Source organism: Pseudomonas sp. DL (assembly GCF_047199225.1).
In the GTDB taxonomy this organism is placed as follows: Bacteria; Pseudomonadota; Gammaproteobacteria; order Pseudomonadales; family Pseudomonadaceae; genus Pseudomonas; species Pseudomonas aeruginosa.
The window spans coordinates 4,828,659-4,882,164 of record NZ_CP178323.1 but is presented as its reverse complement, the minus strand read 5'-3'; the positions used below and the strand labels follow the sequence as shown (position 1 = coordinate 4,882,164).

Here is a 53,506-nt window from a genome sequence, read left to right as displayed (position 1 = left end):
CCCTTCACGAACTGCCTTGGCGTGTTCCGCCTAGTGCTGCTGTCGACCTCGATCAAGCTGCCGAAGGGGCAGGCCAGCCACGTACTGCGCCATACGTTCGCCAGTCACTTCATCATGAACGGTGGGCACATCGTGACCCTACAGCACATCCTGGGGCACGCCTCGTTATCGATGACGATGCGCTATGCGCATCTATCGGAAGAGCATCTATCCGAAGCTGTGAAATTGAATCCGCTTAACGTTATCCGTGTTGGGTAGGCTGCAATAGCACAGGGTCGGGATCGCTCTGTGGCCAGAATACAAGGCCAAACGGGTCTGCTTTAACGAGAATTCCTGGCTCGTTGACTTGCCATTGGTTCATGTCTTCGGCTGTGACGATTATTGCCTCAACGGTTCCAGTTGTTTGGCCGGATTCAATTAAGACTGTATCGCCGATCTTTATCTGTTTGCCGCAAAGGTAATGCATGTGGGGACTCCTTTCCGCGATGGCTACGGATGCATTATCGACACTTTTTCGACACGTTTCCGATCCCTAAAAAGCAAAGCCCCCGAAACGCTAGGCATTTCAGGGGCTTGGCAGGGTGATCTGGAGCGGGCGAAGGGAATCGAACCCTCGTCATGAGCTTGGGAATCTGTATCGGCTGAAATATCAGTATTTACCTGGCGGTATCCAATAGGGCTACAATGCCCGCCGTACAAGGGTTTTGGCTCGTTCGGGTGTATCGCCTTATATCAATATGGGGCGCCTTAGTTCGAGCTAACTGTCACTGGATACTGTCACCAATGCTCACAGATAAACAAGTCCGCTCGCTCAAGCCAGAGCCAGGGCGCGACTACGTCAAGTCGGATGGCCGCGGTGCTCGCGGAGAAGGTGTGCTGCTCCTAAAGGTGCGGGAGAACGGCACGAAGGAGTTTTACTACCAGTGGCACGTTCAGGGGAAAAAGAGGCAGCGAAAACTCGGGACCTGGCCCGCACTTAGCTTGGCTGAGGCGCGCGAGAAGGTCCGGCAGCAGACCCCGAGTTCTGAGGGTGATGGATCGTTGGCCGAGCTGATCGAGTCCTACTTGGGTAAGCTGGACGCCGAGGGCGCAGCGTCAGCCGGCAATGTTCGGTGGGCGATGAAGAAGTATGTCACCGGGCCATGGCCGCATCTGGCGAAGCGGGCGGCCAGTGAGATAGAGCCAGGGGACATACGCGATATCCTGGCCAAGATGATCGGCGATGGAGTGACGACCTACTGCAACCGGGTCCGCTCCAGTCTGCACGCGGCCTATCAGCATGGGCTGGGCCAGGAATTCAATCCGCGCAGCTACGGTAGCACCTCGGTTAAGTTCGGACTCAAATACAACCCTGTAGCAAGCATTCCTGTGCAGGAGGACTGGGAGCGCGCAGGGCAGCGTGCCCTCTCCGCCAAGGAACTTGCGACACTCTGGAACCTGCTTCCGGAGCAGCTCAGCCTAGTCACGGCTGAGTTGATCAAGTTCCTGATTGCGTCCGGAGGGCAGCGACCTGAGCAGTTGCTGGGGTCGGATCGTCGAATGTTTCAGAAGGATCACTTTGCCATCCGGAGCTTGAAAGGAGTCGAAGGGGAGCGGCAGATTCACCTAGTGCCTTTCAATGTACTGAGCAAAGCCTGTCTCGCTCGGCTGGAGCCGATCAGTGGTGAGGCGGCATATCCGTTCATGGGGCGTTATGAAAACGAGTCGATCAACGTGCAATCACTCTCTCGGGCAGTCACAAAGCTCTACCGACGCCATCCTGATAAGTTCGACGGGCCGTTTACGCTGAGAGATATACGCAGGACGTGCAAGACTTTAATGGGTGTCGCTGGGATCAGTAAGGAAACGCGCGATCGTATACAGGGGCATGCCTTCAACGATGTGTCGTCTAAGCACTATGACCGTTATGACTACTTCAAGGAAAAGCGTGAGGGGTTAAGAGTGTGGGCGACCTGGCTGATGAAGGTCGCCAAGGTAAAGCCTTGAGGCGGCTAAGCCGCCTCAAGTTGCTTGTACCCTTCCGGGTCGCTCATCCAGCGTGCAATTTCAGATGCCTTCCATCCCACGCGGCCGGGAGAGAGTCGAACCGGCTTCGGGAAGCGACCTGCTTTAACTTCTCTCCACAGCGTGGCATGCGAAAGTGTGGTGAACTCCAGTACCTGGGCTTCGCGAAGGTACCGCTCGATCTCGACAGCCATCACATGCACCCCACTTCCCAGGAGAGTAAAACGGCTGCCAGAGGGAGTGCCTTCCCTGCGACCACGACCAATAAGGCGATGGCGGCGATGATACCGAGGGCAGTCAGTGCTCTACGCATTGTCGCCCCCCTCCGTCTTATTGCTGTTGGAAAGGGCGTGGGCGATGTGCCGGGCGTACGTGGAAACCGCTCGCCAGTATGCGGCCATCGGCCCCTTCCGGCGGCGCCAAGCGTTCTCCGCCTCGGTGTTCGCCTGGACACGTAGCTCTCGCATTACCGCCTCAATCCTGGCCTTATCTTCCGCAGGAAGCTGAAGCAGAGCCTGCCCGGCAGGAAGTTGCAGTAGTGGGTTTATGTAGCCCATCATACTCCCTCCTTGCCGGGCGCGGCGGCGAGCATAGCGCGCGCCACCTCGATGCCGTGCATAACGGTAGTCGGCCACGATCCATGGTCGGCAGCGTTGACAACCGTCTGTAGGGCGCGCTCCAGTTTCTCGATCCGGGCGCAGTTCAGCAGATGGAAGTCCACCAGTTCGCTGATAGCCTGCTGCTTGCTCTTGCGCTCGAAGCGCTTCATCAGGCTGCGGCGGTCACCTCCGCTCACCACTTCGAAGACGGGCATCACTCACCTCCCGGTGCCGGCGCGGCGGCGAGTATGGATTGGTAAAACCAACGCAGTTCTTGGTCATCGCCGACATAACCGCCGTTGTGTATCGCTTCGAGTACGTCTTCGGTCGGCTCTACCGGAACCAGCTTCCAGCCCTCCGGCACGCTGTGCTGAGTTTGTGCCGCGGCTCGTTCTTCCGCTGCGACACAAGCACTCGTGAGCATCCGCTCAGCGGTTGTCCACTGGTCTTCGTCTAGAACGTGGCTCAACCAATTGCCGAGGCGGCGCAGTGGCTCCGGTGCTCTGTCAATGGTGTTCGATATGTAGTGCTCGAACCGTTCTTCCGGAGACTCACCGTGCGGCCAGCGGCTTTCAAGCTTCGAGATCTTGTCCAGGGCGAAGTCGAGTCTCAGATTCAGCCTGGCGCGAATGATAGACAGGCGGTTCAGGTCCTCACTCAGCTTCGCGTTCTCCGCCCGCAGCGCCCCGACGATGCGCTCATGCGCCTCCATGATTTCGGTTACCGCCTCACTGATCATCTTCCACTCGTTGTAGGCACCCGCGACAGCCTCTCTCACGATTGCCAGAAGATCGGCAGTTCCCTCCGGCCGCTCCACCTCTGCATGCTCTGCCGCCCCCTCGGTCATGTCCGCCACGAAGAACCCGCAGTGCCGGCACTCTCGGCCGGTTTTTGTCACGCCGCTATCGTTCCACCAGACGCCATAGAAGTCGTGCCGGCAGGTCTGTTTGGTGGTGCTGAAACGGTGCTGCGTACCGCGCTCGGCGAGTTCCGTCGAAGGGGAAGGCCAGGCGCGCTGGATCAACTCCCCCAGCGTCAGCGGATCCACCAACTGCTCTCCGTTGCAGACGGCTTCGAATCTGGAGCGATAGATGCCGCGCTGCCCGAGCCAGGCGGCGGGCAGTGGCCGGGATACGCCGGCGCACGGTGCGGAACCGGTCAGAAACTCGGTGGAGTGCTCCACGCTGATCTCTGGAAGGTCGACCGCCTCGGCGATGGGCATGCTGTCTTGTTGGGTCTTCTGGCTCATGCTGCCTCCCGTTGGTAAAGGTCGATCAGGTCCGCGGCGTTGGCGGCGATGAGGTCTTCCGCTTCATCCGGGCAAACGCTGTTGCCGATGAGGCGGATCTGTTCGGTGTTGTTGATGGGGCGCCATTCGAGTTGGCCATCGGCGGTCTCGAACAAGCCGCGATCGATGATGTAATCGGGGCTGAAGCCCTGCGCCATCTTCAGCTCCGGTGCCTTGAGCATGCGCAGGGTGAAGTCCACCAGGGCATAGTCCCCCAGTAGCACCACGTCGGCGGGCTCGCTGAAGTGCTCCGGCAGATACTTGCGTAGGAACTCCGCGCACCGCTTTGCGCGCTCCAGCAGCTCGGGCGGCAGGATGCTGGCAGGAACCTTGGTCACCGTAACCAGTGCCATGCGCTCTCTGGTGGGAAGCGTATGCATGGGCTCGCGTAAGTCCTGGCAGTTGTGCCCGGTGCCGTAGTATTTCACCAGGTACGCAGTAGCCAGGCGTTGGTTCGTGCCGCGTCCCAGGATCGTACTGAGCGGCGCATCGGCAGCCCGTCCGTCACCGGTATAGAACCCTCCGTTGGCTTGCTCGAAGTGGCATGCAGCGATGGCATGGTGCCCGCTTCCGGTGGTAATGGCGTTCATCGGCTGAAGGAGCCCATTGCCCACAGATCCCTTACGCAGCGTCACCATCGCTGCGGTGACCAGGGCGTGCTTTCGACCGCTCGCCACGACGGTGCCTAGAGGCTTGGCCAAACCGGGGGCGCGGGGAGCTTGTCCGGCTCGCTCGCCGTAGCCGATCTCTACCAGCGTTGCGGCTGACAGTGCGAAGTGTCCGCCCTTGACCTGGGCAACTTGCGTCCGCAGGGGCTCGGCCACGCTGAAGGTGCGTTGGTTGCTCGCGTTGGCGAACTCCGTGAGACTGGCCGCCGCCAGGTGTTGAGCATCCATCGGGACAAGGTAGGGCTGGTCGGCCATGACGGTGTGCCTCCAGAACCCCTTGGCCACCCTGCGGCAGGTGTTGTCCACCAGTGGTCGCGCGCGGTCAAACAGGCTGGTGCCCAGGTCGCTCCAGTCGATGCACTCAGCGGCAGAGCGCCAAGGTAGCTGGCCCGGCTGCGGAGCCTGGTGACGTTTCGGGGAGGTCCAGACGATCGGGCGTCCGTCGGTGCGGCCGATCATGAATAGGCGCTTGCGGATTGTCGGGGCGCCTGCGTTGGCTGCTCGGCGTTCACGCCACTGAACATCACAGCCCAGGCCACGCACCAGTGCTTGCCTGGGAACCCAAAGCCCGATTGCGTCGATTATCTCGGGCATGTCCGGGTGGTCCTCGGCCAAGCCGGTGGTCAGGCAAGCGATGAATGCCCTGAACGTGCGGCCGGCCTCGCTCTTGATCGGCTTGCCGGACTCGTCGAGAGGCCCCCAGTCTTGGAACTCCTCCACATTTTCGAGGAAGAACATACGTGGGCGCGTAGCGTGTACCCAGCGGACCACGACCCAGGCGAGGGAGCGGACCCGCTTACTGCGAGGCGCGCCTCCCTTGGCCTTGCTGAAGTGGCGGCAGTCGGGCGAGGCCCACAGAATGCCCACGGGTTGCCCGCCGGTAGCCTCTAGCGGATCTACTTCGAAAACGTCTGTCCTGAAGTGGAGGGTGTTCGGGTGATTGGCTCGGTGAACGGCAATGGCAATGGGGTTGTGGTTGATTGCAATGTCTGGATCTCGATAGACGCGAGCACCCCCGCTGCTTGCGCCGCCGGCACCGGCGAAGAGGTCGACATAAAGCTCTTTCTGGAACGGGAGGGCGCGCTGTTGGGCTGCCTGGTGGAGGTGCTGCTGAAAGCTGCTCATGCCCGTCCCCCTTCGGCTTTCTCCAGGCGCTGGAGGAGGTCGGTGTTCGCGATGCGCAGCGCGGCAATCTCTTGGTTCTGCTCGCGGATCTGTGCGCACAGCGTGCGGATCAGTGCGTTATCGGTGGGCTTCGGTGGGCGCTTTCCCCCCTCGACAAGCTGCGCGGGCGAGCGAGTCATTAAGCGAAGCGTGGCTATGTGCTTCGCGCCCCGGCGCAGCCTTTCTTGGGGTATGCGTGCCTTCGGCGAGTGCTGAAGGTTGGGTTGGAATATGCCTGCTGCTGCGCAGCAGTGGCTTTTTATAGCGCCACCCTCGGGCATCGGTTGGCGGCCCTGGGCGATGGCGATCAGTTGGATGCGACGTGCCATGCCGCCGCCGCGCTTTTGCGCGGCCGGGGCTTGGGTACTGTAGGTGGCGTGTGCCAGGGCGACGCCCTGGTCTTGTGCCGCTACGCGGCTAGCCGAATAGGGGCGAGTCATGGGCGGTTCTCCGGACGCGGGTAGGTCGTGAGTCCGTTCTTGGCGTTGGCATCGTAGAGGTGGCGATGCTTGGCCGTGCGCTCAATCCAGAGGCGTGCGGCCTCTATCTTCGCGCTCAGAAAATCAGCCTCTTCGAAAATGACGTTCTCGTACTGCGGTCCTTGGGCGCCGCAGGATTCGCAGAAGACATAGGCGTCCACATCGCGCCCATCACACCCGTAATCGGCCTGTCGACATACAGGGTCGTTAGGTGTGAAGGGGCTTTGTACCGCGACCGCCGGGGTTCCTTCGCAGAACGGGCAGGGCGGGAGGTCCAGCGGTTCGATGTACTCCGGCCACGGTCGGGGGGCGCCGATCATGCGTGGGAAGATGATGCGGCCCAGCAGGTTGACGCCGCGCATTGTTGCAATGGCGTCGAAGCGCTCGCCAGGCCGGACGTCAGAGAGGGCGCATGCAATCTCCAAATGGCCGTCATTTGCTTCGATCAGCGCCACCCGCTCGGTGATGAAGCGGGGAATCAGAATGTCGAGTATCCGGTTCATGGTCGGCCTCACATGCACATCGACGCGGTGTCGCCGGAGTAGTCGAGGTCGACCGATTCCCAGCCGCTGGGGCGCAGGATCTCGTCGATCTCCCGGATCTGGTCGCTGATATCGGTCATCGTGATTTCCGCGCGTCGAGCAGCGTCCTCGTCCCACTGTGGCTGGGCGCGGCGCAGGCGGGTCAGGCTGTCGACGTGGTGGCTGCGGTGCTTCAGCAGGTCGGAAGTGGAGAGGCTGGAGTAGTTCATGCGGCCTCCTGCGCTTCGGCGTCTGCGCTCTGGCTGGCCAGATCCGTGAGGGCGAGCCGCTGGAGGATCGCGGCGAGCTGCTGCTGGGCCTCGGCGTCTGCGTTGCGCTTGGTGGTGCCGGTCTTTTGGAACTGTCGAGCGTGGCCGCTGAGGAGGCGACTGGCGGTGCGGATGGCGTCCAGTTCTTCGGCGGCCAAGTTCTGTTCGCGGAGGAGCGTTACGGTCTCAGCCTGCCGATGATTGGTCGCGATGCGTGTCTCCAGCTCCATCTCCAGGCGCTTCAGTTCCGCTTGTTGCTCTTCGTGGCGCTGGGCATTGGTGCGCAGCTTGGCCAGGTCGGCATGCAGCGCCGTCAGTTCCTGGCTGTGCGAGGCGCGGCAGAGGTAAAGTGCTTCGCCGACCGCCTGCTGTAGTGCGTTCTTCCTGTCCTTGCGCCCAGCAAGATAGGCGGTGGCGATCAGGATCAGCAGCGCGGCGAGAGTGGTAGCCGCGAGAATGATGTGTTGGGTATGCATGGTGGTTTTCTCCATTGGTGGTGGGTGGCCGGTGGTGGCGGCCGGTGTGGTTACTCGTTACTGCCGAGTCGGGCATATGCCTCGTCGGCCTGCCAGGCTCGGGAGTCGATCAGGGCCGCAAGGTGGCGTACGTCAACGAACAAAGGCGCCTTGCGGCTGGGGTCCAGGGTGGTCAACGGGAGGGCTATCCGCTTGGCCTTGATGGCCAGGCTGAAGCTGTCTTCGTTGAGGTTCCTGAAGTACCTGGTGCGCAGTTGCTCCAGCGGTATCAGCACGTCGCCGAAGGTGCGGTAGAGGAGTTCTACCGTCTCCGGGCGTGGGGCCGGAGTCAGGCGAAGCTCGGGTTGGTTGTCGTGAGGAGTGCTCATGCGGCGGGCTCCTTGTGGATCATGTCGGCCTCTGCCATTTCGCAGAAGAAGGAGCAGGAGGGGATGGATTCGTTGCGGAGGATCGGCCCAGGAGGAAGGTCGCGGAGCGAGAAGCGTTCCCCGGTTTGGCGGTTGCGGAAGAGATACGAACCCGGGCCAAGCTCGTCCTGTACCTTGCACAGGGCCTCGAACTGCTCGGGGAAGTCCTCCCGGATCGCCCGGAAGTAGCCTTCGCCACCTTTCACGCAGCCGATGCAGTTCGCGTTCTCGTAGCCCAAGCGGTACATGGCTGGCAGTTCAATACCGGTGCGGGCGATGATGGCTTTGCAGTCCTCCTTGCCCAGGCCGCGCTCAATCAGCGGCGCGATCACCGGGCGGTCGGGGTTCCGCTCCCGGAAGTCGTCCAGGCGGTGCTCTTCTTCCGCAGTGAAGCCGAGCACCATCACGTCGCCGGGACGCTTCCAGGTGTCCAGCAGGCGACGCTTCAGCAGCTTGGTACAGCTCGCGCCAGTACGGCCCTTCATGTAGCGCTCGCGGCGGAAGACGTTGAGTACGTCGGCGCCGTACTTTTCGTCGCGCAGCACCGTGATCTTTCGGCCGGTCCAGACCTCGCAGTCAGCAAGGAAGCGTCGGTTGTCCTGATGCTCGTTGGCCAGATAGGCATTGAGGAACTGGACGTCGTGGGTGTCGCCGTACTGCGCCAGAGCCAGCTTCCCGGCGACCGCCGAGGCGGCGCCGCAACTGAACTGGACCACGATGCGCGAGTCGGGCTTGATGATGTCGGCCTGGCTGCTCATGCGGCGGCCTCGTTGAGCACGGCTACCGCATCTTCTATGCCGCTGGCTGCTTCGTTGAGCTGGTCGACGATCTCTTCTATTCGCGCCCCGCGGTTGCTGACTTGCAGGCTTTCGGGCATAGCGTTCAGGGCCTCCTCCTCCTCGCTAACCAGGGTTTCGATCTGCTCGCGGATCTCTTCGAGTTGAGCGGTGATCTGTTGCAGTTGGCGTCGGCGTGCGTTGTTCATTTGTTTCCCTTCGGATGGTTCCAGGCGATCTCTACGTGGGTTCGTACAAGTTCCCGTAGGTGTTCCGGCACCCGCTCCAGGGCCGCTCTGCGTTCCTCTTTGGTTCGAAGGGCGACGATCTGGCGGGCGTATTCGCGGGGCCGGGGCTCGTCAGCCAACCTCGCGGCGGTCCGGGACCGCCGGCGGGCAGACTCGGGGGATGCCGAGCTTGTCGGCCAGCCATGCCACTCCGGCCGGGCGCACTTTCGTCGAGTGGCTGTACTGCATGCCGAGTTCGGGGTGGTGCCAGGACGTTTCCTTTGCGCGCAGGTAGAGGCGATCGCGGACCGGTACGGCTGGAAGGTTGCTGCTGTCGAGCAGGCCGGCCGCCTTCATTCGCTTGATCAGCTCGGGACGGCTTAGGCCGAGGCGCTGCGCGGCCTGGTGCAGGGACAAGTCTTTCATCGCGGCCCCCTACGCAGCCTGGTCGAAACGGCGGCGAGCCGGGGTGTCGTCCGCCGTGTCCAGGCGGCCATTCGCGATGGATTCGAGGTAGTCGGCCACGGTGTTGGGGTTGGAAGGGGCGTCGACCGGGAGGCCCAGGCTATTCAGCGTGGAGCCCATTCGAACGACGACGTGGACCTGTTCAGCGCCGCGCTCAATGTCAAGAGTGGCGTGGACTGCTTGACGGGTTTCCGCGTCGTAGAGGGCGTGGTTGAAGCGGCCGTTTAGGCTGAGTTGAGCCTTGAGCCGCACAAAGGACGGTTGACGGAGTGCGTAGGTCATGCCGCGTCACCTCCAAACGGGGAGGTGGCGGTTACCGAATGACGGCGGCCCGGGGTACGGCTGGCTACAAGCTGGGCTTTGCCGTTGAAGATGACGACAAGGCAGCCAGTGTCGGCCTGGAGGCGTTGGATCTGCTGGGGGGAGGAGGTACAGGCCGGGTGGACGTGTACCGTGGCGGAACGTTGCATGGTGTTACCTCGTCTCTGTGGTGGAGAGTCGAGGTAATTAAACGCATTGTTTAATGGCTGGTCAATACGTTTTGTTTATTTTGTTTATTGGTCGAAGGCAAGGCCTTTCTTTTTTCGGAGCGTCGACCACCAAAACACCCAGCCCAGGATTCGGATCTGTTGGGTCTCGATCTGTTCGGCTGAGTATTCTTCGTCTGGATGTTCTGTTGTGTTGAAGCTCCGCAGGCGCATACCGCCCGCTGGCAGGCGATATAGGTATTTCACTCGTAGCATTCCGTCGTGTTCAAGGGCATAGATTTCGCCGTCCAGAATGCGGGTTGCGCTCCTGTCCACTCCGATGGTGGCGCCATTCATTATCAATGGCTCCATGCTGTTACCGCTGACCGTGGCGCAGAACGCCGCTGAAGGGGAGACCCCGGCGTTTCGGAGCGTGGCGTAGGAGAATCGCAGCTTTCTTCCCTTGATCTCGCGCACCGCTGTTCGGCCTGCGCCGGCGGATAGCTCAACTTCCTTGTACAGCGGCACTTCAACCTCGTCCGGATCTAGGGGCGTTCTGTCATCCCAGGGCTCGAGGGGCGAGAGCAGAGAGCTTCTACCGCCTGTGGCTAGAGAGTCCGATGGGGGTTCGCTATCTGTTCCATCGCTCAGCCAGCGGGGATTGACGGCTAGTGCGTCAGCAATAGCGAAAACGCGGGCCTTTGGAATCCCGCGTTTGAACCAATTGTTGATGTGTTGGGGCTCAACGCCTAGCGTTGCTGCGAACTCGCTATAGGCGATTCCTCTCTCATCGAGGAGGCTGCGCAATCTGGTGCCGGATGTGCTCATAAACTCAGAGTTTACAGGGGTAGACATTGTGTTTAAATAAACGTAATGTGTATCCATGAATGCGAAAAAAACGGTGCGTTTATGGATCAATCTGCATTGGAAAAGGCAATTAACGCTGCTGGAGGTGGGCGGGCACTCGCACAAGCAATGGGGCTTAGCCCAATGGCTGTTTCCCAGTGGAAAAAGCGCGGGGTGCCTGCTGAGCGTGTGCCTGCTGTAGTGCGAGCATGCAAAGGTGCTGTTGCCGCACACGAATTACGGCCGGACCTGCCGGATCTATTTCCGCTTCCAGCGAAGCACTCTAGGAAAGCAGCTTAATCCCTCGCCACCACCGAGGGTGGGGAGCCAGGCCGGCTGGAGCAGCACGCTAAGTACCACCACAGCCGGCCGAGCTTCCCAGACCCGAGGCACGGATGCCTCGGGGTTGCCAGCCTCTCCACCACAGAGCTGCTGGCTGTAACGGTCGGGTGATCAGGGATGCCGATCACCCGGCCATCGTGGCAGTTGGCGTTTCCACCACAGAGCGGCCATCTGCCTTGTGACCACCATGCAATGTGACCACGGCGCCTACTCTAACCCGGTTGATGGCTCCGTGGCACTGGCAGTATCAAGGAATAATTGCCATGTCCCGACCCTCGTTCGCGGATCAGTTCGACCGCATGGGCCGCGAGGTGCTTCCCCTGGGCGAAGCGCTCAACCTCGTTGCCCGCAATCAGCGGATGTGCCACGGCGGCATTACCGGCTTCGCACACTCCACCGGCCGCAATGTCTCGACCACGGCCCACAAGTTCGACCCGAACCATCCCAGCCACATCCTCAACATCTACGACGTGCTCGATTTCCTGCGGTACGTGTCGGCCGAGGGGCGGGCGGTCGTGCTCGATGCGCTGCATGCCGAGCTGGGCGACAGCCTGTGGTTCTTCGTTTCGCCGCTTCAGTTCGAGGATGTGCCGGCCAGCCTGATTGCCGGCGCCGGCGAGATCCTGCACACGTCGGCCAATGCGGCAACCACCATCGCGCGCCATATCGAGGACGGCCGCATCGATGCGGCCGAGCTGGCCGAAACCCAAAAGCTGGCGATGAGCATCATCCGCGCGGCGGTTGGCCTCTACGAGCGGGCTCGCTACGTCCACCAGACCACCAAGGGCGCCGAACGCGGGGAGGTGGCCAATGGCTGATATCGCGGATCACGCCAATGACCTGGTGCTGGAGCGCATGGAGGCGGCGTTGGCTGCCCGAGCGCTGGTAGTGGCTGGCGAATCGGCTCATGAGTGCGAGTGCTGTGGCGAGCCGATCCCGCCGCGCCGTCGCGAAGCTGTGCCGGGGTGCCAAACCTGCATTGAATGCCAGTCCTTCAACGAGCGGAGGGGGCGCCGGTGAGTAACGAAGCCTTGGACGAAGTGCTGAATCAGCTTCGAGACCATGGAATTGAACCCTTCACCAAGCGGAGCCCGGGCTGGGTGTTCGGGAAGCTGGTGCGCTGCAAGGTCGAGGGCGACCGGAACGGGGAGGCAACTGGCTGGTACGTCCTGCACGAATACACCACTGCCAGCGGCAAGACCCTCTATTTCGGGCGCTTCGGCAACTGGCGGCAGGATCTTAACGAGAAATTCAAGCTCAAGGGTGTTCGCCTGACTGCCGAGGAGCGCGAGCTGATGCACGCGCGGCAGGAAGAGGCCAAGCGCAAGGCGGCAGCGAAGGCCGCATATGCAGCGCAGCGTGCCGCCCAGGGCGCAGCGCGGCTGTGGGAACGGCTATCGGAGAAGGGCAAGGCGCCGTATCTCGACCGCAAGCAGATCGTCGGGATCGGCGGTCGCTACGGCTACGGCGGGCGTTTCATGGTGCCCATGCGGACCCTCAAGGGGCTGGTGGGACTGCAAATCATCTACCCCGAGAAGCAGCCCGATACCGGCCGGGACAAGGCGTATTGGCCCTATGGCATGCAGAAGGAAGGAGCGTTCTGCCTGATCGGTCCGCGCCCCGAACCCGGCGAGCCGGTGCTGATTGCCGAGGGGTACGCGACCGGCGTCAGCCTGCATATGGCGACGGGCTGTGCGGTGGCTATTGCCTTCGATGCCGGCAACCTGTTGCCGGTCGGCAAGGCGATGCAGACCGAGTATCCGTCTCGGCCGTTGATCTTCTGCGGCGATGACGACTGGAAGACCATCCGCCAGGACGGGTCGCCTTGGAATCCGGGCGCTCAGGCTGCGGAGAACGCCGCCACGATCCTTGGCGGCCAGTTCGTGCTCCCTCGCTTCGGCAGCGAGCGCGAGGAGGGCTGGACTGACTTCAACGACCTGCACTGTGCCGAGGGGCTGGAGGTGGTTCGCGCCCAGGTCATGGCGGTAGTCCGGCCACCCGCTGAGGGTGGCTGGCGTGACTGCCTTCTGCGGATCAAGGGCGGCGGCCTGGCGGCGCACATGGTGAACATCAGTCTGATCCTACAGAACGATGAGCGCTGGCACGGAGTGCTCGGCTACGACGAGTTCAGCGCCAAGACCATGAAGCTGCGGACGCCGCCCTATGGTGGTGGTACGGGGGAGTGGACAGATCTGGACGACATGCTGGCGTGCGAGTGGCTGGCCCAGCAGTACGGTTTGCTGACGAAGGTGCCGCCGGTGCTGGAAGCGGTGTCGGTGGTGGCCAGCAAGAACAGCTTTCACCCGGTGCGGGCGTACCTTGAGGGCCTGGAGTGGGACGGTACGCCGCGGATCGAGCATTGGCTGAACAGGGCCCTGGGCGTGGAGGAGACCCCGTACTCGATGAAGGCCGGCAAGCGCTGGCTGATCGGCGCTGTTGCGCGTGTTATGCGCCCAGGCTGCAAGATGGATACGGTGCTGATCCTCGAAGGGTTGCAGGGTGAAGGCAAGTCGACCGCCATGTCGATTCTGGGCGGCGAGTGGTTCATGGATACCCCGTTCGTGCTCGGTGACAAAGAGACGTTCCAGATGTTGCGCGGCAAGTGGATCAGCGAGCTGGGCGAGCTGGATGCCTTCAACAAGGCCGACAGCACGAAGGCAAAGCAGTTTTTTTCGGCCTCGGTCGATACCTTCCGCGAGAGCTACGGCCGCAGGACCCGCGATGTGCCACGACAGTGTGTTTTCGTGGGTACGACCAACCAAGACGAGTATCTGAAAGACACCACCGGCAACCGTCGATACTGGCCGGTCCTCTGCACGAAGGTGGATCTTGACCTGCTGCGCGAGATCCGGGACCAGCTATGGGCCGAAGCGCTGTTCTGCTACCGCGCCGGGGATCAGTGGTGGGTCTCGCGTGAGGAGCGCGCGCTGTTCGAGGAGGAGCAGGACAAGCGCTACACCGTCGACGCCTGGGAGCACAAGCTGATCGGCTGGCTTGAGGGATACGTCGGCGAGACCGTTACCAGTGCCGATCTGCTGGGGGGCGCGCTCAACCTCGACTTCGGGCATTGGGGCAAGCCGGAGCAGATGCGAGTTGGACACATCATGCATCGTCTGGGCTGGCGGCGTAGACGCCTGCCCGCATCCGGTAAATCGCCGGTGCGACCGTGGGGCTACGAGCGGCCACCGTCGTGGAAGGGACAGCCGACGCAGAAGGAGGCCGCATTTTGATCAAGCCAATTGACGAGATGCTACGGACCTGGGCCGCCGAGCTGCACCCACCGAACGGCGTAGGCTCTGCCGGCAACGCTAGCGGCGGGAGCAATGTGATTGCTATGCTGATTGCGACCAGGGGAAGCCTGACTCGCTCCACAGCGGGGGCTCGCTGTCCCCTGGATCGCACGGCGGACATTGAGCTGATCGTGAACAAGCACCTTCCGCCGCCCATCGAGCGAGTGGTGCGGTTGCATTACACGGACTACGACATGTCGGACCCGATGAAATGGGAAGCGTGCGGGTGCGGTAGAACCCAGTATTACCAGCGCCTGCACCTGGCCCATGCGGCCATTGCTGAAATCCTGCTGCGGCGGGCGGCCTGACTTGGCCGGGCGCTGTCCCACCGTCCTACTCTGTCCCGCTTCGTTTTTCGAGGCGGGACAGCGCAAAGCCCCGTCGCCGCTGGGGCTGTCCCACTGTCCCACCTTTCACACACCCGCCCGCACATAGGCGCGCATCGCGCGCACGCGCGTAGCGTGTGCTCTTATTATTCTTCTCTTATATGCGTAGAAAGTAGTAGGACAAGTGGGACAGTAAGACAACGCCATATAAAACAATGGGTTATCTGTCCCACCTGCTGACCCACCTACTGACCAGTAGGACAGCGCCGGAGGCGCTTGATAACCGTAGGCAGATATTCACCGAGTATTCGCCAGGGATTGCCCAGGCGTTCATGGGATATTCGCAAGGTGGCAATGAAACGGGGTTGCTGCCACCGAACTGAAGGGGTAAAAAGTAGGCACTCTCGTAGAGGTGCGCCACTGAGGCACACGCTCCACATCATCGGAACCCGGCCATCGTGCCGGGTTTTTTATTGGCTCGACTTCGGCGCCTTTGCCTCCCTGGCGGGGTGTCGGGTCCAGGGACGGGCCGCCTACTCAGACCGAGGTGAACATGGCGACAGAGAACGACGTTCAGCAGACGCTGAGCGATATCCCGACCTGGCTGTTCGTGCTGGTGTCGATGGCCGGCCTGTCCGGGGAGCTGTGGCGCGCCGAGGCGGCAGGGCTGACGGTCAGCGATCTGCTGAAACGTGTCCTGCTGCGCTCGGGGGCGTCGGTGGTGTTCGGTCTGGCCTCGGTGTTGCTCGCCACGGCGAGCGGTGCGGGGCTGCCGGTTGCCGCCGCGCTCGGTAGCGTGGTCGCGTGCCTCGGCGCCGACGTGGCATCTGGTTTTTACACACGTTGGCTTGAGCGGAAAGCGGGCGGCTCTGAGGTGCCGCCTCGTCGGGCCGACTCGGAGTGAGAGGGGCTATCACTGCGCGGGACTTGGACGACGCCGTTCGGTCCTTGCAGCAGCTCGGTGGCGACTTGCCTGCTGCTGTGTTGGCCGACGCCTTGAACCACACGGCGAACCAGGCGAATCAGGCGCTGGTCGGGGAGATCGACCAGGTCTTCGACCGGCCGACACCGTTCACCCGCAACGCCATCCGCATCCTGCATGCCACCTCACGCCGCCTTGAGGCGGCCTTGTGGGTGAAAGACGAAAAGGACCATGCCTCGAAGGGGCAGGCGCCGGAGGACTGGGTGGCTCCCCAAGTCTTCGGGGGGCCGAGGGTGGACAAGGCGTCGGAGCGGAACCTCCGAGCCCGAGGCATCCTGCCGGCGGGCATGTTCGTCGTTCCGGGCGAGGGCGCTCGGCTGGACCAGTACGGCAACATGAGCCGCGGCCAGATGATCCAGATCCTCTCCGGCCTGGGCGCCCTGGAATACCGAGCGGGGTTCAAAGGAAACGCCACTCAGTCGGCGCGCTCCCTGGCGAAGGGACACCAACTGGCGTACTTCGTGATGCGCCGTGGCCGCCGGCCGATTGGCATCGCCGAGCGCCGTGGACGGACGTTGACCATGGTCCTCGCCTTCGTCCGCCAGCCTCAGTACCGCGTGCGCTTCCAGTTTCACGAAGTCGTTCGGCGTGTTGCCGAGGACGACGCGCGCCTAGAAGCGAACATCGAGCGGGCCCTGGCGAAAGTGTTGCGCTGAATCGTTGGTGGGTGGTCTGGCCGGGCGGAGCGAGGTTAGTTCAACCCGAGCCGGCAGTGGCCGGTTGCGGGCGGGTCGCCACGAAAATCGGGGCAGTGGCGTGCTACTCGAAAAGCACCGGGGGCCCCTGAAGCGCCGCCCCGGACAAGGGTGATTCGAACCCCGTTCTCGCGCTAGTGGCTGGGCCGGGAAGTTAGTTAACAGGGTTAACCGGGTTAACCCCCTCGGTTCATCGTGGTTAACAGGTACCGCACATGGAGTTCATGACCAAGGCAGCGTTCGCGGACCGCCAAGGCTGGTCGCGCGCCTACGTGTCGAAGCTGGTCCGGCAAGGACGCCTCGTCCTCACCGCCGACGGAAAGGTCGATGTCCAGGCGAGCGACGAATTGCTGGCCGCCAGCGCAGACCCGAGCAAGGCTGCCGTGGCCGAGCGGCATCGGCAGGAGCGGGTGGAGAAGGGCGTGTACGCCCACATAGGCGCAGGTGCAGCCCCGAGCCCGGCCTTACCGGCACCGGGGCAGACCGCACCGCTGCCCGACTACCAGAAAGCCCGCGCACGGCGAGAGTACGCCCTGGCTCTGCTGGCAGAAGACGAACACCGCAAGAGCCGTGGCGAGACGGTCGAGCGCGCGCGTGTCGACTCCGCCGCCTTCACCGCTGCGCGCGCTCTGCGCGATCTGCTGATGGGCGTACCGCCGAAGATCGCCGGCGACCTGGTGACACTGACCGACCCCTGGGAGATAGAACGCCGCCTGACCCAGGCGCTGCGCCGTGCCTTGGAAGATGCCGACCGCCTCCTGCAGCTCGATGCCGAGATCGAACAAGGGGGCAAGGAGCCGAACTGAACCATGGAACAACCGTATGCCGACGGTGCCGCCGTGTACCTGGCGGCATACCGTCGAGGACTGAAGCCCGACCCCGAACTATGGATCGATGAGTGGGCGGACGAGTTCCAGATGATCCCGGCAGATACGGGGGCGGCCGAGCCGGGCAAGTACCACACCGACCGGACCCCCTATGCGCGCGAGCCGATGCGTTGCCTGTCGCCGCTGTTCCCAGCCAAGCGCGTGGTGACCATGATCGCCTCGCAGCTGATGAAGACCCAGGTCGCCTTGAACTGGATCGGCGGCTGTATCCACATGGCACCGGCCAACATCCTGGTGCTGCTGCCTACCGAGAAGCTGAGTAAGCGGGTATCAGGACGGATCGACAAGACGATCAAGGCCGTGCCGGTGCTGACCGCGCGCGTTGCCAAGGCCCGCTCGCGCGACTCGCGAAACACGCTCGACACCAAGGAGTTCGAGGGTGGCGCGCTGTACTGCGCGTCAGCCGGTTCGGCCTCTAACCTGGCCGAGTTGTCCGCTCGGTACGTGTACGGCGACGAAATCGACCGCTGGGAAATGGACGTCGACGACGACGGCGACCCGGTCAAGCAGGCCGAGGCGCGCGGTTCGACGTTCGGCCGCCGCGCGAAGTTCTACTACTCCAGCTCGCCCACGCTGAAAGGCGTTTCGCGGATCGCCGACCTCTTCACTCAGGGCGACCAGCGGCACTACTACGTCCCGTGTCCGCATTGCGGAACGATGCAGGTGCTGGAATGGGAGGGCCTGAAGTACGACCCCGAGTACCGCCTTGTGCAGTACATGTGCTGCAACGAGGAGTGCGGCGCCCTGATCGAGGAGCACCACAAGGCGGCCATGCTGTCCGCTGGCGAGTGGCGAGCCCATGCCGTCGGTGACGGCGAGACCGTCAGTTTCACCCTGAGCGCGCTGTATGCGCCTCCCGGCTGGTTGACCTGGACGGACCTGGCGAAGGAGTACGACGAGGCCAAGCGTCTACAGGAGAAGGGCGATCCCGGGTCCATGCAGGTGTTCTACAACACCCGCTTGGCCCGGCTGTGGGACAGCGCCGAGGAAATGACCAAGGCGGACGAGCTGCGCAAGCGAGCTGAGGCCGAGGGGCATCGGCTGGGTCTGGTACCCGCCGGAGCGCTGCTGCTGACCGCGGCGGTCGATACCCAGCACAACCGCTTGGAAATGCTGGTGATGGGCTGGGGCGAGGGCCTGGAGCGCTGGACGGTCGATTTCCAGGTGATCCCCGGCGACCCGACCGACGAGCGTACCTGGGCGCTGCTCGACGAGCGCCTGAAGGCTCGATATCGGCACGTCAGCGGTGTGGACCTGGCCATCTGCGCGGTCTGCATCGACTCGGGCGGTCACCATACCCATGAGGTCTACCAGTTCACCCGCCTGCGCCGCTGGCGAAACGTGCTGGCGGTGAAGGGGGCGAGCAAGCGCGGCCGCCCAGTGCTGGCCCAGCGGCCGTCCAAGGTTGACGTCACCTGGCAGGGCAACACCGAGAAGAGTGGCGCCGAACTATGGATGGTCGGTACCGACACGGCGAAGGACTGGGTCTACAACCGCTACCAACTCAAGGATGGCCCCGGGGCGTTGCACTTCTCCGCAGACCTGCCGCCTGACTTCTTCGACCAGTGCGTGGCCGAGCGCAAGGTGGTCCGCTACGTGAAGGGGTTCAAGCGCACCGACTGGGTCAAGGCCAAGTCGGAGCGAAACGAGGCCCTCGACCTCATCGTGTACAACCTGGCCGCGGCCCACTTCCTCGGCCTGCATCGCTATCACGCTCCGCAGTGGAGCAGCCTGCGCGCAGCGGTAGGTCAAGGCAGCCTGTTCGCCGACCCAGTCGCCACGGTGCCCAGCGCGGCCGACGAAGCGGACGAGCATGAGCCGCAGGGCGAGGCGCCAAGCGCCCCAGTGCGGCCGGCACCTCCCGCGCGGAGCGCGATCCCACCATCCCAACCAACTGGCCGGCGTACCTCGCGCAGCGGGTATCTGAGCCGCCGATAGACGAGGTCAGCATGAGCACAGCGCAGCAGCGCCTGGACGAGGTCCGGGTGGCGATTCAGGACATCCTGAAAAAAGGGCAGTCGGTGCGCAAGGGAGACCGCCAGGTCGACCGCGCGCAACTGGCGAGTCTGCGCGTTCTGGAGCAGCAGTACGCCGAAGCCGCAGCCCTGGAGGCGGCTACGAACAACCGACGCTCGCGCCAGGTTCGCCTCTACAGCGGAGGCAAGGGGATCTGATGGCTACCCGATACCGAATCACGTCGAAGCGCATTCGCAACAGCTACGAGGGCGCTGGCACCGGACGCCGCGCCGCTGGATGGGACGCGCCCGAGGCGGCGCTGAATGCGGTAGCCATTCCGGCATTGCCGACCCTGCGCAAGCGCTCGCGAGCGGCGGTGAGGAATGACCCCTACGCCGCGAGCGCGATCAGCAAGCGCGTCAGCAACCTGATCGGCACCGGCATTACGCCGCGCGCACGTCTGGACGACGCGGCGTTGCGCGAGGCGTTGAACCTGCTGTGGGAGGACTGGGTAGACGAGTCGGACGCGGATGACCGTACCGATTTCTACGGCCTGCAGATGATCATTGCGCGGATGGTCGAGGAAGCGGGCGAGTGCTTCGTGAGGCGCCGCAACCGGCGGCCGGAGGACGGCCTGGCGGTACCTCTGCAACTGCAGGTGCTCCCGCCTGACTTCGTCCCGGTGGATCGCAATTTCAAGACCCGCAGCGGCAACGTGGTGCGCGCGGGAATCGAGTTCGACGCCATCGGCCGCCGGGTTGCCTACTGGATGTGGCAGAGCCATCCCGGCGATCCGGCAGCGCCCCGGCGCGGCTACAACCAGCTCAACCGCATACCGGCGGACCAGGTGCTGCACATCTTCGAACCGCTGGAGGGTGGCCAGTTGCGCGGTGTGCCGCGCTTGTCGCCGGTTCTCCTGCGGCTGAAGTCGCTGGATAACTACGACGACGCGGTGCTGTTCAGGCAGGAAGTCTCCAACCTGTTCGCCGGCTTCATCACCAGGCCTCGACAGGATGGGGCGCCGATCTTCGATCCGTCGACCGGGCTGGCTCCTGCGCAGGATCGCGACGGGACACCGATGGTCGGTCTGGAGCCGGGGACCATGCAGGAACTGTTGGAAGGGGAGGAGGTGGTTTTCTCCGACCCGCCGGACGCCGGTAACACCTACGTCGACTTCATGCGACAGCAACTGATGGCAGCGGCGGTCGGTGTCGACCTGCCGTATGAGCTACTCACCGGCGACATGGGCGATATCAGCGACCGCACCTTGCGGGTGCTGCTCAACGAGTTTCGGCGCCGGATCGAACAGGTTCAGTTCAGCGTGTACGTCTACCAGCTCTGCCGCCCGGTGCGCGCGTGGTGGCTGGATACCGCGTACCTCAGCGGAGCAGTCGACCTGCCGGACTATCCGGCGCGGCGACGTGAGTTCCTGCGCACTCGCTGGATCCCACAGGGCTGGGCCTACATCCATCCGGTGCAGGACGTCCAGGGCAAGCTGCTGGAGATCGGCGGAGGCCTCGCCAGCCGGAGCGAGCATGCGCTACGCACCGGATACGACGCCGAGGTGATCGACCGGGAGAACGCCCAGGACAACGCCCGGGCCGAGAGCCTGAACCTGCACTACACCACCGACACCGGGCAACCGGTGAGAGACCAAGGGGACACCCATGAAGAAACGCAATGAACAGCCCCTGGCGCTGGCCGCCCTGTGGGCGCTGCTGGGCGTAGGCACGCTCGCCGATCCGCGCATCCAGAACAAGGCGCAGGTCGCGCCGGATCTGCAGGCCGAGCACTGGTACAGCGTCAAGGCGCTGAGCGCTGAGGGTGCCGGCTCGGTCGCCTCCATCGAGATCTATATCTACGGCGAAATCGGCTTTTGGGGCATCACCTCCGCGGATTTCATCCGCGACCTGAAAGCAGTCGACGACGGCACCTCTCCGGTACTGGTTCACTTCGACACCATCGGCGGCGACCTCTTCGACGGCATCGCCATCCACAACGCGCTCCGGGCTCTGGGCGAACGCTGCACCGCCCGGATCGACGGGGCCTGCTTCAGCGCGGGCAGTGTCGCGGCCTGCGGCGCGCACCGGGTCGAAATGGCCGACAACGCGCTGTTCATGATCCACAACCCCTGGACCTTCGCGGCAGGCGACAGCGAAGACCTGCGCAAGGTCGCCGACATGATGGACCAGGCGTTCGAGGGCATCGTGGCGAGCTACCAGCATCGGCCGCTGAATGTCGACGACGCCGAACTGCGCCGGATGATCGACGACGAAACCTGGCTCACCGCGCCTGAGGCGAAGGACAAGGGGTTCGTGGACGAGGTGCTCGGCGCGGCCGAGCCGATCGGCGTGAACGCACGCCTGGGCAAGGTGCTGAATCGCTATCGCAACACGCCCGACGCGGCGCGCCGGCTGCTGGCCAGTCGGGAGCCGGTGGGCGACCCCGCACTGACGTCGGCCGAACTGGCTGCGGAGCTGACGGCGGACTGCGCCCAGGCCGGTCTGGCCGACTGCGCGGCGTACCTGATCAAGGCCTCGGGCCTGAAAGATCGCGAGACTGTGCGCGCGGCCTTGGACCGGGCGAAGGCCGTCCGGTCGGTATGCCTCGTCGCGAAAATGCCCGATGAGGCCAAGGCGCTCATCGAGGAGGGCCTGGATGCCGACGGCGCCCGCCTGCGGCTGTACGACAAGATCGTAGCGCGCAGCACCCAGGTGGAGATCGACAACCGCGTACCGACGGACGATCAGCCGCAGAACAAGGCTTACCAACCCCCGGCGCCGAGCGACGTGTACGCGAAGCGCCGGCTCAATGCCTCGAAAGGAGGAAAGCAAGCATGACCATCAAGACCGAAGGCGTTCACGCCGGAGAGTTCCTCCTGTCGGAGGCCAACGGCTCGCGCAGCCGCGAAAACATCGTCATCACCGCCGGCTCCGGTCGGCTAGTGGCGGGTACCTTGATCGCCCCCATTACCGCCGCCAATGCGCTGACCGCGACCGCGGCGGCAGGGAACACCGGCGACGGCACTGTCGGTGCCTCCGTGGTAACCAGCGCCGCCATCAGCGGAACCTACGTGCTGGAAATCACCGAGGCCGGAGCCAATGGCGGCAAGTTCGAGGTGGTCGACCCGCAGGGACACCAGGTGGGCACTGGTCAAGTCGGCCAGGCGTTCACCGGCGGCGGAATTGGCTTCACCCTTTCCGACGGGGCCACCGACTTCGTGGTGGGTGATCGCTTCAACCTGCAGGTGCTGGCAGGGCTCGGCGAGTGGACGCCCTACGACGACGACGGTGCCGATGACGGCCGTCGCGCGGCTGGCGGCATTCTGTTCGGTCCAGTGGATGCCACGGATGCCGACGTCAAGGCGGTGGCCGTGGTCCGTGATGCCGAAGTGATCGCCAGCCTGCTGACCGGCCTGGATGCCGCCGGTGAGGCCGACCTCAAGGCGCTGGGCCTCATCCTTCGTACCTGATCCTCCTCCGTCCCTCAACCACCTCAAGCCCCGCCTGCGCGGGGTTTTTCATTTCTGGAGTATTCACATGGCTGAAATCAGCATTTTCGAAGATGAGGCGTTCTCGGTGGAGGCGCTGCTGGCGGTGATCAACACCGATCACCCGGTGCCGGGGCAACTCGCCGCGCTGGGCCTGTTCGAGGAACAGGGTGTGTCCTCGCTGGTGGTGCAGATCGAAAAGGACGGCACCACGCTGCAACTGGTGGAGGCCAAAGCCCGCGGCGGCGTAGGCCAGGTCGTGACTGGTGACAAGCGTCAATTGGTCCCCTTCAACACCGTTCACCTGCCGCAGACGTTCCAGATCCTCGCCGATGAAATCCAGGGTATCCGTGCGGTGGGTAGCCGGACCGAGCTGCAGTCCGCCGAGGCGGTCGTGGCCAAGCGCCTGGAAAAAGCGCGCCGCCAGTTGGACCTGACCCACGAGTATCAGCGCATCGGCGCCATCAAGGGCAAGATTCTCGATGCCGACGGTTCGACGGTGCTGCTGGATATCTACCAGGCCTTCGGACTGAGGAAGCCCAAGCCGCGATCGCTCGAACTGGGTAACCCCGAGGGTGACCTGAGCGGCATTCTGGCCGACCTGCTCGACGAGCAGGACGACGCGCTGGGCAACGTCACCAGCACCGGATCGCGAGCGTTCTGTGGCAAGAACTTCTGGGCCAAGCTCATCGATCACCCCAAAGTGCGCGGCACTTACCTGAACACCCTGCAGGCGGCGCAACTGCGGGGTGACCGTCGCCAGTCGTTCGAGTTCGGCGGCGTGGTCTGGGAGCGCTATCGCGGCAAGCATGACGGGGAGCCGTTCGTGGACGATGGCAGTGCCCAACTGGTCCCGGAGGGGGTTCCGGACCTGTTCATCAGCGCCTTTGCGCCGGCGGACTACATGGAGGTCGTCAACACCGAAGGCCTGCCGTACTACGCCAAGCTTGAGCGTCTGCCCTTCGACAAAGGCGTGGCTGGGGAAGCGCAATCGAACCCGCTGCACCTGTGCACCCGCCCGTTGGCGGTGCGCGAACTGACCCTCTGACCGTGGCGGGTTTCTCTGAACTGGTCGCCGACATGGACGAGATCATCGCCGACGTCCTCGGCGATGGTGAGTTTGGCTACCTGGACCGCTCTGGCCGGCAGGTCGGCAATGCTGCGGTGATCGTTGAGGAAGGTGTTGAGCGCATGGAGGCCGGCGCCCTGGATCGGTACCGCACCATTGCGTGCCGCAAGGCGTTCTTGCAGCCCCTTGATCGCAAGGGGGCGTTCCTCGATTCCGATGGCCAGGTCTGGCGCATCGACGGCATCCATGCCGACGACGGCGACTGGATCACTTTCTACGTGGTGCCCGAATGAGCGATGTGATCGATGTACAGACCGCGGTCATCGGCCAGTTGCTGGACCTGCTCGCCGCGGTTCCGGTGTTCGGCGATACCGTCCGTGAGGACTGGGTGGCCGGGGTGCTCGACGCCGAGGACAGCGACGAGCCCGAACGGCTGATCATCCTGCAGGAAGGGGACACCGTGGAACGAGACCGGTCGCCGGGCAGTGTCGTGGAGGAGTGGACCGTGAACATCGTCCCGATGGCGCGCGGCAGGGACGCCGCCCAGGCGTTGCGCGAGGCGCGCCTGGCGATCAAGCGGGTGCTCAAGGGCCACAAGGCCGGGCTGACGGTGCCCGGCCTGGTGCGTGTCGATTTTCCGGCATCCGCTGTGCGCCTGCCCGAGCCCGGCCGGCGCTGGGCCTATCGAGCCATCCCTCTGCAGGTCAGCTACTCGCAGCAGTTGTAACCCATCCACCAGGCCGCCTCCGGGCGGCCTCTACATTTCCGGAGGGCTCCATGCCCGAGATCATCGTTACCAGGCCGTTCAACTACCGCGAGGGGCTCGACGCGACCCACTACCCGGTGTCGAAGGGCGCCATCAGCGTTACCGCCGCCGTAGCTGCCCATGCCCTGGGCAAGGGCTACGCCACCGAGGCCAAGGCCAAGGCGCCGATTCCGGCAGCTACCGCCGAGCCGACCGGCGGCGACCAGAAGTAACCCACCCGAACCCATCAGGAGAGCCCCATGCTCCAGACCATCGACCGCTCGTTCATCGGCGAGGGCATCATCCATGCCCGCCTGTACGGATCGCAGGAACCGTTTCTGCCGCTCGGCAACTGCGACACCTTCAACATCAGCTTCGCCACCGACCGCAAGACGCTGCCCAACTACATGGGAGGTGGCGGCAACAGCAACGTCCGCGAGCGCGTCACCGACGTGACGTCCTCCATCGGAATGTTCGACCTGACCGCCGAGAATGTCGCCCTGGTGACGCGCTCCACCATCCAGGTGGCGCCCACCGCCGCGATCACCGACGAGGCGCATACCTCTCAGGGGGTTGCGCTGGAGTTGATCCCGTTCAAGTACCTGCCGGACCTGACCAAGCCCGTGACGGTGAAGACCGCGGGGGACGTCGAGGTGGCCCCGGGCACCGACTACCTGCTGGTACCCCACGGCATCCAGGTGCTGAGCGGCGGCAAGATCGATGCAACCGGCATCAAGGTCAGCTACACGCCGCGCCCGAGCCGGGCGGTGCATATGCTCAACGGCTCGCAGAAGGAGCTGGAGCTGTTCATCGCTGGCCTGAACGACGCGCAGTCGGGCGAGCCGTTCGCGCTGCGTCCTCGCCGCGTCAAGTTCGGTCTCCTGCAGGAGCTGGCGGTGTTGGGCCAGGAATACGCCAAGCTCACCGGCCCGGCGGAACTGCTCGCAGATTCGCGCGTGACCGCGACCGACATTTCCAAGTTCTGCCAGATGGATCTCGCGCAGGCGGCCTAATATGATGGGGCTGCGGCCCGCTATCCGTGAAGTGCGTGGCACCAAGGCCCAGGAGCACTCTGGGTTTTGGTGCTGGCAATATGGTAGCTTTGCTCGCCTGTATGGTAGGGAGACCCTAGGATGGCGAAGTACGTAATCAAAGACGATGATTCTGCGTTAAAGCTGCTCGAGAGTTTGTTGAAGGACTCTGATTTACCTTTGCCTGAGGTCGAGTTTAAGGATTGGCCTCGGTTTGAAATGCACGTAAAGGGGGAGCGCTACCACTCGACAATTACTCCAGAGTTGATGGAAGCATTTCTGGATTTGCAAAAGACGATCAATAAGTCGTTTGCTCTAGTTCGCTATGCTGACTCTAGCCGTCGCCTGACGAATGCTGATCGTGAAGAGCTGAAAATTCTTGTCCATGTCGCGGAGGGCAGTTCTGGCTTTGTTGCAAAGCTTGAGGAGCAGGCTGAGACGCTTGCGAAAGGGATCGCTGAGGGTTTCAAGACTATGGACTCCAGACATAAACTAATAGCGCTTCTTGCTATCGGAGTTATGGGTTTCGGCCATCTTGGTTTTAGTAACTATCTGGAAGCTCAGAAGGAAACTAGGCAGGCGGAACTTGCAAAACTAGAATCCGACGCTGAGCGGGAAGAACGCCTTAAAACGCTGGAACTCTTCAAGGGCATGGACGAGGCTCAGGCGAAGAGAAATGCCGAGTTGTTCAAGATGGTTACTGAAAAGATTCCTCAGGTCCAAACGATCTCAGAGCATATGGCTGGAACCTACGATAAGCTTATTTCGAGCACCACTGATTCAGATTCTGTAGATCTTCATGGTGTAAAACTTCCAGGCGCATTTGTTGATGAGCTTAGTCATACACCGAGAAATGTTGCGGTTTCTGACCGTATTGCTAGCGTTTATCGGATAAGAGGAGTTGACCATCGTTCAAGAGAGGAATATAAGCTAACTCTCTACGATGTTGTAAGGAAAGTTGAAATTACTGCGACGCTCCCCAAAGATGGTTCGTTTGTTACGGATGCGATTCTTGATATTGTTCAAGAGGCGGAGTGGGGTGGAAAGGTCGTTCTGTTGCAGTTGGCTACAAAGACGCGAGCAGGGAAGCTTATTAAGGCAGAAATCGAAAAGGTTACTCAGATTACTGACCAAGACTCGTACGCGGAAGAGACGAGCGGCCCCGAAACCGCTTCTAAATGATGTTTCGCTTTGTCTGAAGTCAGCAAAGCTGCAGAATAACCAAAGAACCCGCCATCTGGCGGGTTTTTTATTGTCCGGAGATTCTTATGGCGAGCCCAATGCAGCGCCTGATCCAGTTCGTTCTTCGCGGCCGGGACGAACTGTCGCCCGCAGCCCAGCAGTCGACCGAGGCGCTGGAAGGGCTGCGCACCACGGCGGCGAACCTGAACCGGCAGTTGGACGATGCGAAGGGGGCCCGCGGCCTGGTGACCGCGCTCGGAACTACCGAACGCGCCATCGCACAGACGCAGACGTCGGTGCAGCGGGTGGACCGTACCATTGCGGACCTGCGCGAGGCGTTGGACCGCAACCCCGGGAGCCGGGGCCTGGCCGTGTCCCTGCAGATCGCGGAGCGTGACGCAGCGGGTCTGCGTCGGACCCTTGACCAACTGACTGCTCGGCACGCTGAGCAACAACGTGCGGCGCGGGCGGCGGGTGTGGATACCGGGCAGCTTGCCAACGAGGAGCGGCGGCTGGCGTCGGTGGTCGACAACACCCGCGAGAGCATCGCGCAGAACAGCCGCGAGATCCGTGAGCTGGAACGTGCGCAGATGCGAGCGGCGCGGGAGGCGGCTGGCCACACCTCGCGCGTGACGGCGCTGCGCGAGGCCATGTCGTCCGGCGTTCGCCAGGCAGCCGCTTACGCCGCGGCCTTCATCGGCATCCAGGCGGCACTGAACCTGGTGCGCAGTGGAATCGGCCTGGTGCGTGATGGCATCGTCTCGATGCTGACCACCGGCGACCAGTTCGAGAACCTGCAGAATCGGCTCACGTCGCTGATGGGCTCGGTTGCCGAAGGTGAGCGGGCAACCGCCTGGATCAAGACCTTTGCCAAGGACACGCCGCTTCAGTTGAGCGACGTCACCGACGCCTTCGCGCTGCTGAAGGCCTACGGCCTGGACCCGATGGATGGGTCGCTGAAAGCGATCGAGGACCAGTCGGAGAAGCTGGGCGGCGGCATGGAGCGCCTGGAGGGCATCACGACGGCAGTCGGCCAGGCCTGGGCGAAGCAGAAGCTGCAGACCGAGGAGATCCTGCAACTGGTCGAGCGTGGCGTGCCGGTGTGGGACATGCTGGCCAAGGTCACCGGCAAGAATGCCGCGCAGCTGCAGGATCTGGCGAGCAAGGGCAAGCTTGGCCGGGACGTTATCAAGGCGCTGGTCGACGAAATGGGGCGCAGCTCCGAAGGGGCCGCGGCCAAGGCCATGAGCACCCTGACCGGTCTGGTCAGCAACCTCGGCGACACTGCGGCCGACTTTCTCAACCGCATTGCCAACGCCGGCGCGCTGGACCACGTCAAGAACAAGCTGAAGGAACTGGGCGATACCATCGCGCAGATGGACCAGGACGGGCGCCTCGACACGCTGGCCAAGGGGCTGTCGGATGCCTTCGTCCAGGGCTCGGAATGGGTCGAGCGCTTCATCAAGCGCCTGGCCGACGTCGATTTCGGCACCCTGATCGACAAGACCTCGGCCTGGCTTAGCAGCTTCAGCACCCAGCTGGACGACATGGCCTCGCGGGTGCAACTGTTCATCGCGCCGTTCCGGACGTTGTTCAACGGTGTCACCTCGGGCATCAGCGCTATCGCCCTGGCCTGGACCGGCACCCTGTCGCTGATGGTCGCCGGCATCGAGAAAGTGGCGGAGAAGATCCCGGCGGCGCTGGGTGGGGAGCGCCTCCGCAGTTCCGTCGCCGGCGTCCACGACCTGCTCAGCAGCATGAGCGAGGGTTTTCGCCAGCAGATCCAGCAGGACGCGCAGGATATCGCGGATGCCTGGGACACCAGCACCACGGCTACCGCCTCCGCCGCACAGCAGCAGAGCCAGGCGATCACCGACACCTTCACCGACCTGAAGGCGGGTGCGAAGAGCGCGGCCGCCGAGTCGGTGCAGGCGGTGACCAGCCTGCAGAATGCCCTGGACCAGATCAGCGCGGCCAAGACCACCGAGCAACTAACCGCCCTGCAGGGGGAAATGCTCAAGGCCTACCAGGCTGGCACGCTGAGCCAGCAGGAGTATGCGAACGGCGCCGGTGTCCTCAACGCGAAGCTGACCGAACTGAAGTCGACCGCCAGCGGCGCCGCCCTGGGGGTGTCTGACCTCAGTACCGGCCTGGAGAACCTGAAGCAGGTCCAGGACGCGATCAGCAGCGCGAAGACCACGGTCGATATCCAGAACATCCGGACGGCGCTGGGCCGGCTGTACAACGACGGCACGATCAGCGCGCGGGAGTTCAACCAGGAACAGACCAAGCTGTCCGCCAAGGTCAAGGAACTGAAGGCGGCCGGCGAGGAGGGCGCCAAGGGTATGCAGGCGGTCGCGGAGTCCTCGGACAAGGCGGCCAAATCGCTCTCGGACCAGCGCAAGGCCATTGGCGAATCGATGGAGGCGACCCGCAAGGGAGTAGCGTCGACGAAGGACGACATGGGCGCCTTCGAAGGGTTCTTCGGTGGGGTGTTGAGCACCGCGCGGCAGGGCGTTGCGCAGTTGAGCCAGGAAGCGCTGAACGCCTTCGATGCGATGCGTGGGATCTCCACCGTCGATCTCAGCATCGACACCAGCAGCCTGGACGCCACTTCGCGCTCCCTGGCCAAGGTCAGTGAGCAACTGGCCCGGATCAAGGCCGAGTCGGGCGTGGGCATGAGCGGTTTCGGGCGCTGGGCGATGGATACCCAGCGGGCCAGCCTGGAGATCCAGGCTGCGTACCTGGAGCAGAAGCGCAGCCTGCAGAGCCTGATGGACGACTACGAGCGCGGGACCATGAAGCTGGGCGACTTCGTGTCGGCGGCCAAGGGCGCTCGAAATGGCCTCAGCCTGCTGAACGATTCGGACATGCGGCAACTGGAGAGCGCAATCGAGGCGGCCAATCAGAAGATCCAGCAGCTCAAGGAAGGCTCGAAGTCGACGCTGGTCAGCCTGCGCGAGGAACTGGCGGGGCTGCGTGGCGAGCAGGAGGCCGTGGATCGCAGCCGGTTCAACAGCCGTAAGGCTGAGTTGCAGCAGCAACTGGCCGAGGCCCAGGGCAGCGGCGACATGAACGCGGTACAGAACCTGATGACGGCGCTGGCCACCCTGCAGCAGATCCAGGCCGAGACGGACGCCAAGCGGCAGCGGGAGGAGCAGCAGAAGCGGGTGGACGAGCAGAACGCCGCCAAGGCCGCGGCGGCGCCGCCTGCCTCGCCGCCTGCTTCGAGTCCTCCGCCCCGGGTCGTTCGTTTCGAGACGGCGCGGGGAGCCGTTGACGTGGCGGTGGCCAGCGAACAGGACGAAACCAACCTGCTCGGCGTGCTCGAGCAGGCCAGCATGAGGACCGGCCGATGAGGCTCGATGCGGTGGAACTGGGCGACCAGTTCGAATGGGTGGACGAGTTCACCTGGGATGCGGTGGCACAAGAGCAGGAACGCTCCCTGACCGGCGCGCTGTTGGTGCAGGAAGGCACCAAGCTGCATGGACGCCCGATCACACTGCGTTCCGGGGGAGGGGTATGGACGCCGCTGTGGGTCGTGCGGCAGTTGGAGGTGCTGCGCGACCAGCGCCTGCGGGTCATGCCGCTGGTGCTACCAGACGGCCGCGAATTCTCGGTGATCTTCAACCGTGCCGACGGGGCGCCGCTGGAAGCCGAACCGCTGTTCCGCGAGGTCAACCCCGGTCCGGACGCCGACTACCTGGTGACGTTGCGACTGCTCACCGTAGCGCCGCCCTCGGCACCGCCCACCCCCGACCCTTGATCCCACACCCCGCCTCGGCGGGGTTTTCTTTTCTGGCTGGAGTGTTCCATGACGATCACCGTCGATGATGTAAAGCTGCTGAAATCCCAGCGCCTCACCGATGAGGACGACGGCGGCGGCCGTGCCACCGGGCAGGCCGTGGTGGATCGCGAGATCAACAACCTGTTTCCCGATATCTCGCGCCTGGACCGGACCATCGGCCGGATCAACCTGCGCAAGGCCTTCGCCGGCATCAGCTCGAACAGCGCCGAGCCGTACCTGGGCGCTCATGCCATCGTCACGCGGGCGCCGGCCGATCCGCGTGTCTCGGTGCTGCTGTTCAACACCGGCAGCCAGACCGATGAGCGCCGCGACGCGCGCAACGCCATCGAGTCCTTCGTGGTGCCGGCCGTGTCTGCCTCGTTCGAACTGCTGGGCAACCAGTTGCAGGGCCAGCGCGCCATCGCTTGCGTGCAGCGCGAAGAACAGCGGCTGCCCGAGATCGGCGAGGTCTATCAGCTGGTGTTCGAGTCGCGCTCGCAGTATGTCCGCATCACCGACGTCGAGGCGCGGCTGGAACAGTTCGCCCACGACTACGGCAACGGCAACTTCGTGAACTTCACCCGGCGCCGGCTGGACCTGTCGATCAGCGCGCCGCTGGGCGCGACCTTCCCCGGCGGCCAGGTGACGCCAGGCGGCACCACCAGCCCGAAAAGCCAGGTGCTCAGCACCCAGGTCGCCGATGCCGCGCGGTACTACGGCATCAGCCCCCTGGCCGAGGCTGTCAGCCGCGGCGCGCTGAGCCTGCGGGTCAAGTCGGTCTATTCCCAACTGGTGCCCAGTACCACCCGGGAAAACGCGCTGGTCGACCAACTGGCCGGCTATCAGCGGCGCCTGTTCGTCGCGGCCGGGCCGGCGCGGACGGTCAACCTGAGCGTCGCGAATATCGGCAGCGGCAGGTCGCGGACGTTCCTCGGCACCGGCTGCGCGCCGGGTTCGCTGTCGCTGAGCGCCGGCGGCGGTGTGTTCGCCGACGACCGCAAGGGAGGCCTGCGCTACATCAGCGGTTCGAACTGGATTGCCAGCGGTACCGTCGACTACGAGAGCGGCGCAATCGAGATGGCGGCCTCCGGCAGCGGCTGGAGCGGGACAGCGAGCGCCACCTACCAGCCTGCCGCGGCGGCGACGGGCGAAGCGGTGACCGGGGAGATCCCTATCGAACTGGGCAACCGCGGCTTCGTCTACACCCTGTCGCTGTCCGAAGCGCCGCCCCAGCCGGGCACCCTGGTGGTCTCGTTCCTCGCCCTGGGCAAATGGCAGGAGATCCGTGACCAGGGCAACGGCGAATTGGCCGGGGAAGGCACCGGCACGGTGGACTTCGCGACCGGCTCGGTATCCATCACCCTGAGCGCGCTGCCGGACGTGGGGAGTTCGCTGATCTACGCCTACGTCGGGCAGAACGATGCGGCGCTGACCCAGCGCACCGGCACCAGCGTGCAGGCGCGCGCGCGGATCAACCGGACGTTGCCGCACCAGGGGCTGTTGCCCGGCTCCTACAAGGCGACGTTCAAGGTCGGCGGGGTAGAGCGCACCGTGCTCGATAGCGGCAACGGCTCGCTCAGCGGTACCGGTGGCAGCGGCCAGATCAACTATGCCGACGGCAAGGTCAGCATGGAATTGAGCGCCACCCCGGATGCCGGGAGTGGGATCGTGCATACCTACCAGCAGGGCAGCGTGACCGACAGCCCGCTGGCGGTGACCTCCGACAGCACCGGCATGTGCATCGGCACTCTCCCCGGGGCGCCGCTCAAGGCGGGCAGCGTGCGCCTATCGTGGATCACCAAGCGTCGCCAGGCGGCACCGACCCTCGGTGCTGACATGGGCACCGGGGCGCTGCCGATCTTCGAATCGGAGATCACCGTGGACAACTCGGTGACCGACGACGCCGCCGGCGGCTGGGCCGGGCGCGCCGGGACGATCAACTACGAGACCGGCGAATTCAGCCTGAAGGTGGCCGGCAACTACGTGTTCAAGGAGTACACCTACTACACCGACACGGTCGACAACTTCGGCATGAAGAAGCTGCGCCTGGTGGCCACCGATACCACCTTGCTGGAGGGTTTCGGCGGCACGCTGAACGTGCGTGCGCAGAGCCGCGGCGTCGAGTACGGCGAGCAGACCGATTCGCAGACCGTCGCGCCGGTGACCCTGGACCTGTTGCCCGGCGTTGCCGAGCCGATCCTGCCGGGCTCGCTGGTGTTCACCTGGGCCGGAGAGGTCTACGTCGATCGCTCCGGTGTGCTCTACAAGAACATCAACAGCAGCACCAACGCCGGCATCGCCGTCGGCTCGGTGGACTACGCCGGCCGTACCGCGACGCTGAACACCTATGGCTCGGGGGCGGCGCCGACGGTCACGCTGCTGGCCTGTCTGACTACCAACGCCGGCTTCAGCGTCACCAGCATGACCTTCCGCACGCCGGGGGCGCCGCTGCGTTCTGCGAGCCTGCAGGTGACGGCGGTTCGCCTGGATACCGCGCAGATCGTGACCACCACGGCGGACGCGAACGGTAAGCTCAATGGCGCGGTGATCAAGGGTAGCGTCGATATCGTGACCGGCATCGTCCGGCTGCGCTTCACCAGCAATCTGGAGGACACCACTGGGGCCAGCGATATCCCGGTGATTCCGCTGCTGCTGCGCTACAACGCGGTCGTCTTCACCTCGCTGCCGCTGGACGCCACCCTGCTGGGCCTGGACCCGGTGCGACTGCCGGCGGACGGGCGGGTGCCAGTGTTCCGCGAGGGCGACGTGATGGTGGTTGCCCATACCGCCGAGACCACGGTGCCGAGTCCTCAAGCTGGCGGCGTGCTGCAGCTCGGCCGCGACCAGCAGGCCGAGATCAAGGTGGTGGACGCCAACGCGGTGGAACTGGCCTCGGCGGGCTACAGCGTCGACCTGGAACGCGGCCGGGTGACATGGGCCAACCCGCTGGTCCTGCAGGATGCCGAGGGCAACCCGCTGACCCTGCCGCTAGTGGTGCGTGACCGGGTTGAGCACATGACCCTCTGCACCGAGGTCCAAGTGAACGGCGAGCTGGGAATCTCCTCGCCGCTGCCCTGGGATCTGCCGGCGGGCGAAACGCTGGCGTCCAGTGCGCTGAGCTGGGGCGACCTGCAGGCGCGGCTGCACCACTGGTTCACCCAGCGGACCTGGGATATCGGCTCGCCGAACTGGACCGACGAGCCCAAGGGCGACGGGACCACCGCCAACTACAACAGCCTCGCCTATCCGCCGCTGATCGCCAACCGCGGTGCGATCGATGCGAAGTGGGCGCTGGTGTTCAACTCCTCGACCAGTTTCAGCGTGGTGGAGGAGAAGCTGGGGGTCATCGCCAACGGCACTACCACCACCGACACGGCGCCGATTAACCCGGAGACGAACACGCCGTACTTCACCATCCGCAAGGAAGGCTGGGGCAGTGGCTGGGCGGCCGGCAACGCGGTGCGCTTCAACACCGACTCGTGCCTGGGGCCGATGTGGATCGTGCGGACGGTACTCAGCGGCAAGGGCACCGTCGAGGACGATGAATTCCACCTGCAGATCAGAGGAGACGCGGACTGATGACCGCTCGACAGTACAGCTATCGGGACGCCGGCGCACCGCCGGCGCTCTTCCCGGCGGCGGTGACGCCGTTCCAGAAGTTCAAGAGCTACTTGCGCGCGGCGCTGGTCGATGGCTACGGCAACAAGCCACCGGCAGGGTGGACCGTCGTAAGCGAGTTCGACACCGCCATCACCCTGGCCCCGGCGTCCAACTGCGCGCAGGTGACGTTCTACAGGCACTTAACCGGTAGCGGCAGCGTCAACGACTACATCGCAGTCTATGTGCATGAGGGCATGCTGGATATCAGCACTCCGCTCCCAAAGGGCGTCAATACGCGGTCACGTACCTGGTCGGCTGACACCAATCCCACCAGCAATGACGCTCATGTCATCTACCTGGGGTACATGTACTGGAACCATGCGACGTACTGGCAGATCTGTGCGGACGCCGAGACGTTCATCTTCTGCGTCCTCCAATCCACCGGTTACGAAAACACGAGCGAGGCGTACCAGCTCGGCCTCTACGTCGGGCAGTACGAGAGCTTCAGCGGCGCCTCCGGCGTTCAGGGGTTTATTGCCGTCGGCGGTGCCCAGGGTTACCAGAACACAACGGGGTACAGCCGAAACTGGTCCTTCGGGAGTGGCTTCAGTTCGCTGCGTGACCAGCGCTCGGGAGAGATCATCCAGGGTGGCGGTCCCAGCGTGGGAGCGCTGATGGACCAGATGCAGTATCAGAGCACCTACTACGACCGGACGGAGGGAGAGAATCCACCCTATTGGCGGATGCAGCAGCCCTATGTGACGAATGGCGCGAACTACGTCGGCCGCCTGAAGGGTGTGTGTTTCGACCCGATCCTGGGCCATTACCGCCACGGACATCTGCTGGAGCGGCTGGGGTTGTCCCTGGGCGCAACGGCGGTGGCGGAGGCAGTCCAGATGGATGGCAAGACCTACCATGTGCATATGGACCGCTGGGGGCTCTGGTTCCTGTCTGTGGATCCGGCGTGGTGGCCAGCATGAGCGCGCTGATGCAGCAGGTGGTGCCGCCGGTCCAGGCCCGGCCCGATACCTGGCTGCAGCGGTTCGGCATTGGGCCGAAGACCCTTCGCCCGCCGGTGGCAGTCGCCTGGTCGGGGGCCGGGCAGGCGATCTACCAGACCCTCGCCGTGAAGGTCACCCGCGAAGGGGAGGAGACTCCGGCGCGCAAGATCGCCACGCTGTATCGCGGGACGGTGGTCACCGCGACCGCGATGACGGCGACCTTCCAGGTCTACGAGGGCGAGACGGTGCAGCGCTTCGAGGCATCGGGCCTGCGCGGACAGTTCGTGATCCAGGTCACCGACGAAGGCGACCCGCGCCTGGGGATCATTCGCTGGCCGGTCCTCGATGCCGATACGCGCCTGCTGTCCTATGACCTGACCGAAGGCTCGGGCGGTCGAGATCCGACCGACCCGGCGAAGGTGCGGGCGGTCGTCACGGTCGATGGCGGTGCGGCCTTGCGCCAGGTGGTGGTCATCGAGCGCAAGCTCGATGGCGAATGGCGGGTAGCCGGCGTAGGGCAGACGGCCGAGTCCGGGCGCGCCGAGATCGCCCTGGAGGTGACGGCCGGCGGGACCACTTACGCGATGGGGCTGGATGACTGGGGCGCGTTGTTCGAGCCGCGTCTCGTCGTCAGCCTGGGCCAGCGCGTGCGTCCGACGATCTTCTCTGGCTGGCTCTACGAGGTGACCGAGGCCGGGGTGCTGCCGGTGGCTGAGCCGGAGTGGTGGCCGATCGAGGGCGACAACCCCAGCCGCCAGGTCGGCACGGCCCGTCTGCAGGCGACGCGTTACTACCGCCCGCTCAGCCACGGGCCCTTTCCTGTCGAGGCTCTATGATCAATGCGAGTTTCGGCGCCCCCTGGCAGAGGGCGGCGCCGCTTTCCGTGCGCGCCGTCCCGCTGCGCTGGCAGCGCCTGGTGCTTGCCGATGTGCGTAGCGGCGGGCTGTGGGGCTCCGGCCGACCACTGGCACGGCGTTGCGCCAGTGGCTGGTCCGGTGTACCGGTGCGTGATGCGGGCTGGGGGAGTGGCTGGGAGCACGCCGAGCAGCGCAACGCGACAGCCGGCAGCGCTTGGGACAGCACCCGGGTGCTGGACGTCGAGCGCGAGCTAGGCTGGGATCGGACGCTGCGTCCGCGTGATCGGCGCCTGTCGCTGATCTACAACCCGCGCCCGGCGGCCAAGGACGCCGGCCGTCCGCCAGGGTGGCGGCGCTCGGCCGAGTTCGACCGCTTCCGTGACGCACTTTCGGAGAGGCGTGCCAGTCTCTACATCCCGACCGGCCTGCTCGACTTCAATTTCGGCCCAACCCGCTACACCCCGGCGAACACGCCCGACGTGTTCTTCGATTTCCGCTACGTGGTGCCGGTCCGTGGTATCCGGCCGGTGGACGCCGGGGCGCGCAGCAGCTACGGCAGTCCGACCCGCTTCGATGCGTTGCGGCGGATTCCCTGGGCGTTGGGGCGGCCGACCGATCCGGTGCCGACGGGCATTATCTACCCCGACTATCCGGGGCCGGTGGTACCGATAGATCCACCTACCGAGCCCGAGATACTGGAGACCTACATGATAGGAAACACGGTCACCCTGGTGGTGCTGCCGAGTCGCACGCCGCTGGATGCGACCAGCATTCGCATCGGCCTGGATATCGACTCGTTCGCCTGGTCGTTCTCGGCTGACCTGTTCGGTCGCACCTCGCTGGACCTGGCGGCGCCGGATGCCAACGGGCCGAAGACGGTAGAACTGGAGATCAACGGCTGGACCTGGCGGTTTCTGGTCGAGCGTTACAGCGGCAGCGGCAAGCATCCGAGCGAGCGCTACACCATCAGCGGCGCGAGCCGCACCCAACTGCTGGACGCGCCCTATGCGCCGAAGCGCAGCGCGGTGAACACGGCGCCGCTGAACGCACGTCAGGTTGTCGACGACCAGTTGCAGTACACCGGCTTTTCAGTGTCCTGGGACGTCGAGAACATGGGGCCGCCGGACTGGACGCTGCCGGCCGGCGCCTTCAGCTACCAGGACCAGACGCCGATGCAGGTCATCGTCAAGCTGGCCGAGGTCGCCGGCGGCATCGTGCGGCCGGGTCTGATGGACGACTCGATGACGATCCTGCCGCGGTATCGTGAGGCGACCTGGTACTGGGACACCGCGATTCCCGACCGGATCATCCCGGCCGCCATCGTCGCCGAGTGGGGCAGCGAGTGGAGTCCCCAGCCGGCATGGAATTTCGTCTACGTCAGCGGTACCAGCTACGGCGTCAGCGTGCAGGTGCGGCGCGCCGGTACCGCCGGCGAGGAGTCGGCGCCCGACGTCATGGAGGACTGGATGACCAGCACCGAGGTGGCGCGCTCGCGCGGGATCTGCGAGTTGTCCAAGGGAGGCAACCAGGCGATCGAGACGCGCCGTATCCCGCTGTTCCAGAAGGATGATGGGGTACCGGGCCTGGTGCAGCCTGGAATGCTGGTCGAGGTGAGGGACGAACAGGCGACCTGGCGCGGGCTCTGCCTGGCTACCGATATCTCGGCCGAGGGGGTAGGGGCTAGCCGCGTGTGGCAGACCCTGCGAATCGAGCGCCACTATCCGGGAGGTTCCTGATGGCGACGGTCAACCCCTGGCGTCGGTTCATCGGGCTCTTACCGGGCGGCGCGCGCACGGTGGGGGAGGTGATCGACGTCGACGAGGGCGCCGGCACCTGCCGCGTCCGCCTGCGAAACAACGTCGTGATCGCGGCCCGGGGCACGGCGGTGCCGGCCGGGCAGATGGCGTTCATCAGCGATGGCATGGTGACCGGGCCGGCGCCGCAACTCCCCCAGTTCGATATCGAGGTTTGACTGAGCCGATCCGACCAGCATGCCGTCCAGGCACTGCAGGCGGTCGGCCCCGCGTTTCAAGGTGAGCGGATCGCGTGCGGAGATCCACCAGCCATCGCGCAAGAGCTGATCAACATGGGCGCGTAGCCCGGGCAACATCCGTTTATTCATCGTGGTTCGCCTCCTACCTGGCAGGCGAACGATAGCAAACCGGAACCCCTTCACGACTACCGATAGCAGAGCATTAACGTTACTGGAGAGAACCGATGCTGATTACCGAGCAGCAGTTGCTGCAGATACTTCCGAACGCCGGCCATCGCGCCGGCTTTTTTGTGCCCGCACTGAATGCTGCCATGGGGCGCTTCGGCATTACCTCGCCGGTGAGGGTCGTGGCGTTCCTCGCTCAGGTCGGCCACGAAAGCAGCCAGTTGACCCGGCTGGTGGAGAACCTCAACTACAGCGCCCAAGGCTTGGCGGCGACCTGGCCGAGCCGGTACCGCGGTGCCGACGGCCAGCCCAACGCCTTGGCGCAACGCCTGGCCCGGAACCCCCGGGCGATCGCCAACAACGCCTATGCCTCGCGCAACGGCAATGGCGACGAGGTGTCCGGCGACGGCTGGCGTTTCCGCGGGCGCGGACTGCTACAGATCACCGGCCGGTCGAACTACCGCGCCGCCGGCGCAGGGCTGGGCCTGCCGTTGGAACACGACCCCGATCTGCTTGAGCAGCCAGAGTTCTCGGCACTGTCGGCGTCCTGGTGGTGGTCGACACATGGCCTGAACGAACTGGCCGACCGCGGCGAGTTCGCTGCCACCACCCGCCGGATCAACGGCAACATGAACGGCCAGGTGGAGCGCATGGCGCTGTGGGAGCGGGCGAAGAGGGTGCTGTCGTGATCTCGGCCCGCGTTGTCTCGATCATGCTGGCCTGCCTGCTTCTGGCCGGCTTCGGCGCCGCTGGCGGTGTTTGGTTCGGCGCGCGGCACTACCGGCTGCAGTTGGATGCCGCGCAGGCGGATCTGGTCGCCTGCCGTGCCACTCGGGGCAGTCTGGAGGCCGCAGTAGCTGAGCAGGGCAGGCAGGTTGCCGCGCTGCGCCATGCCGGCGAGCAGCGCGCCCGGGATGCAGCACAGGCAGTGGAGCAGGGACGACAGCAGGCTGCCGAGCAGTATGCAGCAGCCCATCGCCTGCTGAGCCAGCGAACCGCCGGCGAGCAGTGTGCGGCCGCCGATGCGGTCATCGATCAGGAGTTGGGTCTATGAAGGCAGTGCTGATGCTGGTGATGGTCGCGCTGGCGGGATGCGCCGGCCAGATCGAGCCTGAGCCGCGCACGGTGCGCGTAGAAGTGCCCGTTGCGGTGCCGTGCCGAGTGCCGGCGGTAGAGGTACCGGCCTGGGCAACCGCTGGGCTGAAGAAGAGCGACGATATCCAGACCAAGGTCCGTGCGCTGCTGGCCGAGCGGCGGCAGCGGATCGGGTATGAAGCCCAACTGCTGGCGGCCAACAGGGCCTGTCAGAATTAGGAGTAGACTACGGCCTTTTCCTACGGAGCAGAGCGATGCTGGTGATTCGGTTGGCGGGGAAGTGGACGCTGAAGCTCGACAGGCAGGTCGGCAGTTCCGGAAAACACGGGATATGGGCATTCCACTGCTCTGAAAGCACTTTCGCGCCGTCTTCGAACGACCTGCGGCGTACTGCGGCGATCCTTCCAGCCGAGCCCAAGGAAGGCCAGACGGTGGACGTATCGATCTGCGACACCGCGCACTCGCCAGATGGATGGATCGCCGTCGGCGCAGGCGTAGCAGCCTACGAAGCGGAGCGCTGAGGCTCTATCAGATGGGCGCCCTGGTTTCGGACGTTCCCAACTGCTGGGTCGACCGCGTACCAGGTGAACGCCTCGCTCGGCTCGCCCTGCATCAACACGATCTCTTCTGCGCGTTCCGGCGGCGTCGCCGGGTCCAGCCACTCGCGGGCCAGCTCGGGCGATAGCACGACGGGCCGCCGGTCGTGAATATCTACCAGGCCGCCGGCGCTATCGGCGGTGATGATCACGAATCCATGCTGTTCTCCTGGTTCGTCATCGAGGCCGGGGAACTGGCCGATCGCTGCGCACAAGACCGGCGAGCCGTCAGCGTGCTGGATGTGATACGGCTGTTTCCGCGCCTCGCCTCCATCGACCCACTCGAACCAGCCCGAGATCGGCGTCAGCGCTCGGTGTTTCCACGCGGTGCTGAAGAAGCGTCCATGCGCCACCTTTTCAACCCGAGCGTTTATCGGCGCCGCGCGATCCCTGGCCCAGAAGGGCCGCCAGCCCCATCGAATCGGCTGAGCTACAAGCGCATCGCCTTCGAGCCGTAGCGTCGTCACCGCCGTCGACGGCGCGACGTTGTAGCGCTGTGGCTGTTCGCCGACCAAGTTGACCAACATGGCTGGCATCGACAGCGCGTCGACGAATTCGTGCAAGCCAGTGTACTGGCTGAGCCTTCCGCACATTATGTGCCTCACACAGTAGACGCAGCCTTCATGACCAGATAGACGCACATCGCTATACCTGCCGCGAGCAGCATGCCTATGGCAACGAAACTGATCTTCATGAAATACCCTCGTTGTGACCTGCGATGAGCTGCTGATTGCAAAGAGGGGAAGCAGCAGAAAGTGGAGACTCTGGGAGGTTGGGCAGCTCCCGGAGTCTCCGTGACCATAGGAGAAAGTCACCCAGATAAGGCTAGACATGTTTCGCTTTGGGGCAAGCGAAGCGGCGCGGTATGGGCTATCGCCTGTGAGGGGCTATGGTGGCCAGCGCCATGGTCGGAAGTCATCCGGGATCTGCTCGGCGAGTTGCAGCGTGCCGCCGGCGTCGAGTTCGATCACGAGGCCGCGCACAATGCCGGCACGCTCAAGCGCCTGGCCCAGGCGCAAGTATGTTATCCCGTCCAGGGGATCCCGGCCGAGGTAGCCCAGCCGCTGTCGTGCGGGTGCGGGCCCGTGGTAGATGCCCTCGTCGTCCACGCTCCCGACGACGACGCCGCCGTCGAGCACGTCGTAGCAGCAGTCCGAGCAGTAGTGCGTCTCGCGCGTGATGCCGTGCTCGATCGCCCAGGAGTACATGCCCAAGGCGTCGGTGACCATGTCGTGCCTGTCCTGCAACCCCACGACGCCGCACTGGTAGAGCTCATTTGCCTCTCCCACCAGGTACAGGTACTGCTCATCCGCGGCGTACAGCCAGGCAGCATGCTGCCGCATCGCGGCGAGCCATTGGGTGACGCGCTGGTTATGGCAGATCCGGGGGTCGGAGTAGGACATGGGAATCTCCGGCGGGCGGTTGGGCCGGAAATTATGCTGTATAAATATACAGTAATCCTCGGGAGGCGACGAGCGGAAACTGGCCGAGGAGAAACGGTCGGGTCAGTGGCGGGGCTGATGAGAAATGCTCGCCCTAGATGGCTCTGCTACGAATTTGCTACAGCAAAGGCAATAGCTGATAACCATATAAGTTCTATTGGAAGTTTTTCGATCCATATCACCAGGCGTCCTGTTGGACGCCTGGTGATATACGAGTCGCTATGTCTGAACGCGCTGTAACTGCCCTAAAGAAAATCCGGAAATAGAGGCGATAGTCCCGCGCCAGAGTAAGCCGTCGTTATTTGGAACTTCTCCTGTGGGGGAGAAATGTTTGGCGTTCTTTAGATGGATGTATTGAGATGGTGCATCCTCAGTCAATGAGGATTCCTCGTCTTTGCTGCGGGACGGACCTAAACTGAGGAAGTAGCTTCGAGCAGTAGCTTTTTTTTCTTCAGACTCCCACCCTTGGCAGAAACTGTCAGCGAACAGTTGAAAATATTCCTCTGCACTTATTAAGGTGCCGGATAGCATGCCGCTCATGGTGAAGAGCGTGATGCTCAACCGCGCCTCCGGATAGCGATTCACGTTACCCACTAACTCCTGAAGGAACCAATCTGTAGTCCTGCCATTCCAACTGAAATTAGTAAAGACGGGGTCTGCTAAGTCTTTCTGGGCAATCTCGTACCAAGGTGAATTTGGTTGCGACTCTTCCATGACGACTCCTAATTACGGGGTTTCGAAGCTTGGAATTTTTCGTATACAGATGAATCAAATTTTGTGGCGGAGATGATCTCTTCTTGACGTAGGATAAGAGTGACATCTGCTCCTACTTCTCTGTACTGGGTAGTAAAGGTTACTGTCAAGGTGTCCTTGTCTCGGTACCCGCTCATAACGGGTTTTATGGCTATTTCTTGATCTGCACCTTGGGTCTCATTCGGTTCGCCCATGGTTGTAATAAATCCGACATATACTTTTCGATCATCCATGTGCAGCATGACGGTGTCTTTATTGATGGCTGATTTAAAAAGAAAGTCATCAAGCGGACTGTCTTTGAATATTTGTGCCATTGCTGCGACTTTTGTTTGGGTAGCGTTCTTTGCGCCTAGTCTTAGTTTGAAGAAGAAAAAGCGGGTCAAGCTACCCCAAATGTGTGGTATTGGCCATAGAGAGAGAATGATGGCCCATATGAAGAGTGCGTAAGTCGTAGACTCTTCTTTTTTAACAATTCCAATGTTAGCTAGGTGTTTGGCCGTCCATGAAAAAAGGTTTATTTTTTCTAGGTCGAAGTCGCCAATTCTATAATAGGTTAGGAGGTGGTAGAGGATGGTGCAAATTAAGAAAGATATTATAAGGCTGTATAAGCCAAGGCGGGCGCATTGTATGTAAAGATATTGGCCTTCATGGCGATGCAGTTTATAAAAATGTACGGGATGATGGTGGTAAACTAAAAAACCGCTGACTAGCAGCGGTATTATAAGGACTAATCCCATTATCGTTTAACGATCTTTGTGGCGAATTCTACCGCAGTCTTGAATTCGGGCGAGTCGAAAACTGCCTTAGGCTTAATGACAATTGTGCCGCGGCCCACAACAGAAAGATCATCTGGAAGCTGCGAGATGAGTCGCGTGAGTTCCTTCTCTTCTTCTGTCTTCGATTTTAGGAGTTGAAGAAACATGTGACCTCCTTGGCTCATGAACCTCAATGGGGCTTGTGATGATCATAGCCCTTTGGCAGCTTCGATTGGAGAAAGTTTGATGCTAGACGTTGCCAAACTGTCATCAAAACTGTCACTGGAATTGGCCAGCCGGATCTGAATGGCCCATGAATATTGGAGCGGGCGAAGGGAATCGAACCCTCGTCATGAGCTTGGGAAGCTCAGGTAATGCCATTATACGACGCCCGCTCGGATGGCTTTTGCGGCCAGGGCGCCTTTTTACCAGATGCGCGGCGGCAGGTGAAGCCCGGGGCGGGGTTTTTGTTGATTTCGCTGGGTTTTTCCGCCAGGGGAGCGGGGCTCCCCGTGGCGGTGGCGGTTAGCTGGCGAGGGCGGCGAGGGGGACGCTGGCGCCGTTGGGCTGGGGGCGGTAGATCGGGTTGAGCGGCTGCGTGCGCTGCGGGCGGAGGAAGGCCAGCAGGGCGTCCTGGGTCTGTTGCCAGGCGGCCTTGTGCTCGACGTCGATGAAGTGGCCGGCATTGCGGATGGTGTGGAATTCCGCGCCGCGGATCAGTTGGCCGAACTGGCGGGCTTCGTGGGGCGTGGTGTAGATGTCCAGCTCGCCGTTCATGAACAGCACCGGGATCTCGATGCCGGCGAAGCTCTCGGTATAGCTATCGGCGTTCAGGCGCAGCACTTCGCGGATATGGAAGTGCATCTGGTGGTATTCGTGCTCGTCCAGGCTGCTGACGTGGCGGAAGTTGTAGCGCTTGAACAACTGTGGCAGGTAGCGGCCGATGGTTTCGTTGACCAGGTTGCCGACCTGGGTGCGATCGCAGGCGGCGAGGTAGTCGAGGCCGCGATGCAGGTAGTCGAGCATGGCCGGGTTGAGCTGAGGCGAGAATGAGTTGACCACCGCCCTGCGGATCCGTCCGGGACGCTGCGCCAGGGCCAGCAGGGTGGCGACGCCGCCCCACGAGAACGACATCACTACGTCGGCACGGAAGCGTTCGATCAGTTCCAGCAGGATCCTGGCCTCGCACTCCTTGCTGATCGGCGTGCGGTTTTCGTTATGGGGTTTGGACTGGCCGGCATACGGCTGGTCGTAGAGCACCACGTTGTAATGCGGCTGCAGGTACTTCACGGTCTGGGCGAAGGACGCTGTGGTCGACAGCGAGCCGTTGACCAGGATGATGGTCTGCTGCGCCGCGGGGTTGCCGTAGAACTCGGTGTGAATCCTGTATTGCCCGTGGATCTCGATGATGGCTGTTTCCGGCCTCATGTCGCTTCCTCCTGGAATCGTTCGATGGGAACGCGGCGACCTGCTTGTCGCGGCGAATACAAAATGCTCATGGGCAGATGAAAGCGCCTCCCAATGACAGTTGAATGTCATTCGGATGGATTTGATAAACTTTTGATTTTCAACGACTTACAGGCAAATAGAGAGCGTCCGAAATCCTCTCGGATTTTGGCGAAGCGGCTATTGGCCGGGCAGGAAAGGCCGGCGCCGAAGCGCGGGCAGTCACGCGGGCTTTCTTGGAAGTCGTTTGTGACTGGTCAGTCACAACGTGAGCGTCAGTTAAGCAGCCGGCGTGCCGGACTGCAAGCCCTGTTTCGCTTTTGGATGGGGGAAGGGGGGCTGGAATCCGACGAAATGCCGCGAGGCAAGTACCGATGCTGCGATTTCGGGATGCCGGGAAGGAAAGGGACGGCGCGGCCGCCGCCCCGGCGGTTCATTTGAGCAGGCTGGCGATGACTTCCGGCGTACGCGCCGCACGTGCCACGGCGCAGCTCTGCGGGGCGAGGAAGCGCGAGGTCTCCAGCCACTTCGGCTGCGGATAGTAGGCGAACACGTAGCTGCCGCGCTTGAGGGTGTTGATCAGCCGGGCCGCCACGGCCGGGCGTACCGCAGGGCAGCCCTGGCTGCGGCCCAGGCGACCGAGCCCGGGAACCACCCTGGGATCGGCGTAGGCAGCGGAATGCATGACGATGGCGCGTTCTTCGCTCTTGTCGTTGAAGCCCGGCTCCAGGCCAACCAGGCGCAGCGACTGACCATGCTTGCCGGTATAGAGCTGGCCGGTCTGGAACAGCCCGATCGACGACTGGTAGCTGTTCGGCCGGTTGGAGAAGGAGGTGGCAAGATCATCGCCGCTGTTCTTGCCGTGGGTCACCCACTCTTCGAAGAGCAGCTTGCGGGTCTTCAGGTCGAATACCCAGAGACGCTTGTCGCGTGACGGCCGCGAGTAGTCGATCACCGTCAGCAGGCCGTTGTCGCCGCCCTGGCTGGCACTCGCGCAGGCATAGGCGGTAAGGGCCAGTTCGAGGGTTGGCAGGCTGGCCTGTGGAGCGAGTTTCTGCAGGTCCTTGGCGGAGGGAAGTGGCATGGCGAATACCGGCCCGCTGGCCAGTGCGCAAAGGGTGGCGCCCGCCAGGCTCAGCCTGCGCAGGGCGGCACGGAGGAAGGTTGGCATACGAGCAGTATTCCCATCGGTTCAGTGTGGTTTTTACCGGATGAGAGGCATTGTGCTCGATTTTTGAACAACTTGCCGACTACTTTTTAAGCGATTTCGTCGGATTGTTCGGTGTTTCCGTGGCGATCACCGTGAAATCGGAGTCGCTGTGGGTGTCCCGGGTCGAGGCCCAGTCGGTGATCACCAGGGTGCTGCCGACGTCCATGGCACCGAGCATTTCGCGGACGAAGGTCGGGTCCATGCGGATCTTGCCCAGTTGCTCGGAGGGTGTCAGGCCCTGTCCCGGGTTGCTCACCTGGACCACCGACCAGCGCAGGTTCGGCGAGGTCTCGCTGATTTCTTCCGGGGTCGGCTTTTCCAGCAGCGAGAACACCGCCATGCCGGTTTGCGGGCGTGCCGGCAACTGCACCGGTGCGGTGCCGATGCGCTGGCCGCCGCGATAGACATAGGCGCGCTGGTCGGCGCGGCTGATCAGCACCGACAACGGACCGCGTTCCGCGCCGGGGTCGTTCCAGGCGATTTCTCCGGGCTCCACCGGCAGCGTCACCGGTCGCCCGTCCGCTACCGTCGGTGCCAGCAGGCCGGGGTGGTCGACTTCCTTCGGCGCGCTGCTGGCGTTGGAAATGATTACCGTGGTGGAGCTGAAGCCGGTGATGCCGTAGAGCTTCTTGGCGAACGCCATGGGTAGGCGGATGCAGCCGTGGGAGGCGGGATAGCCGGGCAGGTTGCCGGCGTGCAGGGCGATGCCGTCCCAGGTCAGGCGCTGCATGTAGGGCATGGGCGCGCTGTTGTAGAGGTCGGACTTGTGGTCGACGCTCTTTTGCAGGATCGAGAACACTCCGGTCGGGGTCTCCCGGCCCTTCTTGCCGGAGCTGAGGGTGCTGACCCCGATGGCGATACCGTTGCGGTAGATGTAGGCCTTCTGTTCGGTAAGGCTGACCACGATGGTCACTGGTCCCTGCGGGGAAACCTCCGGGTACCAGAGGTACTCGCCGGGCTTCATGCTCTTCAGCCGCGCCTTGATGTCGGCCGGCGGCAAAGGCGCGTTCGCTGGGCTGGCGGGCGCCGCGTGGAGGCTGCCGACGGCGAAGGCCAGCAGCAGTACGGCAAGGGATCTTTTCATTGGCGCTTTCTCTTGCTCCATGCGGGAAAGGCTGTCGCTCCGACAGATGCCATTCAGCTTAGCGTCGCTCGCGACGGCCGGCCAAACCCATGCGGTCCGGCCTCTTTCGGTGGACAGGCGGCGGGCGGCGGGGTTTCACACCGAACAGATTTCTTCAGCATTCAGGGGGCGCCAGGCACCCGGCGGCAACTGCGGGTCGAGACAAATATCGCCCATGCGCTCGCGGTGCAGGCGCAGCACCTTGTTGTCGAAGTGGCCGAACATGCGCTTGACCTGGTGATAGCGGCCTTCGTGCAGGGTCAGGCGGGCGCAGCGTGGGCCGATCGGTTCGAGCTGCGCGGGGAGGGTGACCAGGTCTTCGAAGCGGAAGTGGAGGCCGGCGGCGAAGGCATCCACGTAGCGTTGGTCGATGGGCGCCTCGGTTTCCACGTAGTAGACCTTGTCGCGCCGGCTGCCCGGCAGGGTCAGGCGGCGCGACCACTGGCCATCGTTGGTCAGCAGCATCAGGCCGGTGGTGTTGTAGTCGAGACGACCGCCAATGTGCAGGTCGTCGCGCAGGTCTTCCGGGAACAGGTCGAGGACGGTCGGGTGTTGCGGGTCGCGGGTGGCGCTGACGCAGCCCATCGGTTTGTGCAGCATGTAGTAGCGCGCCGGCTTGCCAGCCTGGAGCAGCCGCTCGTCCAGTTCCACCCGGCTGAACACCCGCACCTCGTGGGTGCCGTCGCGCACCACCTGGCCGTCCACGCGCAAGTGTCCACCGGCGATCAGCATCTGCGCGTCGCGGCGGCTGAGTTCGGGCAGATTGGCGAGGAAGCGGTCCAGGCGCATCAGTCGTCGGCGTCGGGCGGCAGCAGTTGCGCGCAGCGTGGGCAGAGGCAGGCGCGGCGGCGCAGCTCGGCGGGAATCCGCTCCAGCACGGCCGCATCGATCTCCGTGGTGAAGCACCAGCAAGCCTGGGTGGCGCTAGCGGGATAGGCCAGGGTGCAGCGGTTGGATTGCTGGCACAGCGGGCAGCGGCCTGGATCGATTTCGCTGTTCATGGCGCGGTGGATGGCTGGCGGGTGCCCAGGGTGCAGGGCCCGGCGCGCGGATGCAAGCATCGTGCGCCAGGCGGGGCGTTTCAGCGGCGAACGGCGTTGGTGATCCAGGGCTCCAGGCGCTGGCCGAAGCTGAGGTGCAGTTCCAGCGGCGCTAGCCGGTAGTTTTGTTCGTCGACCTTGGCGAATACCGCGTGCCATTGTCGTGGCACGTTGATCGCGGCGAGGTCGGTACGGCTGATGTAGCCGCCGACCAGCGTCCTGCCTCCGTCGACCGCGGACCAGGGACGCACCCGGCCCTTGACGATGGCGTAGCGCTGGCGCTCGGGGTAGCGCTGGCGCAGGGCGGCCAGGTCGAGGCCGGCGTCGACGATGAACAGTCGGCTGGCCTCTCCCTGCTCATGCTTCAGTTGGTGGCGAGCGGCTTCCATCTGGCTGGACAGCATTTCGTCCTTGGGCAGGGCCTTGCTGCGGGCGCTGGCCTCGGCCAGGCGCTCCTCGGCCAGGCGTACTTCGCGGCGATAGGCCGGGCCGTCGAGCTCCAGGACCAGCAGCACCTGTTTTTCCTGTTGGCGGCGGTAGCGCCGTACGCTCTCTTCGTCGAGCGCGTCCGGGATGCTGAAACCGAGGGCGCGCATCTGCTCGGGCGGCAGCGGGGGAGCGAGGTCACTGGGCGGCTCGCTGCTCGGCGAGCGAAGCTCCAGGCGCAGTTCGACGCCACTGTTCTCTTCGCTCCAGAAACCGTAGGACCAGTTGCGCTGGAGCTCGCGCTGGCTGAGCACCAGCTTGCTTTCGGCCTCGCCGGACCGGTTCCAGGCGACGCCACCGAGGGCGGCCAGGTTCGCTGCCAGCAGCAGGAGGCTGCCGGCGATCAGGGCGTTGCGACGGTTGCGATTCATGCGTCAGTCCTCGCGGCGATGCCCAGGGGCGTGCGCAGGCGGCGCAGGACCAGCAGGATCAGCAGGGCGCTGAGGCCGAGCACCAGGAAGAACAGGTACTTCGGCATCGCTTCCCACCACCAGTCGAAGAACTTGGTGTAGAGGAAGATGACGAAGAAGGTGATCCCGGTATTGCTCACGTCCGCCCAGTTGCGTCGCGCGCCGAGCCAGATCACAAGGGCGGCGGCGACGAAGCCGGCGACCTGGTAGAGCCCCTCGATGAGCGCCGACGGTAACGCCAGGTAGCTGCCTGAGCCCCAGTTGGCCAGCACCAGCATCGGCAGGAACAGGCCGAGCAGGGCGAACACCCGGTAGATCACGGCGAAGCCGCTGAAGTTGCGCTGATCGAAGCACAGCGGCACGGCGAAGATCAGCGCGGCGGCGGGGAAGAAGTTCTCCGGTCGCTCGCCTACGCTCAGCCAGTAGCCGCCGCCCCAGGTGCCGACGCGCGCGGCGATGAAACCCATCACGCAGAGGATCGCCGCCGCCAGCAGCAGGCGGGCGTTGCACAGGTAGGCCAGGAGCAGGGCGTAGAGCGCCCAGGGCACCAGCGCCAGGTCGCTGGGGGTGACGTTGAATATCTGCCCGAGCATGGTCAGGTCGAGGACGAAGCAGGCGAACGCGACCATCGCCGCCAGCTTGCTGAAGTAGCCCGAGGCGTCCTTGGCCTGGACCCAGAGCGTGGCGAAGAACGCGGCGAAGGCGCTGCCGATCAGGATCGCCACCTGGGCGACGGTGGGGAACAGGCCCCAGAAGCGATAGAACAGCAGGAACACGCTGGCGGCGAAGGCCAGGGCGCCGAAGAACGAGGCTACCCGCATGCCCAGCGAAAGTTGCTGGCTGCGCAGGTCGTGGTCGATGTCGAAACGGTCGCGGTAGCTGTCCAGCAGGGCCAGGTGATAGTCGGCGAGTTGCCGGGCCTGGGCCGGTTCGAGGCGGAACGCCTGCTCCTGGTCGAGGCGTTGCAGCTCGCGCTGGAACACCAGGATGTCGTTGGCGCGCTGCTGTGCCTGGGCGCGGTCGATGGGTTGCATGCATGCTCCTTGAGCGGTTCCGGCGGGGCCGGCAGTCCTTGGTCCGCGCACTCTACCGAGAAACGCCGGCTGCGGTCACGTTCTGGAGGTCCGTGTCGTTGGTCGGATTCAGGGAATTTCCGTTTTTTCCTTCGGTCTCTATTGCAGCCGGGTTGCAACCGCCGCAACCGGCTTCCCGCTCCATCGGGATTTTGTCCAGGCGTGGTTCGGCTGCGTTCTGCGATGAAGGAGAATGCTGATGGTCATGCGATTGTTCGGGCTGCTACTGGCGGCCTTCCTGATGAGCGGTTGCAGCGTTCGGGTGCCGGGCGCCTACGTCGAACTGGATCCGTTCGACGATGGCTACTACGGCTACGATCGCGGCGGCCCGCCCCATTGTCCTCCGGGCCACGCCAAGAAAGGCTGGTGCTGAGCCCACTTCCTTTTCCCGAGTCTTCACGTCGTATGCGCGCCTCGCGGCGTCGCCGGTCGTCCGGCCGGTCGGCAGCGGGGCCGCAGGAGGCTGCCATGTGGCGCACATTCCTGAGAGTCCCGCTTCTTCTGCTTCTCGCCAGCCTGGGTGGCTGCGCGGTGTATGACTACGACTACGATGACGGCGATTGGCGCCACTATCGTGGCCAGCCCTACGGCTACGCCTACGAAGTGCCGCGCTATCGCGTGTATGACGATGGCTGGCGCAGCGAACGGCGCTACTACTCGACGCGCTACTACGACCAACGCTACTACCCGGCGCCACGCCGCTACGATGGCCACCGCGACTACCGGCGCGAGCAATATCGCTACCAGCAGCGCTACCACGAATCGCGCCCGGCCCATCGTGGCGAGCGGCATCCGGGCAACTGGCAGCGCGGCGGCCAGCCGCAATGGCGCGGGCATTCTCCGCAACGCTGGCAACAACACGGTCGGCAGGATCGTCCGGGACACCAGGGCCAGCAGGGCGGGACACCTCGCTGGCGCAACTGAGGTGCGCAAGGAAAGGCGGCGCCTGCGGGCGCCGTCGTGCTTTCCAGTCGAAAGTGCGGACCCTCTTGGCGCATTTGCTCGGCACACTCTGCCGATACCGAAACGAGGAGGTTCCCATGAGTCATTTTCTGTCGTTCGCCAAGGGCGCCCTGGCGATGTTCTGGCTCGTCGCGCTGGTCAACCTGGCCTACCCGCTGGGCGAGTTGCATCGACCGATCCTGCTGTTGTCCGGCGTGCTGGTGCTGGTCCATGCCGCCGAGATCCTGCTGCTCAACGGGCGTCTCAAGGCGCGCCCGGCACCTTGGCTGGAGCGCCTCCAGGTGCTGCTGTTCGGCGTCCTGCACCTGCGTAGCCTCGGCTGATTTACACAGGCTTTACTCTCGCCGCGGGCACCGCCCGCGCGCCGCGCAGTCCGATGTGCAGGTTCCGGAACAGGCAATCCTCCCGCATCCGCAGGAGAGGCCGGAACCGCACAGGAGGCGCCATGCGTCGTTTGCTTTCCCTGCTGATCCTCGTCCTGCCGCTGTCGGCCTGCGTGGTCTACGACCGCAACGACCACCGGCATCGTCCCGACTACCGCTACGAGCGCTATCACGACCGCGACCGTGACAACCGCGGGCGCGACTGGAACCGTTCCTGGCAGGAGCGCCGCGACGACGCTCGCTGGCGCTGATCCTCAGGTGGCGGCGAAGCGCCGGTCCTGTTCCAGCACCCGCTCGACGAACACTGCCGCGGCCGGCGACAGGCTGCGGCCGGCGCGGCTGACCAGACCGTAGGCGGAGCCCTTGGCGCGGGCGGGCTCGGCGCCGGCGGGCCAGGGCAGCAGCGCCAGACGGCCGGCCTCGACGTCGGCGGCAACCACGTCCCAGGGCGCCAGGCTGATCAGCTCGCTGGAGCCGACCAGGCCCTTGAGCATCAGCACGTCGTCGCACTGTATGCCGAGCGGTTCTTCGCGTTGCAGTAGGCGCGCCAGGTCGCCGCGGACTGCCTCGGGCAGGCGCGGGCCGGCCAGCGGGTAGTCGGCCAGTTGCTCGGCGCTCGGCCTCACCAGACGCAGCAACGGATGGCCGGGGCGGCAGAAGAGTACGCCGGGATACTCGCGTAGCGGGTGGATGCGCAACTGCGGATCGCCTTGCAGCTCGCGGATATCGGCGACGAAGAGTTCGACGGCGTCATCCAGCAGGCGCTGGCGTAGGGTCTGCCAGTCTTCGATGAGCAGTACGACGCGCACGCGTGGGTGGGCGCTGGATAAACCGGCCAGTGCCTCGGGCAACAGCCGTGCGGCGGGGAAGGGACCGCCGCCCAGGCGTAGCTCGCCGCTGTCGAGATTGCCCAGTTGGCTCACCGCGTTGTGCAGTGCGCGATGCCCGGCCAGCAGGCGCCGAGCGTGTTCCAGCACCAGCCGGCCGTGGGCCGTGAGGGCCACGCCGCGGCTGCCGCGCTCCACCAGGGTGCAACCCAACTGTCCCTCCAGCGCCTGGATGCTGCGTGACAGCGCCGGCTGGCTGAGATTCACCGCTTCGGCGGCGCGGGCATAGTGGCCGTGCTCGGCGAGGGCGACGAAGTGGCGGAACTGGCGTAGATCGCTCATGCGGACTCCGCATCGAATGTGGACCTGGAATGCATTGGAATTATTGCCGTGCCGCTCGGCATAGTGCCAGCCGAAGCCCACAACAATAAAACGGAGTATCCGATGAGCCGTCTGCTTGCACTCCTGGCGCTCGCCCCGCTGCTCGCCGGCGCCGCCGAAACCACCGCGCCCAAACCGCCCAGTGCCTTCACCGTCGAGGCCCAGCGGCGGGTCGAAGCGGAATTGCCCTTCGCCGACCGCGCCGACTTCGAGCGCGCCGAACGCGGCCTGATCCGGCGCCCGGAGCGGTTACTCATCCGCAACCCCGACGGCAGCGTCGCCTGGCAGCTCGGTGGCTACGACTTCCTCCTCGACGGCAAGCCTCGCGACAGCATCAATCCCAGCCTGCAACGCCAGGCCCTGCTCAATCTCAAGTACGGCTTGTTCGAGGTTGCCGAGGGTATCTACCAGGTGCGCGGCTTCGACCTGGCCAACATCACCTTCATCCGCGGCGACAGCGGCTGGATCGTGGTCGACACCCTGACCACCCCGGCCACCGCCAGGGCGGCCTACGAACTGGTCAGCCGCGAGCTGGGCGAGAGGCCGATCCGTACGGTGATCTACAGCCACGCCCACGCTGATCACTTTGGAGGCGTGCGCGGTCTGGTAGAGCCACAGCAGGTCGCCAGCGGCGCGGTGCAGATCATCGCTCCGGCCGGCTTCATGGAGGCGGCGATCAAGGAGAACGTCCTGGCCGGCAACGCCATGATGCGCCGCGCCACCTACCAGTACGGCACGCAACTGCCCAAGGGGCCGCAGGGGCAGGTCGACATGGCCATCGGCAAGGGATTGGCGCGCGGACCGCTGAGCCTGCTGGCGCCGACCCGCCTGATCGAAGGCGAGGGCGAGGACCTGGCGCTGGACGGCGTGCCGTTCACCTTCCAGAACACGCCGGGTACCGAATCGCCGGCGGAGATGAACATCTGGCTGCCGCGGCAGAAGGCCCTGCTGATGGCCGAAAACGTGGTCGGCACCCTGCACAACCTGTACACCCTGCGCGGCGCCGAGGTACGTGATGCGCTGGGCTGGAGCAAGTACATCAACCAGGCGCTGCATCGTTTCGGCAGGCAGGCCGAGGTGATGTTCGCAGTGCACAACTGGCCGCGCTGGGGCAACGCGGAGATCGTCGAGGTGCTGGAGAAGCAGCGTGACCTGTACGGCTTCCTGCACGACCAGACCCTGCACCTGGCCAACCAGGGCGTGACCATCGGCCAGGTGCACAACCGCCTGCGCCTGCCGCCCAGCCTCGACCAGGAATGGTACGACCGTGGCTACCACGGCTCGGTCAGCCATAACGCACGGGCCGTGCTGAACCGCTACCTGGGCTACTACGACGGCAACCCGGCGAGCCTCGACCCGCTCAGCCCGGAGGACTCGGCGGGCCGCTACGTGGAATACATGGGCGGCGCCGAGCGCCTGCTGGAGCAAGCGCGGGCGTCGTACGCCAGGGGCGAGTACCGCTGGGTGGT

64 protein-coding genes and 1 tRNA gene (2 of these 65 only partly in view) are annotated in these 53,506 nt (G+C 64.1%); 37 read left to right on the top strand and 28 right to left on the bottom strand.

From position 1 onward, the window contains the following. On the top strand, positions 1-258 hold the final stretch of the coding sequence (locus ACI766_RS22865; protein WP_171959174.1) for a tyrosine-type recombinase/integrase. Its footprint begins 738 nt before the window's first position; only the last 258 of its 996 coding nucleotides appear in the window; its start codon lies off the left edge, out of view; the stop codon is at positions 256-258. Here ACI766_RS22865 and ACI766_RS22860 read toward each other — a convergent pair. Next, complete coding sequence (locus ACI766_RS22860; protein WP_412828469.1) at positions 242-466, bottom strand: hypothetical protein; 225 nt, start codon at positions 464-466, stop codon at positions 242-244. The two genes, ACI766_RS22865 and ACI766_RS22860, sit on opposite strands and share 17 nt — an antisense overlap. Before the next feature lie 317 nt (positions 467-783). Here ACI766_RS22860 and ACI766_RS22855 point away from each other — a divergent pair, with 317 nt between their 5' ends. Continuing rightward, positions 784-1,986, top strand: coding sequence for a tyrosine-type recombinase/integrase (locus ACI766_RS22855; protein ID WP_033964186.1), 1,203 nt, complete (start codon positions 784-786; stop codon positions 1,984-1,986). A gap of 5 nt (positions 1,987-1,991) precedes the next feature. On the opposite strand, the gene ACI766_RS22850 is transcribed toward ACI766_RS22855, so the two are convergent. The 14 genes from ACI766_RS22850 to ACI766_RS22785 form a co-directional block, all read right to left on the bottom strand. Beyond that, complete coding sequence (locus tag ACI766_RS22850) at positions 1,992-2,198, bottom strand: helix-turn-helix transcriptional regulator (protein WP_071534345.1); 207 nt, start codon at positions 2,196-2,198, stop codon at positions 1,992-1,994. Between the two features lie 362 nt (positions 2,199-2,560). After that, positions 2,561-2,818, bottom strand: a complete 258-nt coding sequence (locus ACI766_RS22845; RefSeq protein ID WP_031672534.1) for a hypothetical protein — start codon at positions 2,816-2,818, stop codon at positions 2,561-2,563. Continuing rightward, positions 2,818-3,852, bottom strand: a complete 1,035-nt coding sequence (locus tag ACI766_RS22840; protein ID WP_176492341.1) for a hypothetical protein — start codon at positions 3,850-3,852, stop codon at positions 2,818-2,820. The genes ACI766_RS22845 and ACI766_RS22840 overlap by 1 nt, the downstream gene beginning before the upstream one ends. Beyond that, positions 3,849-5,684, bottom strand: a complete 1,836-nt coding sequence (locus ACI766_RS22835) for a DNA cytosine methyltransferase (protein ID WP_031689697.1) — start codon at positions 5,682-5,684, stop codon at positions 3,849-3,851. Before ACI766_RS22835 ends, ACI766_RS22840 begins: the two co-directional genes overlap by 4 nt. After that, positions 5,681-6,163 carry a hypothetical protein gene (locus ACI766_RS22830; protein ID WP_176490937.1) on the bottom strand — a complete coding sequence of 161 codons (483 nt, stop codon included), beginning with the start codon at positions 6,161-6,163 and terminating at the stop codon, positions 5,681-5,683. The genes ACI766_RS22835 and ACI766_RS22830 overlap by 4 nt, the downstream gene beginning before the upstream one ends. Next, positions 6,160-6,705 (bottom strand): hypothetical protein, encoded by a 546-nt coding sequence (locus ACI766_RS22825; protein ID WP_050010258.1) that lies wholly within the window; start codon positions 6,703-6,705, stop codon positions 6,160-6,162. The genes ACI766_RS22830 and ACI766_RS22825 overlap by 4 nt, the downstream gene beginning before the upstream one ends. A gap of 8 nt (positions 6,706-6,713) precedes the next feature. Then, on the bottom strand, positions 6,714-6,953 hold the full coding sequence (locus ACI766_RS22820; RefSeq protein WP_096222894.1) for a hypothetical protein: 240 nt from the start codon (positions 6,951-6,953) through the stop codon (positions 6,714-6,716). Then, the gene (locus ACI766_RS22815) at positions 6,950-7,468 is read right to left on the bottom strand and encodes a hypothetical protein (protein WP_096216592.1); all 519 of its coding nucleotides are present in this window, start codon (positions 7,466-7,468) and stop codon (positions 6,950-6,952) included. Before ACI766_RS22815 ends, ACI766_RS22820 begins: the two co-directional genes overlap by 4 nt. A 50-nt stretch (positions 7,469-7,518) precedes the next feature. Then, positions 7,519-7,836: a pyocin activator PrtN family protein gene (locus ACI766_RS22810; RefSeq protein WP_031691635.1), complete on the bottom strand. Its 318-nt coding sequence runs from the start codon at positions 7,834-7,836 to the stop codon at positions 7,519-7,521. Next, positions 7,833-8,633: a hypothetical protein gene (locus ACI766_RS22805; protein WP_096216593.1), complete on the bottom strand. Its 801-nt coding sequence runs from the start codon at positions 8,631-8,633 to the stop codon at positions 7,833-7,835. The genes ACI766_RS22810 and ACI766_RS22805 overlap by 4 nt, the downstream gene beginning before the upstream one ends. Continuing rightward, positions 8,630-8,860, bottom strand: coding sequence for a hypothetical protein (locus ACI766_RS22800; RefSeq protein ID WP_096216594.1), 231 nt, complete (start codon positions 8,858-8,860; stop codon positions 8,630-8,632). Before ACI766_RS22800 ends, ACI766_RS22805 begins: the two co-directional genes overlap by 4 nt. A gap of 150 nt (positions 8,861-9,010) precedes the next feature. Next, a complete protein-coding gene (locus tag ACI766_RS22795) occupies positions 9,011-9,304 on the bottom strand; it encodes a phage antirepressor KilAC domain-containing protein (RefSeq protein ID WP_023115509.1) in 294 nt (97 codons plus the stop codon). Positions 9,305-9,313: 9 nt separating this feature from the next. Then, a complete protein-coding gene (locus tag ACI766_RS22790) occupies positions 9,314-9,625 on the bottom strand; it encodes a hypothetical protein (RefSeq protein WP_033989120.1) in 312 nt (103 codons plus the stop codon). Positions 9,626-9,897: 272 nt separating this feature from the next. Then, a complete protein-coding gene (locus tag ACI766_RS22785) occupies positions 9,898-10,338 on the bottom strand; it encodes a helix-turn-helix transcriptional regulator (protein ID WP_306768574.1) in 441 nt (146 codons plus the stop codon). 345 nt (positions 10,339-10,683) lie between these two features. On the opposite strand from ACI766_RS22785, the gene ACI766_RS22780 reads away from it, so the two are divergent. The 30 genes from ACI766_RS22780 (at position 10,684) to ACI766_RS22635 (ending at position 39,670) form a co-directional block, all read left to right on the top strand. Continuing rightward, positions 10,684-10,956: a transcriptional regulator gene (locus ACI766_RS22780; protein ID WP_196728173.1), complete on the top strand. Its 273-nt coding sequence runs from the start codon at positions 10,684-10,686 to the stop codon at positions 10,954-10,956. 305 nt (positions 10,957-11,261) lie between these two features. Then, positions 11,262-11,816 carry a phage regulatory CII family protein gene (locus ACI766_RS22775; protein ID WP_014603906.1) on the top strand — a complete coding sequence of 185 codons (555 nt, stop codon included), beginning with the start codon at positions 11,262-11,264 and terminating at the stop codon, positions 11,814-11,816. After that, complete coding sequence (locus tag ACI766_RS22770; protein WP_023118639.1) at positions 11,809-12,018, top strand: TraR/DksA C4-type zinc finger protein; 210 nt, start codon at positions 11,809-11,811, stop codon at positions 12,016-12,018. Before ACI766_RS22775 ends, ACI766_RS22770 begins: the two co-directional genes overlap by 8 nt. Continuing rightward, positions 12,015-14,228, top strand: a complete 2,214-nt coding sequence (locus ACI766_RS22765) for a VapE domain-containing protein (protein ID WP_096222893.1) — start codon at positions 12,015-12,017, stop codon at positions 14,226-14,228. The genes ACI766_RS22770 and ACI766_RS22765 overlap by 4 nt, the downstream gene beginning before the upstream one ends. Beyond that, entirely contained in the window at positions 14,225-14,596 is a 372-nt protein-coding gene (locus tag ACI766_RS22760; protein WP_096216597.1) for a hypothetical protein, read from the top strand. The genes ACI766_RS22765 and ACI766_RS22760 overlap by 4 nt, the downstream gene beginning before the upstream one ends. A 571-nt stretch (positions 14,597-15,167) precedes the next feature. Further along, positions 15,168-15,518: a phage holin family protein gene (locus ACI766_RS22755; protein ID WP_019726481.1), complete on the top strand. Its 351-nt coding sequence runs from the start codon at positions 15,168-15,170 to the stop codon at positions 15,516-15,518. Continuing rightward, complete coding sequence (locus ACI766_RS22750) at positions 15,515-16,252, top strand: hypothetical protein (protein ID WP_096222892.1); 738 nt, start codon at positions 15,515-15,517, stop codon at positions 16,250-16,252. The genes ACI766_RS22755 and ACI766_RS22750 overlap by 4 nt, the downstream gene beginning before the upstream one ends. Positions 16,253-16,506: 254 nt before the next feature. Further along, positions 16,507-17,097, top strand: a complete 591-nt coding sequence (locus ACI766_RS22745) for a hypothetical protein (RefSeq protein ID WP_023087718.1) — start codon at positions 16,507-16,509, stop codon at positions 17,095-17,097. 3 nt (positions 17,098-17,100) lie between these two features. Next, positions 17,101-19,116, top strand: coding sequence for a phage terminase large subunit family protein (locus ACI766_RS22740; RefSeq protein WP_031630943.1), 2,016 nt, complete (start codon positions 17,101-17,103; stop codon positions 19,114-19,116). 11 nt (positions 19,117-19,127) lie between these two features. Beyond that, positions 19,128-19,352 carry a hypothetical protein gene (locus tag ACI766_RS22735; RefSeq protein ID WP_004353026.1) on the top strand — a complete coding sequence of 75 codons (225 nt, stop codon included), beginning with the start codon at positions 19,128-19,130 and terminating at the stop codon, positions 19,350-19,352. Next, a complete protein-coding gene (locus ACI766_RS22730; RefSeq protein WP_023116965.1) occupies positions 19,352-20,818 on the top strand; it encodes a phage portal protein in 1,467 nt (488 codons plus the stop codon). Before ACI766_RS22735 ends, ACI766_RS22730 begins: the two co-directional genes overlap by 1 nt. Continuing rightward, positions 20,802-21,974, top strand: coding sequence for a head maturation protease, ClpP-related (locus ACI766_RS22725; protein WP_031630942.1), 1,173 nt, complete (start codon positions 20,802-20,804; stop codon positions 21,972-21,974). Before ACI766_RS22730 ends, ACI766_RS22725 begins: the two co-directional genes overlap by 17 nt. Continuing rightward, positions 21,971-22,606, top strand: a complete 636-nt coding sequence (locus tag ACI766_RS22720; RefSeq protein ID WP_031630939.1) for a head decoration protein — start codon at positions 21,971-21,973, stop codon at positions 22,604-22,606. The genes ACI766_RS22725 and ACI766_RS22720 overlap by 4 nt, the downstream gene beginning before the upstream one ends. A gap of 67 nt (positions 22,607-22,673) precedes the next feature. After that, positions 22,674-23,672: a major capsid protein gene (locus ACI766_RS22715; RefSeq protein ID WP_004353033.1), complete on the top strand. Its 999-nt coding sequence runs from the start codon at positions 22,674-22,676 to the stop codon at positions 23,670-23,672. 32 nt (positions 23,673-23,704) lie between these two features. After that, positions 23,705-23,986, top strand: a complete 282-nt coding sequence (locus ACI766_RS22710) for a hypothetical protein (RefSeq protein WP_023116962.1) — start codon at positions 23,705-23,707, stop codon at positions 23,984-23,986. Continuing rightward, a complete protein-coding gene (locus tag ACI766_RS22705; protein ID WP_023123382.1) occupies positions 23,983-24,420 on the top strand; it encodes a hypothetical protein in 438 nt (145 codons plus the stop codon). Before ACI766_RS22710 ends, ACI766_RS22705 begins: the two co-directional genes overlap by 4 nt. A gap of 50 nt (positions 24,421-24,470) precedes the next feature. Continuing rightward, positions 24,471-24,671: a hypothetical protein gene (locus ACI766_RS22700; RefSeq protein WP_058157054.1), complete on the top strand. Its 201-nt coding sequence runs from the start codon at positions 24,471-24,473 to the stop codon at positions 24,669-24,671. A 27-nt stretch (positions 24,672-24,698) separates the two neighbouring features. Then, positions 24,699-25,451: a hypothetical protein gene (locus ACI766_RS22695; RefSeq protein ID WP_024007846.1), complete on the top strand. Its 753-nt coding sequence runs from the start codon at positions 24,699-24,701 to the stop codon at positions 25,449-25,451. 120 nt (positions 25,452-25,571) lie between these two features. Further along, a complete protein-coding gene (locus ACI766_RS22690) occupies positions 25,572-26,651 on the top strand; it encodes a hypothetical protein (RefSeq protein WP_031631818.1) in 1,080 nt (359 codons plus the stop codon). 86 nt (positions 26,652-26,737) lie between these two features. Further along, positions 26,738-30,010 carry a tape measure protein gene (locus ACI766_RS22685; protein ID WP_235583645.1) on the top strand — a complete coding sequence of 1,091 codons (3,273 nt, stop codon included), beginning with the start codon at positions 26,738-26,740 and terminating at the stop codon, positions 30,008-30,010. Continuing rightward, positions 30,007-30,417 carry a hypothetical protein gene (locus ACI766_RS22680; RefSeq protein ID WP_014602841.1) on the top strand — a complete coding sequence of 137 codons (411 nt, stop codon included), beginning with the start codon at positions 30,007-30,009 and terminating at the stop codon, positions 30,415-30,417. The genes ACI766_RS22685 and ACI766_RS22680 overlap by 4 nt, the downstream gene beginning before the upstream one ends. Before the next feature lie 48 nt (positions 30,418-30,465). Beyond that, positions 30,466-34,017 (top strand): hypothetical protein, encoded by a 3,552-nt coding sequence (locus ACI766_RS22675; protein WP_058157052.1) that lies wholly within the window; start codon positions 30,466-30,468, stop codon positions 34,015-34,017. Then, entirely contained in the window at positions 34,017-35,018 is a 1,002-nt protein-coding gene (locus ACI766_RS22670) for a hypothetical protein (RefSeq protein ID WP_031631640.1), read from the top strand. Before ACI766_RS22675 ends, ACI766_RS22670 begins: the two co-directional genes overlap by 1 nt. Next, entirely contained in the window at positions 35,015-35,875 is an 861-nt protein-coding gene (locus ACI766_RS22665) for a hypothetical protein (RefSeq protein WP_220463086.1), read from the top strand. Before ACI766_RS22670 ends, ACI766_RS22665 begins: the two co-directional genes overlap by 4 nt. Then, positions 35,872-37,632 (top strand): hypothetical protein, encoded by a 1,761-nt coding sequence (locus tag ACI766_RS22660; protein WP_096307757.1) that lies wholly within the window; start codon positions 35,872-35,874, stop codon positions 37,630-37,632. The genes ACI766_RS22665 and ACI766_RS22660 overlap by 4 nt, the downstream gene beginning before the upstream one ends. Further along, the gene (locus tag ACI766_RS22655; protein ID WP_019682828.1) at positions 37,632-37,868 is read left to right on the top strand and encodes a hypothetical protein; all 237 of its coding nucleotides are present in this window, start codon (positions 37,632-37,634) and stop codon (positions 37,866-37,868) included. Before ACI766_RS22660 ends, ACI766_RS22655 begins: the two co-directional genes overlap by 1 nt. A 245-nt stretch (positions 37,869-38,113) precedes the next feature. Next, positions 38,114-38,743: a glycoside hydrolase family 19 protein gene (locus ACI766_RS22650; RefSeq protein ID WP_182186999.1), complete on the top strand. Its 630-nt coding sequence runs from the start codon at positions 38,114-38,116 to the stop codon at positions 38,741-38,743. Beyond that, positions 38,740-39,108, top strand: a complete 369-nt coding sequence (locus ACI766_RS22645; protein ID WP_096307759.1) for a hypothetical protein — start codon at positions 38,740-38,742, stop codon at positions 39,106-39,108. Before ACI766_RS22650 ends, ACI766_RS22645 begins: the two co-directional genes overlap by 4 nt. After that, the gene (locus ACI766_RS22640; RefSeq protein WP_182186997.1) at positions 39,105-39,368 is read left to right on the top strand and encodes a hypothetical protein; all 264 of its coding nucleotides are present in this window, start codon (positions 39,105-39,107) and stop codon (positions 39,366-39,368) included. Before ACI766_RS22645 ends, ACI766_RS22640 begins: the two co-directional genes overlap by 4 nt. A gap of 35 nt (positions 39,369-39,403) precedes the next feature. Beyond that, complete coding sequence (locus ACI766_RS22635; RefSeq protein WP_031630210.1) at positions 39,404-39,670, top strand: hypothetical protein; 267 nt, start codon at positions 39,404-39,406, stop codon at positions 39,668-39,670. Here the strand turns inward: ACI766_RS22635 and ACI766_RS22630 are convergent. From ACI766_RS22630 to ACI766_RS22575, 12 genes are all read right to left on the bottom strand, one after another. Next, positions 39,652-40,338: an SOS response-associated peptidase gene (locus ACI766_RS22630; RefSeq protein ID WP_031630206.1), complete on the bottom strand. Its 687-nt coding sequence runs from the start codon at positions 40,336-40,338 to the stop codon at positions 39,652-39,654. The two genes, ACI766_RS22635 and ACI766_RS22630, sit on opposite strands and share 19 nt — an antisense overlap. A 294-nt stretch (positions 40,339-40,632) precedes the next feature. Then, on the bottom strand, positions 40,633-41,148 hold the full coding sequence (locus ACI766_RS22625; RefSeq protein WP_058157049.1) for a hypothetical protein: 516 nt from the start codon (positions 41,146-41,148) through the stop codon (positions 40,633-40,635). A 258-nt stretch (positions 41,149-41,406) separates the two neighbouring features. Then, a complete protein-coding gene (locus ACI766_RS22620) occupies positions 41,407-41,901 on the bottom strand; it encodes a hypothetical protein (protein WP_124123264.1) in 495 nt (164 codons plus the stop codon). A gap of 8 nt (positions 41,902-41,909) precedes the next feature. Next, positions 41,910-42,677, bottom strand: a complete 768-nt coding sequence (locus ACI766_RS22615) for a hypothetical protein (RefSeq protein WP_071573410.1) — start codon at positions 42,675-42,677, stop codon at positions 41,910-41,912. A gap of 339 nt (positions 42,678-43,016) precedes the next feature. Further along, positions 43,017-43,090 (bottom strand) — tRNA-Gly (locus tag ACI766_RS22610). A gap of 130 nt (positions 43,091-43,220) precedes the next feature. Further along, positions 43,221-44,123: a (R)-3-hydroxydecanoyl-ACP:CoA transacylase gene (phaG, locus tag ACI766_RS22605; RefSeq protein WP_003123042.1), complete on the bottom strand. Its 903-nt coding sequence runs from the start codon at positions 44,121-44,123 to the stop codon at positions 43,221-43,223. Between the two features lie 451 nt (positions 44,124-44,574). Next, positions 44,575-45,312, bottom strand: coding sequence for a murein L,D-transpeptidase catalytic domain family protein (locus ACI766_RS22600; RefSeq protein WP_003114158.1), 738 nt, complete (start codon positions 45,310-45,312; stop codon positions 44,575-44,577). Between the two features lie 79 nt (positions 45,313-45,391). After that, positions 45,392-46,435, bottom strand: a complete 1,044-nt coding sequence (locus ACI766_RS22595; RefSeq protein WP_003098363.1) for a L,D-transpeptidase — start codon at positions 46,433-46,435, stop codon at positions 45,392-45,394. Positions 46,436-46,570: 135 nt separating this feature from the next. Further along, positions 46,571-47,263, bottom strand: coding sequence for a pseudouridine synthase (locus ACI766_RS22590; protein ID WP_003114159.1), 693 nt, complete (start codon positions 47,261-47,263; stop codon positions 46,571-46,573). Beyond that, positions 47,263-47,475: a cysteine-rich CWC family protein gene (locus tag ACI766_RS22585; RefSeq protein WP_003098360.1), complete on the bottom strand. Its 213-nt coding sequence runs from the start codon at positions 47,473-47,475 to the stop codon at positions 47,263-47,265. The genes ACI766_RS22590 and ACI766_RS22585 overlap by 1 nt, the downstream gene beginning before the upstream one ends. A gap of 80 nt (positions 47,476-47,555) precedes the next feature. Further along, positions 47,556-48,371 carry a DUF4824 family protein gene (locus ACI766_RS22580; RefSeq protein ID WP_003098357.1) on the bottom strand — a complete coding sequence of 272 codons (816 nt, stop codon included), beginning with the start codon at positions 48,369-48,371 and terminating at the stop codon, positions 47,556-47,558. Further along, positions 48,368-49,444, bottom strand: coding sequence for a DUF2157 domain-containing protein (locus ACI766_RS22575; RefSeq protein WP_003114162.1), 1,077 nt, complete (start codon positions 49,442-49,444; stop codon positions 48,368-48,370). Before ACI766_RS22575 ends, ACI766_RS22580 begins: the two co-directional genes overlap by 4 nt. 232 nt (positions 49,445-49,676) lie before the next feature. On the opposite strand from ACI766_RS22575, the gene ACI766_RS22570 reads away from it, so the two are divergent. The 4 genes from ACI766_RS22570 to ACI766_RS22555 all read left to right on the top strand — a co-directional run bounded on the left by ACI766_RS22570 (position 49,677) and on the right by ACI766_RS22555 (position 51,080). Continuing rightward, positions 49,677-49,856 (top strand): hypothetical protein, encoded by a 180-nt coding sequence (locus tag ACI766_RS22570; RefSeq protein ID WP_003098355.1) that lies wholly within the window; start codon positions 49,677-49,679, stop codon positions 49,854-49,856. A 95-nt stretch (positions 49,857-49,951) separates the two neighbouring features. Further along, positions 49,952-50,407 carry a hypothetical protein gene (locus ACI766_RS22565; protein ID WP_003114164.1) on the top strand — a complete coding sequence of 152 codons (456 nt, stop codon included), beginning with the start codon at positions 49,952-49,954 and terminating at the stop codon, positions 50,405-50,407. Positions 50,408-50,523: 116 nt separating this feature from the next. Further along, positions 50,524-50,769: a DUF1145 domain-containing protein gene (locus tag ACI766_RS22560; RefSeq protein ID WP_003085479.1), complete on the top strand. Its 246-nt coding sequence runs from the start codon at positions 50,524-50,526 to the stop codon at positions 50,767-50,769. Positions 50,770-50,891: 122 nt separating this feature from the next. Continuing rightward, entirely contained in the window at positions 50,892-51,080 is a 189-nt protein-coding gene (locus tag ACI766_RS22555; protein ID WP_003098351.1) for a hypothetical protein, read from the top strand. A 3-nt stretch (positions 51,081-51,083) separates the two neighbouring features. On the opposite strand, the gene ACI766_RS22550 is transcribed toward ACI766_RS22555, so the two are convergent. Further along, positions 51,084-51,998 (bottom strand): LysR family transcriptional regulator, encoded by a 915-nt coding sequence (locus ACI766_RS22550; RefSeq protein WP_087823778.1) that lies wholly within the window; start codon positions 51,996-51,998, stop codon positions 51,084-51,086. Positions 51,999-52,100: 102 nt separating this feature from the next. Between ACI766_RS22550 and ACI766_RS22545 the strand changes: the two genes are divergently transcribed. Further along, on the top strand, positions 52,101-53,506 hold the 5' portion of the coding sequence (locus tag ACI766_RS22545; RefSeq protein ID WP_019372103.1) for an alkyl/aryl-sulfatase. 571 nt of this gene lie beyond the right edge of the window; only the first 1,406 of its 1,977 coding nucleotides appear in the window; its start codon is at positions 52,101-52,103; the stop codon falls past the right edge of the window.

Excerpts from the sequence above, each read along its gene's own strand:
- ACI766_RS22860 (WP_412828469.1), bottom strand. The coding sequence starts at position 466 with ATGCATTACCTTTGCGGCAAACAGATAAAGATCGGCGATACAGTCTTA.
- ACI766_RS22855 (WP_033964186.1), top strand. The coding sequence starts at position 784 with ATGCTCACAGATAAACAAGTCCGCTCGCTCAAGCCAGAGCCAGGGCGC.
- ACI766_RS22850 (WP_071534345.1), bottom strand. The coding sequence starts at position 2,198 with ATGGCTGTCGAGATCGAGCGGTACCTTCGCGAAGCCCAGGTACTGGAG.
- ACI766_RS22845 (WP_031672534.1), bottom strand. The coding sequence starts at position 2,818 with ATGCCCGTCTTCGAAGTGGTGAGCGGAGGTGACCGCCGCAGCCTGATG.
- ACI766_RS22840 (WP_176492341.1), bottom strand. The coding sequence starts at position 3,852 with ATGAGCCAGAAGACCCAACAAGACAGCATGCCCATCGCCGAGGCGGTC.
- ACI766_RS22835 (WP_031689697.1), bottom strand. The coding sequence starts at position 5,684 with ATGAGCAGCTTTCAGCAGCACCTCCACCAGGCAGCCCAACAGCGCGCC.
- ACI766_RS22830 (WP_176490937.1), bottom strand. The coding sequence starts at position 6,163 with ATGACTCGCCCCTATTCGGCTAGCCGCGTAGCGGCACAAGACCAGGGC.
- ACI766_RS22825 (WP_050010258.1), bottom strand. The coding sequence starts at position 6,705 with ATGAACCGGATACTCGACATTCTGATTCCCCGCTTCATCACCGAGCGG.
- ACI766_RS22820 (WP_096222894.1), bottom strand. The coding sequence starts at position 6,953 with ATGAACTACTCCAGCCTCTCCACTTCCGACCTGCTGAAGCACCGCAGC.
- ACI766_RS22815 (WP_096216592.1), bottom strand. The coding sequence starts at position 7,468 with ATGCATACCCAACACATCATTCTCGCGGCTACCACTCTCGCCGCGCTG.
- ACI766_RS22810 (WP_031691635.1), bottom strand. The coding sequence starts at position 7,836 with ATGAGCACTCCTCACGACAACCAACCCGAGCTTCGCCTGACTCCGGCC.
- ACI766_RS22805 (WP_096216593.1), bottom strand. The coding sequence starts at position 8,633 with ATGAGCAGCCAGGCCGACATCATCAAGCCCGACTCGCGCATCGTGGTC.
- ACI766_RS22800 (WP_096216594.1), bottom strand. The coding sequence starts at position 8,860 with ATGAACAACGCACGCCGACGCCAACTGCAACAGATCACCGCTCAACTC.
- ACI766_RS22795 (WP_023115509.1), bottom strand. The coding sequence starts at position 9,304 with ATGAAAGACTTGTCCCTGCACCAGGCCGCGCAGCGCCTCGGCCTAAGC.
- ACI766_RS22790 (WP_033989120.1), bottom strand. The coding sequence starts at position 9,625 with ATGACCTACGCACTCCGTCAACCGTCCTTTGTGCGGCTCAAGGCTCAA.
- ACI766_RS22780 (WP_196728173.1), top strand. The coding sequence starts at position 10,684 with ATGTGTATCCATGAATGCGAAAAAAACGGTGCGTTTATGGATCAATCT.
- ACI766_RS22775 (WP_014603906.1), top strand. The coding sequence starts at position 11,262 with ATGTCCCGACCCTCGTTCGCGGATCAGTTCGACCGCATGGGCCGCGAG.
- ACI766_RS22770 (WP_023118639.1), top strand. The coding sequence starts at position 11,809 with ATGGCTGATATCGCGGATCACGCCAATGACCTGGTGCTGGAGCGCATG.
- ACI766_RS22755 (WP_019726481.1), top strand. The coding sequence starts at position 15,168 with ATGGCGACAGAGAACGACGTTCAGCAGACGCTGAGCGATATCCCGACC.
- ACI766_RS22745 (WP_023087718.1), top strand. The coding sequence starts at position 16,507 with ATGGAGTTCATGACCAAGGCAGCGTTCGCGGACCGCCAAGGCTGGTCG.
- ACI766_RS22740 (WP_031630943.1), top strand. The coding sequence starts at position 17,101 with ATGGAACAACCGTATGCCGACGGTGCCGCCGTGTACCTGGCGGCATAC.
- ACI766_RS22735 (WP_004353026.1), top strand. The coding sequence starts at position 19,128 with ATGAGCACAGCGCAGCAGCGCCTGGACGAGGTCCGGGTGGCGATTCAG.
- ACI766_RS22730 (WP_023116965.1), top strand. The coding sequence starts at position 19,352 with ATGGCTACCCGATACCGAATCACGTCGAAGCGCATTCGCAACAGCTAC.
- ACI766_RS22725 (WP_031630942.1), top strand. The coding sequence starts at position 20,802 with ATGAAGAAACGCAATGAACAGCCCCTGGCGCTGGCCGCCCTGTGGGCG.
- ACI766_RS22720 (WP_031630939.1), top strand. The coding sequence starts at position 21,971 with ATGACCATCAAGACCGAAGGCGTTCACGCCGGAGAGTTCCTCCTGTCG.
- ACI766_RS22715 (WP_004353033.1), top strand. The coding sequence starts at position 22,674 with ATGGCTGAAATCAGCATTTTCGAAGATGAGGCGTTCTCGGTGGAGGCG.
- ACI766_RS22710 (WP_023116962.1), top strand. The coding sequence starts at position 23,705 with ATGGACGAGATCATCGCCGACGTCCTCGGCGATGGTGAGTTTGGCTAC.
- ACI766_RS22705 (WP_023123382.1), top strand. The coding sequence starts at position 23,983 with ATGAGCGATGTGATCGATGTACAGACCGCGGTCATCGGCCAGTTGCTG.
- ACI766_RS22700 (WP_058157054.1), top strand. The coding sequence starts at position 24,471 with ATGCCCGAGATCATCGTTACCAGGCCGTTCAACTACCGCGAGGGGCTC.
- ACI766_RS22695 (WP_024007846.1), top strand. The coding sequence starts at position 24,699 with ATGCTCCAGACCATCGACCGCTCGTTCATCGGCGAGGGCATCATCCAT.
- ACI766_RS22690 (WP_031631818.1), top strand. The coding sequence starts at position 25,572 with ATGGCGAAGTACGTAATCAAAGACGATGATTCTGCGTTAAAGCTGCTC.
- ACI766_RS22685 (WP_235583645.1), top strand. The coding sequence starts at position 26,738 with ATGGCGAGCCCAATGCAGCGCCTGATCCAGTTCGTTCTTCGCGGCCGG.
- ACI766_RS22680 (WP_014602841.1), top strand. The coding sequence starts at position 30,007 with ATGAGGCTCGATGCGGTGGAACTGGGCGACCAGTTCGAATGGGTGGAC.
- ACI766_RS22675 (WP_058157052.1), top strand. The coding sequence starts at position 30,466 with ATGACGATCACCGTCGATGATGTAAAGCTGCTGAAATCCCAGCGCCTC.
- ACI766_RS22670 (WP_031631640.1), top strand. The coding sequence starts at position 34,017 with ATGACCGCTCGACAGTACAGCTATCGGGACGCCGGCGCACCGCCGGCG.
- ACI766_RS22665 (WP_220463086.1), top strand. The coding sequence starts at position 35,015 with ATGAGCGCGCTGATGCAGCAGGTGGTGCCGCCGGTCCAGGCCCGGCCC.
- ACI766_RS22660 (WP_096307757.1), top strand. The coding sequence starts at position 35,872 with ATGATCAATGCGAGTTTCGGCGCCCCCTGGCAGAGGGCGGCGCCGCTT.
- ACI766_RS22655 (WP_019682828.1), top strand. The coding sequence starts at position 37,632 with ATGGCGACGGTCAACCCCTGGCGTCGGTTCATCGGGCTCTTACCGGGC.
- ACI766_RS22650 (WP_182186999.1), top strand. The coding sequence starts at position 38,114 with ATGCTGATTACCGAGCAGCAGTTGCTGCAGATACTTCCGAACGCCGGC.
- ACI766_RS22640 (WP_182186997.1), top strand. The coding sequence starts at position 39,105 with ATGAAGGCAGTGCTGATGCTGGTGATGGTCGCGCTGGCGGGATGCGCC.
- ACI766_RS22635 (WP_031630210.1), top strand. The coding sequence starts at position 39,404 with ATGCTGGTGATTCGGTTGGCGGGGAAGTGGACGCTGAAGCTCGACAGG.
- ACI766_RS22630 (WP_031630206.1), bottom strand. The coding sequence starts at position 40,338 with ATGTGCGGAAGGCTCAGCCAGTACACTGGCTTGCACGAATTCGTCGAC.
- ACI766_RS22625 (WP_058157049.1), bottom strand. The coding sequence starts at position 41,148 with ATGTCCTACTCCGACCCCCGGATCTGCCATAACCAGCGCGTCACCCAA.
- ACI766_RS22620 (WP_124123264.1), bottom strand. The coding sequence starts at position 41,901 with ATGGAAGAGTCGCAACCAAATTCACCTTGGTACGAGATTGCCCAGAAA.
- ACI766_RS22615 (WP_071573410.1), bottom strand. The coding sequence starts at position 42,677 with ATGGGATTAGTCCTTATAATACCGCTGCTAGTCAGCGGTTTTTTAGTT.
- phaG (WP_003123042.1), bottom strand. The coding sequence starts at position 44,123 with ATGAGGCCGGAAACAGCCATCATCGAGATCCACGGGCAATACAGGATT.
- ACI766_RS22600 (WP_003114158.1), bottom strand. The coding sequence starts at position 45,312 with ATGCCAACCTTCCTCCGTGCCGCCCTGCGCAGGCTGAGCCTGGCGGGC.
- ACI766_RS22595 (WP_003098363.1), bottom strand. The coding sequence starts at position 46,435 with ATGAAAAGATCCCTTGCCGTACTGCTGCTGGCCTTCGCCGTCGGCAGC.
- ACI766_RS22590 (WP_003114159.1), bottom strand. The coding sequence starts at position 47,263 with ATGCGCCTGGACCGCTTCCTCGCCAATCTGCCCGAACTCAGCCGCCGC.
- ACI766_RS22585 (WP_003098360.1), bottom strand. The coding sequence starts at position 47,475 with ATGAACAGCGAAATCGATCCAGGCCGCTGCCCGCTGTGCCAGCAATCC.
- ACI766_RS22580 (WP_003098357.1), bottom strand. The coding sequence starts at position 48,371 with ATGAATCGCAACCGTCGCAACGCCCTGATCGCCGGCAGCCTCCTGCTG.
- ACI766_RS22575 (WP_003114162.1), bottom strand. The coding sequence starts at position 49,444 with ATGCAACCCATCGACCGCGCCCAGGCACAGCAGCGCGCCAACGACATC.
- ACI766_RS22570 (WP_003098355.1), top strand. The coding sequence starts at position 49,677 with ATGCTGATGGTCATGCGATTGTTCGGGCTGCTACTGGCGGCCTTCCTG.
- ACI766_RS22565 (WP_003114164.1), top strand. The coding sequence starts at position 49,952 with ATGTGGCGCACATTCCTGAGAGTCCCGCTTCTTCTGCTTCTCGCCAGC.
- ACI766_RS22560 (WP_003085479.1), top strand. The coding sequence starts at position 50,524 with ATGAGTCATTTTCTGTCGTTCGCCAAGGGCGCCCTGGCGATGTTCTGG.
- ACI766_RS22555 (WP_003098351.1), top strand. The coding sequence starts at position 50,892 with ATGCGTCGTTTGCTTTCCCTGCTGATCCTCGTCCTGCCGCTGTCGGCC.
- ACI766_RS22550 (WP_087823778.1), bottom strand. The coding sequence starts at position 51,998 with ATGAGCGATCTACGCCAGTTCCGCCACTTCGTCGCCCTCGCCGAGCAC.